This is a genomic window from Pseudomonas sp. 2848 (genome assembly GCF_003253945.1).
Taxonomy (GTDB): domain Bacteria; phylum Pseudomonadota; class Gammaproteobacteria; order Pseudomonadales; family Pseudomonadaceae; genus Aquipseudomonas.
Genome location: NZ_QKZD01000011.1, coordinates 1 through 56,359, shown reverse-complemented (window position 1 = coordinate 56,359; position 56,359 = coordinate 1). Strand labels below are relative to the sequence as shown.

Below are 56,359 nucleotides of genomic sequence, written 5' to 3'. Positions count from 1 at the left end.
TGGGGAGTGGCGCGGGGCACCGTCGAGCTGGTTTTCGAACAACTCGCCCTGGAAGGTTGCATCCTGCGCCGACAAGGCGCGGGCTCAGTGGTCGCACCGCTGCGTCCCGACGCGCTGATCGCGGCCAACGAACAGCCCCTGGCCACGCTCGCTTGCCCCCGTGAGCCCGCGCCCTGCGTCAGCCCTGCCGCCCTGCCAGAAGCCCGGTTGCAGACGGGCGTGCCCTTCGTCGCCCGGCTGGCAGACCCGACGCTGCTTGAACAGCGTCATCTGCAACTGGCCGCCGATGCCCTTGCGACAATCACCGAGAGCGTTCCGCACGCAGGTGACATGTTGCTGCGCAAGGCTATAGCGGCGCACATCCGTCTCTATCGGGGCATCGAGTGCGACGTCGAGGCTATCGTCGTGACCCAGGGCATTCGCCACACCCTGCACTTCATCAGCCAGTGGCTGGAACAGGACGACGCCATCGCCCTGGAGGATCCGGGCTACTCCTGGGCCGCACGCATGTTCGAACAGACCGGCAGACGGGTGATCTGCGTCGCCGTGGACCAGGCAGGCCTGGACGTCGAACAACTGGCCACGCACGACCACGTCCGCGCGGTGCACACCACCCCCGCGCACCAAGCTCCACTGGGCATCTGCATGAGCGTCCAACGAAGGCAGGCGCTGCTGGACTGGGCACAGACCCGCGATGCCTACATCGTCGAGGATGACTACGACAGCGAATACAACTATGCCTGCGCGCCACTGCCGGCGATCAAGGCGCTCGACCAGCATGACCGGGTGCTGTTCTGCGGCAGCTTCAACAAGACCTTGTTCAGCGGGCTGAGGCTGGGATTCGCGGTCGTACCGCGAACCTTGCGCGCACGGTTCATCGACTGGCTGGCGGCAACGGGGCAGACGCCGGGGATCATCGCCCAGCGGACGGTGCGCCAGTATCTGCTGCGTGGTCACTATGAACGGCACCTGCGCATCGCAAGGCAGACCTACCAACGCCGCCGGGACCTGCTGCTCAAGCGCCTCGCGGCAGAGCCAGGCATGACCGTCAGCGGCGAGCAATCCGGCCTGCACTTCGTCCTCTGGTTACCCGACGGCGTCAGTGAGCAGGCGTTCTGCGAGCGGGCCCGGCAACGCGGGCTGGTGTTGCAGCCGATCGGCCTGTTCTGCCGCTGGCACACCTGGCCCGCCGGCGTGCTGATCGGTTATGCAGCGCTCACCGATGAGCATATCGCAGCAGCCTCACAGGTGCTGGTAGAGGTCTATCGGGAATCGCTGCCCGGGTAGCTGATACGGTTGACGTACCAGGTCGCCTCACCCGTGGGGGTATGCACCACCACCTCGTCGCCCTCCTCCTTCTTGAGCAACGCCCGGGCCATGGGCGAGTCGATAGAGATATAGTCGTTGCGCCCGTGGATCTCGTCATAGCCGACGATGCGAAAGCGCAACTGCTCGCCGTCATCGTTCTCGATGTCCACCCAGGCGCCGAAGAACACCTTGCCCTCCTGCTGGGGCGAGTACTCGACCACCTTGACGTCTTCCAGGCGCTTGCGCAGGTAACGCACGCGGCGGTCGATCTCGCGCAGCAGCTTTTTGTTGTACTGGTAGTCGGCGTTCTCACTGCGGTCGCCCAGCGAGGCGGCCCAGGTGACCTTCTGGGTGATCTCCGGGCGATAGACCCGCCACAGATGATCGAGCTCCTTTTTCAGGGCCGCGTGACCTTCGGTGGTAATGATGTTGGTGCTCAACGACTGTCTCCTCAGCGCATCCACAGCAGGCGCAAGGCGCCCACCGAGAGACCGAGCTTAACGAAAAACGCCTGGCCGCGACACGCCGCTCAACGGCGGGTGATCAGCCCCTGGCGGGCGATGCGGGTGAGCTGGCCGATGACTTCTTCGGCATCCTGCGCCGCGGGGGCCTGGATCACGGCCAGGTCGAAGCGGTCGTTGCCGTACTGACCGAGCTGGTCACAGCTGTCGGAGAACTGGATGAGGAAGGCACAGGCCTGGCCCTTGCGCCGGGAGAAGCCATCGAGATTGCGCAAAAGCGTGGGTTGATGCTGGCCGCCGAGCAGGATGCGCGGGGTACGGGAGGCCGGGTTCTTGGCCAAGGGAGTCAAACAGACACTGGTACGTGGGCAACTCATGGAGTCTCTCTCCGCCTCGCTGATCCCGCTGGGCAGCGGTGGGAGGCGTCACCGAACCAGCGCTTTAGCGGTATTTCGGAAGACCCGTCGTGGGCCCTTCCTGCGCCCCGCAAGTAGCTGTTTAAATCGGCGCAATCGGTATGCTAGAGGGACACGCCGCAAGTTACAAGCTGCAAGTCGATCACTTTGACCACTTGCAGCTTGAGGCTTGAAGCTTGCAGCTTTGTTTCAGCGTGCGATCAGACGGTCCAGCGACAGGCGGCCAGCGCCCTCGATCAGCACCGCCACGGTGCCGGCAAGCAGCGCCAGGGCGAACTCATAACCGTTGTTGGACATGAACAGCCCGTTGCCGATATGCACCGAGAAGATCGCCACCACCAGGGTCACGCTCAGCGCCAGCGCCGCCGGGCGGGCCAAAAGGCCGACCACCAGCGCCAGGCCGCCAAAGAACTCGGCGCTACCGGACAGCAGGGCCATGAGGTAGCCCGGAGCCAGGCCGATACTTTCCATCCACTGGCCGGTGCCTTCCAGGCCGTAGTCACCGAACAGGCCGAAGAGTTTCTGCGCGCCGTGGGCCATGAAGATGACACCGACCAGGATGCGCACGACGCTCAGGCCATAGCCGGCGCGGGTGGTGAAAAGGGCTTTCAGGGAGTTGTTCATGAGGTGCTTCCTTGTTTGAGCAGGTGTGTGTTGGATGGGCGCCATCATAATCAACTCATCGAATAAGAAAATCGCAATAATCGCGCAAATCATATCGAATAATTAGATTTAATTAGCGCTTGGCCACCCGCTCCAGGGAGGCACGCTCGCGGTTGAACGCAAGGTAGTACTTGTTGACGCTGTTGACGAAGTTCACCGGCCCCATGCCCACCTGCTCCATGGCGATGCGCTCGGTCTGGAAGAACCACTGGTTGCCATTGAGCCCTCGTCGCCGGGCTTCGGCGCGCATGGCCTGGACCCGCTCCGGCCCGAGGTTGTAGGCGGCCAGGATGAACGCCATGCGCTCGCGCTCGTTGAGCTGCGGGCTGGCGAAGAACTTGCGGCGGATCAGCGCCAGGTAGCGGGCACTGGCCTGGACGTTGCCATCTACCGTGGCGGTGTTGCTCACGCCTACCCGCTGGGCCGCCGAAGGCGTGATCTGCATCAGCCCGTGGGCACCGCCAGTGCCCCGCGCCTTGGGATCGAGGGTGGACTCCTTGAACGCCAGGGCGGCCAGGTTGAGCCAGTCGAACTGCTGGTCGCCGCCATGCTTCTGCAGCACGGGGCGCAACGCGGCCAGGCGCTGGCGGTCCTGGCGGGCCAATGGATTATGCACCCGGTACTGGCGCCGGTAGATACGCTCGAACGCCGCGTCCTGGTTGTCGGGCGCGCGGTAGGTGGCCAGGAAGCGGTCCACCGCCGTGCGCAACATCGGCGCATCCTTGCGCAGATACCAGCGCATGGCCTGGGGCGGTGCCAGTTGCAGCTTGCTGTCGACCCGCAGGCGCGGCATCACCCGCGCCCAGCGCTGGGCGATGGGACGCTCCACCACGGTCAGCGGGTAGATGCCCGCTTGGACCATCTCCAGCACATCCTCCACCGCCAGCGTCGGGTCGACCCACTCCACCTTGATCGGTGCCCGCTTGCGCAGCGCCAACTGCTGGTTGATCGCCTCGATCGCAGGCCCCGCGGCACTGGCGGTGGTCAGGGCGATGGTGCGCCCGGACAGCTGTTCGGCACGGTTGTAGCCGCGCTCGCCCTTGCGCCCGACCAGTTGCAGGGGAACCTGGTCGAGCACCGGTGCGCTGGCCTCGACGCCGCGCACCACGCCAGGGTCGAGCAGTTCACCGGGCGCGGCAAGATCGCCCTCGCCGCGCTGCAGCGCACCGAGTAACTGCTCCTTGGCGCGGGGGATGATCTTCAGGGTGATTTCCTGGCCGTCGGCGCCCCGGGCATTGAGGGCGTGCTCCAGGGCACGCAGGCGGTAGTACTCGATCCCGACCGGTTCACCCTTTACCTCGCCGGAGCTGTTGCGGCTCTGGTTGACCAACACCCGCAGCACCTTGCTCGAGCGGATCTGCGCCAGGTCACGGGCTTGGCTGGCAGGCACATGCTGCTGCGGCCCCGCTTCGCCGGCAGCGACCGGCCCGGCGGCCAACAACCCGTACAGCAACAGGCTGGTGAAAAAGGTTCGCACCATGGCGGTAAGGGTCCGAGGGCGGTTGGCAGGCACCATGCGCTGTGATCGATCCGTGATAAATGACCGCAACAGACCACGGCAAACGTTTGAAGTTCTTGGTTTTTTCGCGATATCGCGGTTTTTGCTATGCTGGCCGCCCCGCGGCAAGAGGTAGCACCATGCAACTGATCGATATCGGCGTCAACCTGACCAACAGCAGTTTCCGCGACCAGCAGGCCGCTATCGTCGAACGTGCCATGGAAGCCGGCGTGGCACAGATGGTCCTTACCGGCACCAGTCTGGATGTCAGCGCCGAAGCGCTGGAGCTCTGCCAACGCCTGGACGAGCCCGGACAGCGTCTGTTCAGTACTGCCGGCGTGCATCCCCACGATGCCAGCCACTGGAGCGCTAACAGCGAACGTCAGCTGCGCGAACTGCTCGCCCAACCGCGGGTCGTGGCCGTGGGCGAATGCGGCCTGGACTTCAACCGCGACTTCTCCCCACGCCCCGCCCAGGAAAAGGCCCTGGAGGCGCAGCTGGCGCTGGCGGTCGAGTTGCGCCTGCCGGTGTTCCTTCACGAGCGCGAGGCCAGCGAACGCCTGCTGGCGATCCTCAGGAACTACCGCGACCACCTGAGCGCGGCAGTGGTGCACTGCTTCACCGGTGAACGCCAGGCGCTGTTCGCCTACCTCGACATGGACCTGCACATCGGCATCACCGGCTGGATCTGCGACGAGCGCCGTGGCACCCACCTGCACCCGCTGGTCGGCAACATCCCCGCAGGCCGCCTGATGCTGGAAAGCGACGCGCCCTACCTGCTGCCACGAAGCCTCAGGCCCAAGCCGAAGAACGGCCGCAACGAGCCCGCGTTCCTCCCCGAAGTGCTCCGCGAGGTGGCGCTGCACCGCGGCGAAACGATGGAACACACCGCCGCCCACACCAGCGCCTGCGCCCGCGCGTTCTTCGGCCTGCCTGAGGTTTCTTGACGCATATCAACGAGGTCCCTGGCCTTGGCGGGCACAATGATGGCACCTTGCCAATAATGTTTCCGCCAACTCAGAGAAGACCTACCATGGGTGCCTGGCTTAGCAACGTTTCCCTCAAATACAAGTTCTGGGCCGTCAACGCAGTGGCCTTCGTCACCACGCTGATGCTGGTGCTCTACGCGGTGCACCTGGAGCAACAAGCCCGCGCCAGCGGCGCCCAGGCGCAAGCGCAGGCCCAGGCCGAACTGCTGGCAGCCTGGCCCGCCGGACAGCCACTGCCCACGCAGGCCAACCTGATCACCTGGCGCAACGGCCAGACACCGCAATTTGCCGGCGAACCGCTCGAGGCCCTGCGCGATGCCCAGGGCTGGGTAGAGCTGCCCAGTGCCTGGATCCTCGGCGACAACCCGCTGCGCGGCGCCCAGGTGCTGCGCCGGGACGAGCAGCACATCGCCGTGCTTGCCCAGTCCCCCAGTCTGCGCCAGGTCTATTTCGACCGCTTCAGCAACTATGCCGTGTGCGTGCTGATCCTGATGCTGGCGATGCTGTGCGCCTCGCAGTTGCTGATCCGCTTCCTGCTCAGCCAGCTCAACACCCTCAAGGACGTGATGCTGCACGTGGAAAAAACCGGCGACCTCTCGGCGCGGGTACCGCTGGCCTGCGGCGACGAGGTCGGGCAGATGGCGGGGGCCTTCAACGCCATGCAGACTACTTACCACCGCGTGGTCAGCACCGTGGCGCGCACCGCCGCGCAGCTCGACTCGGGCGCCGCGCGCCTGGCCGGCAGCATGGACGAGGTGCGCCACGGCATGATCGGCCAGCAGAGCGAGACCGACCAGGCGGCGACCGCGATCAACGAGATGACCGCCACGGTGCACCATATCGCCCAGCACGCCGGCGCCACCCGCGACCTGTCGCAGACCGCCGACACTCTGGCCGGCAGCGGCCAGGCCGTGGTCAGCCGCGTGCAGGACTCGATTGCCGGGCTGTCCAGCGGTGTGCAGCAGACTGCCGAAATGATCCGCCAGCTGGCTGACGACAGCCAGAAGATCAATGGCGTGGTGGGGGTCATCCACAGCATCGCCGAACAGACCAACCTGCTTGCCCTCAACGCCGCCATCGAGGCCGCCCGGGCCGGCGACCTGGGCCGGGGCTTCGCCGTGGTCGCCGACGAAGTGCGCAACCTGGCCAAGCGTGTACAGACCTCCACCGACGAGATCACCAGCATGGTCGCCGACCTGCAGGCCGGTACCCGCGACGCGGTGGATTTCATGCAGGAAAGCTCGTACAAGGCCGACGATTGCGTCAAGCAGGCACGCGAAGCCGGCGAGGCCCTGGCCGAGATCACCAGCGCGGTGGCACAGATGCGCGAAAGCAACACCCAGATCGCCGTGGCCGCCGAGCAGCAGAGCCAAGTGGCCGAGGAAATGAACCGCGCCGTCGTCAGCATCCGCGACGTGACCGAAGAGACCGTGCAGCAGACCGTGGGCTCGGCCACCACCAGCAGCGAACTGGCGACCCTCGCCGGCGAACTGAACAAGGCCATCGGCCAGCTCAAGCTTTGACCCGCACTGGCTATGGTCACCATAGCCAGCGTCGATTGGCCCCCCTGCGGGGGCCGCACTAAGCTTTGGACAGCCCCCTGAGGATTCGTCCATGAGCAAACGACTGCCCAACCTGCCCGCCTGGCAATGGCGCGGCTACCACCACAATCACCGCCACCCCACCAACCTGGTGCTGCATCTGATCGCCGTGCCGCTGTTCATCCTGGGCGCACTGCTGGTGTTGTCGGGGCTGTTCGCGCTGGACCTGTCGCAGATCGCCGTGGGCGTCATTGCGTTGGTCGCCGGGTTGGGCCTGCAACGCCATGGGCACCGCCTGGAAGCCGAGCAGCCCGAGCCTTTCGCCAATCGCCAGGATGCCCTGCAGCGCCTGCTCACCGAGCAATTCATCACCTTCCCGCGCTTCGTGCTTAGCGGCGCCTGGTGGCGGGCCTGGCGCGAGCGGCACAAGCATCGCCACTGACCGAAAACATCGCGGGGCAAGCCCGCTCCCACAAGCGCCATTGAGCGCCGTGGGAGCGGGCTTGCCCCGCGATTGACTTGATGAAGATGGCTCAGGCGAACACGGTCACCGTCTGCCGACTCAACGCCAGCAACTCCCCTTCCGCCGTCCACAACGCAGCGGCCGCATGCCCATAGCCATCACGGGCATACTCAGTCTCAACCACATAGCGGCACCAGTCGAGGGTCGACAGCTGCGGCGTGGGTTGCACAAACTCGATCGTCCAGGTCAGCGTGCTGCCGGCCGCGGGCTGCCTGAGATATGGCAGCAGGCTGGGCGGCCAGGCATCGACCAGCGCCAGCAGGTGCGCCACCCCTACCGGCTCCTCGGCGACATCACGCAGGCGTACCCAACCGCCCATATGCCGTGAGTCATTGCCACTGAACGGCAGGCCGCCCACCGCCCAGCGAAACGCCACGTGCTGCATGAATTCCGGTGTAATGCCCTTGATGAAGGGCAGCTCCGGTGCCGCCTCCTGCAGCGGCTTCATCGGCATCGCGGCTTGCGCGTCGACCGCCACCACGGAAGGACGACCGGCACCGAAGCTGCCCTGCACCAGGGTCACCACCTGGCCATCCTGCACGGCGCGTCCCAGCAAGGTGCTGACAGCCTTGCCCTCGCGCAGCACCTCCACCTCCAGGCTGATCGGCACATCCGGCGCCGCCGGGCCGACGAAGGTGATGGCCAGCGAACGCACCGGGCGGTTGTCGCCGAGCTTCTGGCGCATCGCTTCGTGCACCATCGCCGCCATCAGGCCGCCGAACACCGCGCGGCCCTGGGCCCAGCCAGCCGGTACGCTGACCGCCTCGGGGTGAGCGCGCGCGGCTGTCAGCAATTCTGTGAAGTTCATGTGCCAGGGCTCCTGCGCGAAAAGAACCGATAGTAACCAGCGATCACGCCAGCCACAGCCCGCATTTCGGTCATTTGCCGGGACTAACGGCGCGCCAGGGCTTTTTGCAATGCCTCGAGAGTCAGATCGGAGCGCCCCTCGGCAGCATGCAGCTCATGCTCCCAGGCCACCTTGCAGCCTGCCAGGTCACTGTGCTCGTGCACTTGCAGCAGCCACTGCACGCGGTCATGCCAGTCGCCAAGATCACCTTGCGCCTTTTTCAACAGACGCTGCAGCCCCTTGCCGGCATGCTCGAGTTGGGGGTACGCCTCGTCCCCGTAGCGAACACGCTTGATCAGTAGGCGCAGACGATGCCGATCATGGGCCGGGTCGTCCAGCGCCCTGGCCAGCTTGCGCCATTGCTTCTCCAGGCGCTTGTCGATGCGCCTGCGCATGCCTTGCGTCAAGCCTTCGCGGTCGGCAGCACGCAAAAACAGCGGGAAGGCGTCGAGGATCGCCAGCACCCGAGTAAGCTGGGCACTGGACGCGACGCTGGCAAAGGTCCGTGCCCTCCCCTCCTGGCGGCGCTCGCCGGCCTGCACATGACCGCGCCCGACCAGTTGCGCGGCCAGCACTTCACGGTCACGCAACGGTGTGGTGAGCGTGCCCAGTGCCCCCGCCGCTTCCTCCAACTGCTCGACACCCGGCAAGCCACGCAAAGGCCGCAACAAACTGCGCAGCCGCCGTAGGGTGGTGCGCAGGTCGTGCAGCGCCTCGCTGTCGGTATCGGCGGCGAGGCGCTCGCGACAGGCCAGCATTCCCACCTGCAGGGCCAGGACCCTGGAAACCACATGGTCGATCATGCTCGGCATGTGACGCTCCTCACTCAACGCCCGGCGCGGGACTCACGAATATAGAAACGCGCTTTCTCGGCCTTGTGGGTACAACCTTCAAAGCCTTCGAACTGCTGCTGGGTCTTGGCACCGGTCAGCAGCGACAACGCCTTGGAATAGCTCACGGTGCCGGCAAAGCCTTCGGCCTTGGCCAGGTCAAGTTCCTTCCAGGCGGCATCGAGCTGGGTCGCGCAACTGTCACGGTAGGCCGTCTTGCCCGCGCAGCCGGCCAAGGCCAGGGCAATCAGAGGAAGGGTGATCCAGGCTTTCATCGGTAATACCTCGAGGGTGGAAACTGAAGTGGCCGTTCGACGGCAAAGCAAACAAAAAGTGCCCTGCTCAGCGTAGTCCAGCACGGACTACATTGAAGCACAGGCGGCATGGGTGCATTGTTGGACCATGGTTGCACAGGCACAGGGGGAAAAATCATGGGCAAACGCGTGGCGTTGGTGCTGGGCTCCGGCGGGGCCCGAGGGTATGCGCACATCGGTGTGATCGAGGAGATCGAACGCCGCGGCTACGAGATCGCATGCATCGCCGGTTGCTCCATGGGCGCGGTGATCGGCGGCATCTACGCCGCCGGCAAGCTCGACGAGTACCGCAGCTGGATCGAGAGCCTGGACTACCTCGACGTGCTGCGCCTGGTCGATGTCAGCTTTCGCCTGGGCGCCATTCGTGGCGACAAGGTGTTCGGGCAGATCCGCAAGATCGTCGGCGAGATCAACATCGAACAGTTGCGCATTCCCTACACGGCAGTCGCCACCGACCTGACCAACCAGCAGGAAATATGGTTCCAGGAGGGCTGCCTGCACCAGGCCATGCGCGCCTCGGCGGCCATTCCCAGCCTGTTCACCCCGGTGGTGCAAGGTAATCGCATGCTGGTCGATGGCGGTATTCTCAATCCGTTGCCGATCGTCCCGGTGGTGTCCAGCCACTGCGACCTGATCATCGCCGTCAACCTCAACGCCACCAACCAGAAGCAGTATCAGTTGCCGGTGATCGAGCGCCCGGCGGCGTTCAAGATGCGTTTCGACGCCTTGATCAGCTCGCTGGGGTCGCGCCTGCCGTTCCGGCGCAAGCCGGCCGAACAGCTAATCCGCCTGGAGCAGGAGATCGTCGCCGAAGGGCTCGCCGCATCCAACCCCTGGCTGGGCGAGAGCGCCGAACCGCAGGGCCAGCAGCCGGCGGCGGCGCCGCAGAGCGAAGGCGCGCCCAAGTCGGCCACCGGCTCGTTCATCGTCGACAACGTCGGCCCAGCGTCCTTGCTGGACCTGATCAACCAGAGTTTCGAAGTGATGCAGACGTCGTTGGCGCAGTACAAGATCGCCGGGTATCCGCCGGATGTGCTGATCAACGTACCCAAGCGGGTGTGCCGGTTCTTCGAGTTCTACAAGGCGCCGGAGCTGATCGCCCTGGGGCGGGAGATTGCCCGGGACACGCTGGACAACCATGAGGGAATCCGGCGCCCCTGAAACAAGTCCGTGCACACCTGCCGCAGGTCGTCATGCAGGAGCGGGCTTGCCCCGCGATGAACCAAAGCCAGAAACGAAACAGGCCGCATAAGCGGCCTGTTTCGCGATCAGCACACGACTCAGTAGCGGGTGATGTCGGCACTGCCTTCAAGCAGCTTGCGATAAGCCGCGAAGTCTTGCGAACCGGCACGCGATGCGAGATAGCGACGGATCTGCGCCTTCTCTTCATCGGTGGCGGCAGCACCTTCGTTGACGCCCTTCAGCTGCAGGACCACCAGGCTGCCATCGCCCAGCACCACGCTGCCGTAGACTGGCTTGTCCTTGGCCGCTGGCTTGCCGAGGCGGAACACCGCCTGCAGCTCGGCCGGGTCGATGCCATCCTGGCCACGGGTGACCGCTTCATGGAGCTTCCAGCCCTGACCTTCGGCCTTGACCGAGCCATCCCGCAGGCCGGCGATCAGTTTGTCGGCCTTGGCCTTGAGTTCGGCAATCGCCTTCTCCTTGGCCAGGTGCTCGCTGATGTTCTTGGCCACGGCCTCCAACGGCAGCTGCTCGGGCTTGCGGTGCTCCTTGACGCGCACGACCACCACGGTTTCCGGGTCGAGTTCGATGGCGTTGCTGTTGGCGCCCTCTTCGAGCACCTGCTCGCTGAACGCGGCCTGGATCACCGCACGGTTGGCAGTGATGCCTTCACCACCCTCGCGACCGAAGGCGGCAGAGGTGTGTACCTTCAGGCCCAGGTCCTGGGCCGGCTGGGCCAGGTCGGAAGCTTCGAAGGCGGTGTCTTCGAGCTGCTTGGTGGCCTCGACGAAGCGCTGCTCCACCTGCTGGGTCTTCAGCTCGTGGGTCAGTTTGTCCTTCAGGCTGGCGAAGCTCGGTACGTCCGGCGCCTGCACGCCCAGCAGCTTGATCAGGTGGTAACCGAACTCAGTGCGCACGGGTGCCGATACCTGGTCCTTGTTCAGCTTGTACAGCGCGTCCTCGAAGGCCGGGTCGTACACACCAGGGCCGGCGAAGCCGAGGTCACCACCGGTGCTGGCCGAGCCTGGATCCTGGGAGAACTCCTTGGCCAGTTTGGCGAAGTCCTCGCCTTTGCCCAGGCGCTGCTGGATCTCATCGATGCGGGCCTTGGCCTTGGCATCGTCGGTCTTGTCGTTGACCTCGATCAGAATGTGCGCGGCATGGCGCTGCTCGCCCAGATTGGCGATTTCCTTCTCGTACAGGGCCTTGAGCTCGCCGTCGTCGACCTTGACCTGATCGAAGAAGGCCGACTTCTTCAGCTCGAGGTAATCGATGACCACTTGATCCGGGGTCATGAATTCCTTGGCGTGCTGGTCGTAGTGCGCCTTGACCTCGTCATCGCTCACCTTGACCGCGGCCGGATCGGCCTTGAAGGTCTGCGAAGCGAAATCACGGGTCTGCTTCTCGAGGCGGGCGAAGGCTTCAACCTGCTTGTCGGTGACGAAGCTGCTGCCGGCAAGGCCGGTGCGCAGTTGGCCGATGAGCATTTCCTGGGCGAGCATCTCGCGGAACTGCATGCGCCCGTAGCCCATCTGGCGGATGACCGAATCGAAGCGCTCGGCGCTGAACTTGCCATCGACCTGGAATTCAGGCGTCTGCAGGATCAGCTGATCCAGCGCGGCCTCGGAAAAAGCGAACTTGGCATCTTCGGCACCCTGCAACAGCAGCTTGCGATCGATCAGCCCCTTGAGCGCGGCTTCGCGCAGCATCTTCTCGTCCAGCAGCGCAGGGTCGAAATCCTTGCCCAACTGTTGCATCAGCTGGCGGCGCTGCATGTCCACGGCCTGGCTCAGCTCGTTCTGGCTGATGGTCTGGCCGTTCACCTTGGCGGCGTCCTGGCTATGGCTGGCGGCCTGGAAAATGGCCTCGAAACCGGTCAACGCCATCAGTACGACGATGAGGCCGATGATGGTCTTGGCAATCCAACCTTGTGAATTGTCCCTGATATTCTGCAGCATGCGTCCCCCAGAAACGGCTGTACCACTGCGTCGACAACCGCGGAGCGTGGGTAGAATCCTGATAGAAGAAAGGCGCATCCAGTGGATGCGCCTTTTCGAAGCGAGCGTGCCAGCGGGAACGTTTGCGACCCGCCGTCACGCGGTCGGCCCTGGCGACGCCCGGGCCGGCTGAAAGACGACTTAGTTGACGGCGTCTTTCAGGCCCTTGCCAGCCTTGAAGCCAGGAACCTTGGCGGCAGCGATCTTGATCGCCTTGCCGGTTTGCGGGTTACGGCCGGTGCGCTCAGCGCGCTCCTTGACCGAGAAGGTGCCGAAGCCAACCAGGACAACATCGTCACCGGCTTTCAGGGCGCCTTGAACGGATTCGATCACTGCGTCCAGCGCACGGCCGGCTACAGCTTTCGGGATGTCAGCGGATGCGGCGATAGCGTCAATCAGTTCCGACTTGTTCACTCTAAGTCCCCTTATTTCTCTATTGAGTTTGTTTCTAAGTATGTAATGAAAAGCTTATGAAACGAGCGCTGGGTGGCCTGTTGACACTGGCGTGCCGCTTTATAGCAAGGGGCCGAAAATGCTGTCAACCAAAGCCCCCCAGCGAAATACGTACTAGTGCGTGCTGATTCTTTCCTTAGCATCGCCGTCGCGCTTCTCATCTTTCGCGACAATCTCCGGAGCCACATCTGGCAAGGGCTCCGGGGCGTATTGCAGCGCAATTTGGAGGACTTCGTCAATCCATTTGACCGGTTTGATCTGAAGATCCTGTTTGATGTTTTCCGGAATTTCCTTCAAGTCGCGAACATTCTCTTCCGGAATGATCACCGTCTTGATCCCGCCACGGTGTGCCGCCAGGAGTTTTTCCTTGAGCCCGCCAATGGCCAGGACCTGGCCACGCAAGGTGATCTCACCGGTCATCGCCACATCGGCGCGAACCGGGATCTGGGTCAGGGCCGACACCAGCGCGGTGCACATGCCGATACCGGCGCTAGGGCCATCCTTGGGCGTGGCACCTTCGGGCATGTGGATGTGAACGTCGCGCTTCTCGTGAAAGTCTGCAGCGATCCCCAGGCTTTGAGCGCGGCTGCGCACCACCGTCTGCGCGGCGGTGATCGACTCGACCATGACGTCGCCGAGCGAACCGGTCTTGATCAATTGCCCCTTGCCGGGAATGACCACGGCCTCGATGGTCAGCAGTTCGCCACCCACCTGGGTCCATGCAAGGCCTGTGACCTGGCCGATCTGATCCTGCTGCTCGGCCAGGCCGTAGCGGAACTTGCGCACGCCCAGCAACTGCTCGAGCTGCTCGCCGGTTACCTTGACCTTCACCTGCTTGACGCCGGTGTGCTCCTTGACCACTTTGCGGCAGACCTTGGCGATCTGGCGCTCCAGGCCACGCACGCCAGCTTCGCGGGTGTAGTAGCGAATGATGTCGCGGATGGCCGAGACGTCGACCTCCAGTTCATCCTTCTTCAAACCATTGGCCTTGACCTGCTTGGGCACCAGGTACTTGACCGCGATGTTGATCTTTTCGTCCTCGGTGTAGCCCGGCAGGCGGATGACTTCCATGCGGTCAAGCAGCGCCGGCGGGATGTTCATCGAGTTCGAGGTGCACAGGAACATCACGTCCGAGAGGTCGTAGTCGACCTCCAGGTAGTGATCGTTGAAGTTGTGGTTCTGCTCGGGGTCGAGCACCTCCAGCAACGCCGAGGCCGGGTCACCGCGCATGTCGCTGCCCATCTTGTCGATCTCGTCGAGCAGGAACAGCGGGTTGCGTACACCGACCTTGGTCATTTTCTGAATCAGACGACCGGGCATCGAGCCGATGTAGGTACGACGGTGGCCACGGATCTCGGCCTCGTCACGCACGCCGCCCAACGCCATGCGCACGAACTTGCGATTGGTGGCGGCGGCGATCGACTCGGCCAGCGAGGTCTTGCCCACGCCAGGTGGCCCGACCAGGCACAACACCGGGCCACGGATCTTCTTCACCCGCTTCTGCACGGCGAGGTACTCGAGGATGCGTTCCTTGACCTCTTCCAGACCGTAGTGGTCCGCGTCGAGGATCTCCTCGGCCTTGGTCAGGTCCAGGCGCACCTTGCTCTGGGCTTTCCACGGCACCTGTACCAGCCAGTCGAGGTACGAACGCACCACGGTGGCTTCGGCCGACATCGGCGACATCTGCTTGAGCTTGTTCAGCTCGGCCTGGGCCTTGGCCAGGGCGTCCTTGGGCAAGCCTGCGGCGTCGATGCGCTTCTTCAGCTCCTCGACTTCGTTGTGGCCTTCGTCGCCATCGCCAAGCTCCTTCTGAATGGCCTTCATCTGCTCATTCAGGTAGTACTCGCGCTGGCTGCGCTCCATCTGCTTCTTCACGCGACCGCGAATGCGTTTCTCGACCTGCAGCAGGTCGATCTCGGCATCGAGCAGCGCCAGCACGTGCTCGACACGCGCCTGCAGCTCGACGATCTCGAGGATCTCCTGCTTCTGCTCGATCTTCAACGCCATGTGCGCGGCCATGGTATCGACCAGGCGCCCAGGCTCTTCGATGCTGTTGAGCGAGGACAACACTTCTGCCGGGACTTTCTTGCCCAGTTGCACGTATTGCTCGAACTGCGACAGCAGGGTGCGCACGAAGACCTCGGACTCGCGCTCGGCGGTCTCGACTTCGTCGATCAGGCTGACTTCGGCACGAATATGGCCATCGACTTCAGTGAAGCGCTCGACAGCACCACGCTGCTCACCCTCGACCAGCACCTTGACGGTGCCATCGGGCAGCTTGAGCAGTTGCAGCACGGTGGCGACAGTGCCCACGCGATACAGGGCGTCTTCACCCGGATCGTCGTCGGCAGGATTTTTCTGGGCCAGCAGGAGGATCTGCTTCTCGCCCGTCATCGCGGCCTCGAGGGCCTCGATGGACTTCTCACGCCCCACGAACAGTGGGATGACCATGTGCGGATAGACGACAACGTCGCGCAATGGCAAAAGAGGCAAGTCGAGGGTGGTCTTCATGATTTCGCCTCTACAGCGGCCATGTGGCCGGAAACCGTTGGAAATGGTGCTTGGGGCTAATGTGGGGGCAGCCCTGGGAAATTACAAGCGCCCAGGCCATGAAATGCAAAAAGGGGCCAAAAAGGCCCCTTCCTGCTGCTACCCCGTTCCCAATCAGGCGTCGGGAGCGGCCTTGGCTTGCGGCTCGCTGTTCTCGTAGATCAGCAGCGGCTGCGAAGAGCCTTCGATGACGCTTTCGTCGATCACCACCTTGCTGACATCCTTCTGCGAAGGAATCTCGTACATGGTGTCGAGCAGCACGCCCTCGAGGATCGAACGCAGGCCACGGGCGCCGGTCTTGCGCTCCAGCGCCTTGCGGGCAACGGCCTTGAGCGCATCGCTGCGGAACTCGAGGTCGACGCTTTCCATCTCGAACAGCTTGGCGTATTGCTTGGTCAGCGCGTTCTTCGGCTCGGTGAGGATCTGCATCAGAGCAGCCTCATCCAGCTCGTCCAGCGTCGCCAGAACCGGCAGACGGCCGACGAACTCCGGAATCAGGCCGAACTTGACCAGATCGTCCGGCTCGACCTCACGCAGCGACTCGCCGACCTTCTTGCCCTCTTCCTTGCTGCGCACTTCGGCACTGAAGCCGATGCCGCCCTTGGTGGAGCGGTTCTGGATGACCTTTTCCAGGCCAGAGAACGCGCCACCGCAGATGAACAGGATGTTGCGGGTATCAACCTGCAGGAACTCCTGTTGCGGATGCTTGCGACCGCCTTGCGGCGGCACCGAGGCAACGGTGCCCTCGATCAGCTTCAACAGCGCCTGCTGCACGCCCTCGCCCGAGACGTCACGGGTGATGGACGGGTTGTCCGACTTGCGCGAGATCTTGTCGATCTCGTCGATGTAGACAATGCCCATCTGGGCCTTTTCCACGTCGTAGTCGCACTTCTGCAGCAGTTTCTGAATGATGTTCTCGACGTCCTCACCGACATAACCGGCTTCGGTCAGGGTGGTGGCGTCGGCAATGGTGAACGGTACGTTCAGCAGGCGCGCGAGTGTCTCGGCCAGCAGCGTCTTGCCCGAGCCGGTCGGCCCGATCAGCAGGATGTTGCTCTTGCCCAGTTCGACTTCGTCGCCCTTCTTGTCACGCTGGTTCAGGCGCTTGTAGTGGTTGTACACCGCTACCGCCAGCACCTTTTTCGCGCGCTCCTGACCAATGACGTACTGGTCCAGGATACCGCTGATTTCTTTCGGCGAGGGTAGCTTGTGCGCGTTGCTCTCGGCCTGGGCTTCCTGCACCTCCTCACGGATGATGTCGTTGCACAGGTCGACGCACTCGTCGCAGATAAATACCGAGGGGCCGGCAATCAACTTGCGCACTTCGTGCTGGCTTTTGCCGCAGAAGGAGCAATAGAGCAATTTGCCGTTGTCCTCGCCGTTACGGGTGTCAGTCATTCGATCGATCCAATCCGGTAGGCTTGAAACACAAGATGAAGGCAATCGCTGGCTTTTTCAAGTCCGCGGGTAGGCGCAATCTGCACCCACCCGCTCTGGCGCATTGCTTCAGGATGCCAGTTGCCGCTTGTCGTAGACCGAGTCGATCAGGCCGTACTCGGCCGCGCGCGCAGCGCTCATGAAGTTGTCACGCTCGGTGTCGCGCTTGATGGTTTCCAGCGGCTGGCCGGTGTGATGGGCCAGCAGCTCGTTCAGGCGCGCCTTGATGTTGAGGATTTCCTGGGCGTGGATCTCGATATCGGTCGCCTGGCCCTGGAAGCCGCCCAGCGGCTGGTGAATCATCACCCGCGAGTTGGGCAGGCAGTGGCGCTTGCCGGCGGCACCAGCCGCGAGCAGGAAGGCGCCCATGCTACAGGCCTGGCCGATACAGATGGTCGAGACGTCCGGCTTGATGAACTGCATGGTGTCGTAGATCGACATGCCAGCTGTCACGGAGCCGCCTGGGGAGTTGATGTAAAGATGGATATCCTTGTCCGGGTTTTCCGCCTCAAGGAACAGCAGTTGCGCCACTACCAGGTTGGCCATGTAGTCCTCTACAGGGCCGACCAGGAAGATCACGCGCTCCTTCAGGAGGCGCGAATAGATGTCGTAGGCGCGTTCGCCACGGGCGGACTGCTCGATAACCATCGGGACCAGGCCGCCCGCGGCCTGGATGTCAGAGCTCTGCTGAATATAAGAATTGCGGGACATGTCCTGCACTCACTCCCAAATAGTCATGGCTTGAATACGCACAAGCCAGCGCGAAGGCTGGCTTGTGGGGGTTTCCTACGAGAGTAGCCTGTTACTCAGCGTCGGCAGCTGCCTGGGCTGGTTTCACCGCTTCTTCGTACGAGACCGATTTGTCGGTCACAGTCGCTTTCTGCAGGACAGTATCTACAACTTGTTCTTCCAGTACAACCGAACGCACTTCGTTCAGTTGCTGGTCGTTCTTGTAGTACCAGGCGATGACCTGCTCAGGCTCCTGGTAGGCCGAGGCCATCTCTTCGATGACTTCGCGAACCTTGGCTTCGTCCGGCTTCAGGTCGAACTGCTTGACCACTTCGGCAACGATCAGGCCCAGGACCACGCGGCGCTTGGCCTGCTCTTCGAACATCTCGGCTGGCAGCTGCTCAGGCTTGATGTTGCCACCGAACTGCTGAACGGCCTGCACGCGCAGACGGTTGACTTCGTTTTCCAGCAGGGCCTTTGGCACTTCGACCGGGTTGGCGGCCAGCAGACCGTCCATGACCTGGTTCTTGACCTTGGTCTTGATGGCCTGGCGCAGTTCACGCTCCATGTTCTTGCGAACTTCGGCGCGGAAGCCTTCCAGGGTCGATTCCTTGATACCGAACTGGGCGAAGAAGGCTTCGTTCAGTTCTGGCAGCACAGGAGCCGAAACGCTGTTGACGGTAATGGTGAACTCGGCGGCCTTGCCTGCCAGGTCCAGGTTCTGGTAGTCCTCTGGGAAGGTCACGTTGACCACGCGCTCTTCGCCAGCCTTGGCGCCAACCAGACCTTCTTCGAAGCCCGGGATCATGCGGCCGGAGCCCAGTACCAGCTGGGTGCCCTTGGCCGAACCACCGGCGAAGGCTTCACCGTCGATCTTGCCGACGAAGTCGATGTTGACCTGGTCGTCGTTCTGCGCGGCGCGCTCGACAGCCTCGAAGCGGGTGTTCTGCTTGCGCAGGACTTCCAGCATGTTGTCCAGGTCGGCGTCAGCCACTTCGGCGCTCAGGCGCTCGACAGCGATCGAGTCGAAACCGGCAACGGTGAACTCAGGGAAGACTTCGAAGATGGCGACGAACTCGAGGTCCTTGCCTTTTTCGAACGATTTTGGCTCGACGGCAGGAGCGCCGGCCGGGTTCAGCTTCTGCTCGACGATGGCTTCGTAGAAGGAAGCCTGGACCAGGTCACCGAAGGCTTCCTGACGGGCATCGGCCTCGAAACGCTGGCGGATCACGCTCATTGGCACCTTGCCCGGGCGGAAGCCCGCGATCTTGGCGCGCTTGGCAGTCTGCTGCAGACGCTTGTTGACTTCGTTCTCGACGCGCTCGGCCGGAACGGCGATGGTCATGCGGCGCTCGAGAGCGGAAGTGTTTTCAACAGAAACTTGCATGGATATTCCTCGTTGCACAGACGTTAGCCGGCGATAACCCGACTCCAGAATCAAGGGCAAACATTCTAGTGACTCGCGCACCAGAAGTCACCCCACCCGGATTGTCGGCGAAACACGCCGGTCGATTTCCCTGGAAGGCACGCACGACGGGGCGTCGAGCCTATTCATATAACGACCGCGCGCCACCTCGAATGCCGCGCAGTTGTAAAACCTTGTCAAACAAACAACAGCCTGGGCGATCGCCAGTTTTATTGCGGCTCGATCTCGTTGAACTGGCAGTATTCTTCCCAAGCCAGGCCCAACGCCTCGGCCACCTCGCGGTGCACTTCCAGGCGCATGGCCTGCAACTGCTCCGGCGACTCGGCGATCAACTGCAACGCGTACTCCCAAGGCTGGACGCCCTGCTCCTGGGCTGCATCCTCGAACGCCCATTCGATCTGCTGGGCCTGCTCACGGGCATCCAGCTCACGGATTTCTTCGAGCAACTGCGGATTTGCCTCGGCAAAACGCTGCAGCGCCAGGGCCTGGCGCGCCTCTTTTGCAATCATTTGCGCTACTCCTCTGCCAGTCTGTTCAGCCAGGCATTCAACCGGCTGAAATCTAACAGCTTTTATCGCCTGACCACCAGTAGCCACAGGCACCGGATGGCAGAAACAAAAAAGGCGCCCGATCATTCGATCCGGGCGCCTTCTGAAAATATGGGGTGGACGATGGGAATCGAACCCACGACAACCGGAATCACAATCCGGCGCTCTACCAACTGAGCTACGCCCACCATAATGCAGTGTTGCGGTACAGCCTTACAGAAACATGGTGCGGACGAAGAGACTCGAACTCTTACAGCTTGCGCCGCTGGAACCTAAATCCAGTGTGTCTACCAATTTCACCACGTCCGCATGAAACGCTTAGAACAAGGGCGCCGGATCATTCAATCGAGGCGCCCCTGAAAAATCTGGGGTGGACGATGGGAATCGAACCCACGACAACCGGAATCACAATCCGGCGCTCTACCAACTGAGCTACGCCCACCATAACGCGTTACTGCTTACTTGCCCGAGCCTAAATGGCGCACCCGGCAGGACTCGAACCTGCGACCATCCGCTTAGAAGGCGGATGCTCTATCCAGCTGAGCTACGGGCGCTTAAGCTTCCAGCCAAACCGAACAAGCGAACCACTTGCCCTGCTCGACTTTGCCAACCCGTGCCAGGCAGTGCCCGACAAGTGCGGCGAATCTTATAGGCGACCCTGAGGGGCGTCAACACCTTTCGCAAAAAAATTTAAATTATTGAAGGGGTTAGGGGATTTGCCCGACCACCCGCCTTTGCCCTTGGGCCATGTCGTGCGAGAATGTGCCCTTCTTATATATGTTCCCTTCTCGATGGTTAATCACGCGTCTATGACTGCACACCTTATCGATGGCAAGGCGATCGCCGCCAACCTGCGCCAGCAGATCGCCCAACGTGTCGCCGAGCGCCGCCAGCAGGGCCTGCGCACGCCAGGCCTGGCGGTGATCCTGGTCGGCAGCGACCCGGCCTCCCAAGTCTATGTCTCGCACAAGCGCAAGGACTGTGAAGAGGTCGGCTTCATTTCCCAGGCGTTCGACCTGCCCAGCGATACCACGCAGCAAGCCCTGGCCGATCTGATCGACCGGCTCAACGACGACCCGGCAGTCGACGGCATTCTCCTGCAACTGCCGCTGCCGGAGCATCTGGACGCCTCGCTGCTGCTCGAGCGCATCCGCCCGGACAAGGACGTGGACGGTTTCCACCCCTACAACATCGGCCGCCTGGCCCAGCGCATCCCGCTGCTGCGTCCGTGCACTCCGAAAGGCATCATGACCCTGCTGCATAGCACCGGCCAGGATCTGTACGGCATGAACGCGGTGATCGTCGGCGCATCCAACATCGTCGGCCGACCGATGGCCATGGAGCTGCTGCTGGCCGGCTGCACCGTCACCGTCTGCCACCGTTTCACCAAGGACCTGCCCGGCCATGTCGGCCGGGCCGACCTGGTGGTGGTTGCTGCCGGCAAGCCGGGGCTGGTCAAGGGTGAGTGGGTCAAGGAAGGCGCCATCGTCATCGACGTCGGCATCAACCGCCAGGAAGACGGCAAGCTGGTCGGCGACGTGGTCTACGAGACCGCCCTGCCCCGCGCCGGCTGGATCACCCCGGTGCCGGGCGGCGTGGGTCCGATGACCCGGGCATGCCTGCTGGAGAACACCCTGTATGCGGCTGAAGAGCTGCACAAGTAATACGGTGTTCCGGCAATAAAGAAAACGGCGCCCTTCGAGGCGCCGTTTTCAGTTGTACAGTTCATCCTTGTGGGAGCGGCGACCTTTTTCCGTGACGCCAGCCGATTCCGCTGGCAAACAAGCCATTTCAGCTGGACACGCTGCCCGCCCCGCCCGCTTCAGCCGGGATCTCACCGCAAACCATCACACAATGGTCACACAGCCCACCTGTGGATGCGTGCCCAATGCAAACAACAAATACCGTCCTCATGATTCGCCCGGCGCGGTTCGCCTTCAACCCCGACACCGCCGCCAACAACCGCTTCCAGCAAGCGCCGCTGGACCCTGAGACCGCCAGCGCAAAGGCCCTGGAAGAGTTCGACGGCTACGTCGACAGCCTGCGCCAGCACGGCGTCGACGTACTGGTAGTGCAAGACACCCCAGAGCCCCATACCCCTGACTCGATCTTCCCCAACAACTGCTGGAGCAGCCATGCCGACGGCAGTCTGGTGCTCTACCCGATGGAGGGCAAGAACCGCCGCCTGGAACGCAGCAAGGGCGTACTGGGCGTGCTGAGCGAGCGCTTCGCCATCCAGCGCACCGTCGACCTGAGCCCGCTGGAACAGCAGAATCTGTTCCTCGAAGGCACCGGCAGCATGGTCCTGGACCGCGAGCACCGCATCAGCTACGCCTGTCACTCCGGGCGCACCCACGAACGCGCCCTGCGCCAGTTCGCCGAGCACCTGGACTACCGCCTGTGCCTGTTCCACGCGGTGGACCGCCAGCAGGCGCCGATCTACCACAGCAACGTGATGATGAATGTCGGCCGCCAGCTCGCCGTGGCCTGCCTCGATGCCCTGCCCCACCCAGACGAACGCCGCGCACTGGAGCACTCGCTGCGCGACACCGACAAGCAGGTGCTGGCGCTGAACTTCGATCAGCTGGAGAACTTCGCCGGCAACATGCTCGAGGTCCACGACCGCGACGGCCGCTCGCTGCTGGTGATGTCGCGCAGCGCCTGGCGCTCACTCGATGCGCAGCAGCGCCGCCAGGTCGAACGCCACAGCCATCCGCTGGTGGTGAACATCGACCATATCGAACGCATAGGCGGCGGCAGCGCCCGCTGCATGCTCGCCGAAATCCACCTGCCCTCGCGCCACTGACCCGTCAAGGAGAACCATCATGACCCGCTACATCGACGTAAATGCCCTCGCCCGCCTGGTCAACCGCAAGGGCCTGCCCACCTGCCTGGCCGAGATGGCCGAGTACATCCGCCAGGACTACCTGCGCTGGCACGACTTCGAGAAATGCGCGCGCCTGGCCAACCACTCGCCGGACGGGGTGATCGAACTGATGCCTGTGTCCGACGCCAGCCTGTACGCCTTCAAGTACGTCAACGGCCACCCGAAGAACACCCACAACGGCCTGCTCACCGTGATGGCCTTCGGCGCCCTGGGCGATGTCGATACCGGCGCGCCGGTGCTGCTCAGCGAGATGACCCTGACCACCGCCATCCGTACCGCCGCCACCTCGGCCCTGGCCGCCCGCTACCTGGCGCGCTCGGACAGCAAGCGCATGGCGCTGATCGGCAACGGCTCGCAAAGCGAGTTCCAGGCCATCGCCTTCCACACCCTGCTGGGCATCGAGGAAATCCGCCTGTTCGACATTGACCGCAAGGCTTCGGAGAAACTGGCAGCCAACCTGGCCGGCTACCCGCAACTGAAGCTGACCATCGCCGGCAGCGTGGCCGAGGCGGTACGCGGCGCCGATATCGTCACCACGGTCACCGCCGACAAGGCCTACGCCACCATTCTCACCCCGGAGCTGATCGAGCCGGGCATGCACCTCAATGCCGTGGGCGGCGACTGCCCGGGCAAGACCGAATTGCACCGCGACATCGTCGAGCGTGCCCGAGTGATCGTGGAGTACGAACCGCAGAGCCGGATCGAGGGCGAGATCCAGCAGATGCCGGCCGACTCGCCGACCACCGAGTTCTGGCAGGTGGTCGAGGGCAGCGCCGCAGGCCGCGAGAACGCCGGGCAGGTCACGTTGTTCGACTCGGTCGGCTTCGCCCTGGAGGACTACTCGGCGCTGCGCTATGTGCTCGACGTGGCCCGCACCCTGGACATCGGGCATGACATTGCGCTGGTGCCTGAACTCGAGAACCCGAAGGACCTGTTTGCCTTGCTGCAGCCAAAAGGGCGTGAGCGCAAGGCCAGTGCTGCCTGACCGAACACGCGGGGCCGCTTGGCGGCCCCATTGACCGAAACGGCTGTCGCACATCCATAAATCTTTGTCGAAACAGCCGTTTCGGCTGCAAGTAGCCCACTAACAGCCGAATCCGGCCTCCCACGCGCTGGCAAACGACACAAAAAACCTGTCTATCTCGCGCATCCTGAGCGCGACCCATGAGTCACTGACGGACCTACGCGCATCAACCGCCCTACTACCAATAACAACACCCAGGGACCCAAGACCATGTTCTCCATGCGAAAACGCCTCGGCGTGCTGCTGTTCTCGTTGTGTGCCACCAGCGTTGCCCAGGCCAAGGAGTGGACCGAGATCCGCTTCGGCGTCTTCCCCGAATACCCACCTTTCGAATCCGTTGCCGCCGATGGCAGCCTGCAAGGCTTCGACATCGACCTGGGCAACGCCATCTGCGCCAAGCTGCAGGTCAAGTGCACCTGGGTGCACAACGAGTTCGACGGCATGATCCCGGCCCTGCGCGCCCGCAAGTTCGACGCCATCATGTCCTCCATGGCCGTCACTCCGGCACGCCTGAAGCAGATCGACTTCACCAGCCGCCTGTTCCTCAGCCCCACCTCGGTGATCGTGCGCAAGTCAGCCGACTTCGGCGACTCCACCGAATCGCTCAAGGGCAAGCAGGTCGGCGTGCTCCAGGGTTCGCTGCAGGAAGCCTACGCCCGCACCGTGCTGGCGCCTCAGGGCGCGCAGGTCAAGGCCTACCAGAGCCAGGACCAGAACTACGCCGACCTGATCAATGGCCGCCTCGACGCCACCGTCACCGACAAGCTCGAAGCCCAGCTCAACTTCCTCTCCAAGCCCGAAGGCGCCGACTTCAAGAGCGGCCCGGCGATAAAGGACCCGACCTTGCCGCTGGACATCGCCATGGGCCTGCGCAAGAGCGATCCCGAACTCAAGGCCCTGCTCGACAAGGGCATCGCCATGATCCATGCCGACGGCACCTACGCCGAGATCCAGAAGAAATACGTCGGCGACGTGGACATCTACAACGAGTGACCTACAGCGCCGATCGCGGGGCAAGCCCGCTCCCACGGGCTCACCTCTGCTTGGAAGCAGGCTTGCCCCGCGACGGCCTCCCCGCGAGATCCCTGCCATGAACGACTTCCTCTCCCACGGCCTGCAAGGCTTCGGCCCGCTGCTGGCCCAGGGCACCTGGATGACCCTCAAGCTGGCCCTGCTGTCACTGGCGCTCAGCCTCGCACTGGGCCTGATCGGCGCCAGCGCCAAGCTGTCGCGATCAAGGCTGCTGCGCCTCCCGGCCACCCTCTACACCACACTGATCCGCAGCGTTCCCGACCTCGTGCTGATCCTGCTGATCTTCTACAGCATGCAAATCTGGCTCAACGACCTGACCGAGATGCTGGGCTGGGACTATGTCGAAATCGACCCGTTCAGCGCCGGGGTAGTCACCTTGGGCTTCATCTACGGCGCCTACTTCACCGAGAACTTCCGCGGCGCCATCCTCAGCGTACCCGCCGGACAGCTGGAGGCCGCCACCGCCTATGGCCTGAGCAGGACGCAGCGGTTTCGGCTGGTGCTGTTTCCGCAGCTGATGCGCTTTGCCCTGCCGGGGCTGGGCAACAACTGGCTGGTGTTGCTCAAGTCCACCGCACTGGTGTCGATCATCGGCCTGGCCGACCTGGTCAAGGCCGCGCAGAACGCCGGCAAGACCACCAATGACATGCTGTTCTTCCTGTGCCTGGCGGGCTTGGTCTACCTGGTCATCACCACCTTGTCCAACCGCCTGCTCAAGCACCTCGAGCGGCGCTACAACACCGGCATCAAGGAGCTGGCGCGATGATCGAACTCCTTCAGGAATACGGCCTGGCCTATCTCTACAACGATGGCACCGGCCTCTCGGGCCTGGCCATGACTCTCTGGCTGTTCCTGGCCAGCATGGTGCTGGGCTTCGCCTTGTCGCTGCCACTGGCCTTGGCGCGCACCTCGCATCATGCCTGGCTGCGCCTGCCGGTGCAGCTGTACACCTTCGTGTTCCGCGGCACGCCGCTCTATATCCAGCTGCTGATCTGCTACACCGGGCTCTACAGCCTGCAGGTGGTGCGCGACCACGCCCTGCTCGACCAGTTTTTCCGCAACGCGCTCAACTGCACCTTGCTGGCGTTCGTGCTCAACACCTGCGCCTACACCGTGGAAATCTTCGCCGGGGCCATCCGCAATCTGCCCGCCGGCGAGCTGGAGGCGGCCCAGGCCTATGGCCTGCGCGGCTGGAAGCTCAACCTGTTCCTGGTGCTGCCCGCCGCCCTGCGCCGCTCGCTGCCGGCCTACAGCAACGAACTGATCCTGATGTTGCATGCCACCTCGCTGGCCTTCACCGCCACCGTCGCCGACATCCTCAAGGTGGCCCGCGACGCCAACGCCGCAACCTTCCTGACCTTCCAGGCCTTCGGCGTGGCCGCCTTGCTGTACATGCTGCTGTCCTTCGCCCTGGTCGGCCTGTTCCGCGTGGCCGAACGGCGCTGGATGCGCTTCCTTGACCCTGTACGAGGCTGAAAACATGACTGCTACCGCACTGCCACTTTCCACCTTCGCCCAGGCCCCGAAGGCACACGCCCATGCCGGCGCGATCAAGCTCAGCGTCGAGGGCCTGCACAAGCACTACGGCGAGCACCAGGTGCTCAAGGGCGTCTCGCTGCAGGCACGCAAGGGCGATGTGATCAGCCTGATCGGCGCCAGCGGCTCGGGCAAGAGCACCTTCCTGCGCTGCATCAACTTTCTCGAGCAGCCCAACGCCGGCAGCATCACCCTCGACGGCCAGACCCTGGAGATCCACCCCGGCACCCGCACCCCGCCACCGGCCCAACTGCAGAACCTGCGCACACGCCTGGCCATGGTGTTCCAGCACTTCAACCTGTGGAGCCACCTGACGGTGCTTGAAAACATCTGCCTGGCGCCGCGCAAGGTGCTGGGGATCAGCGCCAGCGAAGCCGAGGCACGGGCGCGCAAGTACCTGGACAAGGTCGGCCTGCCGGCCCGCGCCGCCGAGCAGTATCCGGCGTTTCTCTCCGGCGGCCAGCAACAGCGCGTGGCCATCGCCCGGGCGCTGGCCATGGAGCCGGAAATCATCCTGTTCGACGAGCCCACCTCGGCACTCGACCCGGAATTGGTCGGCGAAGTGCTCAAGGTGATACAGACGCTCGCCGAGGAAGGACGTACCATGCTCATGGTCACTCATGAAATGGGGTTTGCCCGCCAGGTATCGAGCCAGGTGCTGTTCCTGCACCAGGGCCTGGTCGAGGAAAGCGGCAGCGCCGAGATCCTCGACCGGCCACAGAGCGAGCGCCTGCGGCAGTTCCTCTCCAACCGCCTCAAGTGAAGTCAAGCCGTATATGGATAGCAAGGCCATCAGCTCCACCTCGGCACCGCTGGATCGCATCGACGAAGCGATCATCGACGTGCTGCGCCACCACGGAAGGATCACCTACGAAAAGCTCTCCACCCTCGTGCACCTGACCCCCAGGCCCTGCCTGGAGCGGGTGCGCAAGCTGGAGCGGCGCGGGGTGATCCGCGGTTACGGGGCCATCATCGACCTGCAGCAGGTTTCCCCCGGGTTGTCATTGCTGGTGCTGGTGGCCTTGTCCAACCAGAGCGGGCGCTCGGCGCAGCGGGCCTTCGAAGCCACCGTGCGCGCCTGCCCGCAGGTCTACGAGTGCCAGCTGATCAGCGGGCACTTCGACTACAGCCTGCGCATGCGCTGCCGCGACATGGAGCACTACCGGGTGCTGACCGAGACCTGGATGAACGACGACGAGCTGCATATCGACAAGCTGGTGGCGCATCCAGAGCTGGCGGCGGTGAAGAGCACGGCGCCGCAGCCATGAACAGCCGGTAGTACCCACCTACCACACCATCACCGGGCAACTGCCCAGACTTCTGGCTTTCCCTGCAGAGAGCCGACCGGATGACTTCGCCCCTTCCACCCCTCAGCGCGTTCATCGACGCCCGCCTGCCGACCTGGTTACGCCAGGCCGGACAGGGCCGCCGGGCAACGCTCGAATCACGCATTCGCGCCAGCCACAGCACCAGCCGTCAGGTGCGCGAGCATCTCGACATGATCGCCACGCCCCAGTCCTTTGCCGAGCAGAAGCTTGAACCCAGCCTGCGCGAATGGTACCCGAACCAGTCATTACCGACCTCTTCGCAAGGCTGGCTCTGGAACATCGACTCCCGGCGCGACATGAGCTGGCTGGAAGCGGCATTGCTGAACTTCGCCAAAGGCAGCCGGGTGCGCCTGGCAACCGCACGCCATGGCGACAACCTGTCGCTGGACAACCAACGTTTTGTCGACGGCGTGCGCGCGCTCGACATCGGCGGACAATATCAACGATTGCTACGCACCAGCGTCGATAACGCCCGCTTTCGCACCATGCTGGCCCTGCAGGACCGCAACGCCCTGGCCGCTGACCTGGTGATCGCCGATCTGCGGGGGCTGCTGGATCCGAGCCAGCTGGCGCTCGGCGAGGCGCTTGTCGGGAAACGCGACTTCACAACTTCCGCTTCAGGGCAACGATGCGCCCTGCAGTGCTGCTCGCTGCGCATTTTCGATACCGTCATCCACGGGCCGCTGCTCATGCGGCGCACACCTCGAGGGCGGGAGGAAAGCTGCTTTCTTTATCTGCCTGGCGATGACACTCCCTTGACGGGTTATCCAACGTTCCAGCATGCCGCCCAGGCCTTGACCCGCCGCTTGCGCAATGATCGCTTCCGCCGGCACTTCGCTCGCTACATCGCAGACTTTGATAAACCGCACTTCTTCAGACGGCTGCGCGAAACCCTGTTCCCGCGCTACCCCTACCTGGGGCTGCGAACCCCCATGCCGGAACTGACCAAAGGCGACAGGGTCAGCTGGCTCAGCCAATGGTTTCCACCTTTCGGCGCCATCTGGCAGGAAACCCTCGATCACAATGCGCGCCTGCCAATGGCGTTCGTGCCTTGGGACGGCGATTGTTTCGAGGCACGGGCACGCCTGGCGGTGCAACGCCTTCTCGCGGACGCTCGGACACAGGCGGTGCCGACCGCCCAGCGCGATGCCGAGCAATTGGCACAGCAACTTGAACACTGGTTGAGTATCGGCATGACCGTGCTCAACCTGGCGAGCCTGCCGCTGGAGGTCTTGCAACTGCCGATGCTCATGGTGGGGGGGAGCACAGCTGGTGGGTACATTCCTCGATGGTATTCATGCGGCCAATGAAGGGGATGCCGACGCGGCGATCCATCACCTGTTCGACGTCATCGGCAACCTCGCACAGTTCGCCGTGCTCGGCTTCGCTGCCCGCGGTCTTGCCGAGCCGCCAGGCGTGCTGCATGACTGGCTACCCGCGCACGGTGAATCGGGCACCCGCCTGTGGAGCGGCAATTTGATGCCCTTCTCCAGGGAAGCGCCCTGGCCCGTCGACACTCCCCTGCATGCCACCGGCCTGCCACGCTGGAATGACAAACACTGGCTGATCCTGGAGAACCGGGCATTCGAGCTCGAGCAAGGCACCGCTGATCGATGGCAGCTCCAGCCTGCCCGCGGCGTGCGCCATAAACCTGTACTGCGTGGCAGCAACGGCCAAGGCGCCTGGCTGCTGGGCCACGAACGCCCGGCAAGCTGGGATACATGGCAGCTTCTGCGCCGGCTTGGCCCCCCCACCCGAGGGTTGGACGATACCCTGGCGCTACGTGCCTTGCAGGCCAGCAGCTATGATGCGAATGCCCTGCGCAAGGTGATCGTGGAGCGCGAACCAGCTCCCGCCCTGCTGCTCGACAGCCTGCAGGCGCTCGGGGCAGATCCTGTCCCGCTCCCTGTACCTGGGGCGGGCGATGAAACCTTGGCACGCGACTTTCCTTCGCTCAGCCCTCGAGTACGGGCGCAAGTGCTGGACGAAGCTACGCGCGAAGATCTGCACATGCTGCGCGAGCACAGACGCGTACCATTGGCCATCGCGGAGTCGGCCCGACTCTATCAGCGCGAAGCAAGGATCAACCGCGTCCTGCAAGGCTTCTACCAGGGGCAGGCGGGCCATGCGGACCGTGATGAGGTCGCCTTTGCCGTGCTTTCGCACATGTCTGGCAGAGATACCTCACTGCGTATCGAGCTTCGCCAGGACACGCCCGAAGGCAAACTGTTGCTTGCCGTCGGAGCACCACACTTACCCGCGATCACACTGACCCGCGACGCCCTCGGCTACCGTTATTGGCAAACCGGCGCCATGCCGGCCGACCGGGTCGATCTGTTCCACGCCTTGTTCGAAGCCCTGCCTGAGCCGCAGCGCCGGGCGCTGGAACTGCCAGAGCAAACAGCGCAGGGCCTGCGCGATGCACTGTTCCTGCGCGCCCACACCCAGCGCGACCAGGTTGCAGCAGCCCTGCGCATGCCGCCGCTGCGCAAACTCTTCAGGCTGCCAGGGCGACTCGCAGATGGCCGGCTCGGTTATGCCTTGAGCGGTCGGGGGCAAGGCTGGCTGACAGAAGACGAACTGTTCGACCAGCTGTACCCTGAAGATCCATTGAACAATCGGGAGCAGTTGCGCCTGCGCCTGCGGGAAGAGGCAGGCAGCCGCCCAGGCGCTTTTGAACGCCTGCTCGAAGCCCAACGCGCCGACTTCAATACCCTCGATATTGGCTTGCAACGGTGGATCGACCTGACCGACCCGGACCCTGCCGATACTTTTCACGTGCGCCGCAACGCCCGCAGCTCTGCTGCTCTCAGCATTCGCCGCGCCTGGCGGCGACAGGGCACGCCCGATAGCGAATCCACCCTGAATCACGTTGTCCTGCAACTGGATGCGGAACATCTGGCTGAACTGCCCCGCATGGAAACACGCCTGCCCCATGTCCGCCACCTGGCGCTGAGCAATCTCCAGGATTTGTACAACGCCAATATCGATCCGTTCCTGCGTGCTTTCCCGAACCTGCGCTACCTCGACCTGACTCAATGTCGCCTTAATGAACTTCCCGAGGCCTTGGGCGAGCTGACTCAACTGCGCTCGCTGGACCTGAGCGGCAATCGTCTGGACATCGACAGCGAAGCGAGCCTTGGAGTGCTCACTCGACTACCCAGGCTGGAGCGCCTGCTACTGACTGGCGCGGTCGAGAACATCAGTGCTGAGAGCTTGCAGCGCCTGTCGTCGCTGCAACACCTATGGCTGCTGGTAGCGGACGAAAACTACCTGGCCTGGGAGGCCGAGCACTTCCAGGCCCTGCAGCAATGGCCTGCACTGACCCACCTGAGCCTGTCACTGAACGACATCACGCTCACCGAACAAAGCCGTGCCGCGCTCAACGGACTGAACCGGCTGCAAACAATGTACCTCAGTGACAACCCACTGGACATGGCACCTGACCTGACGGGGTGGCAGCGCCTGCAACGCCTGGACCTGGAGGATAGCGCCCTGTCGCAATGGCCCATCGGCATCGAGCAACTGTTGAACCAGCGCCCCCTGCAGCTTCGCGAACTGGACCTGAGCAGCAACCTGCTGGAGGATGCTCCACATCTGCGTGATAGCGCATTCGCCCAAGCCCTGCGGGCCGGCGAGGACATTTCATACAACTTGAACGGCAATCCGTTTTCCGAGCGGGCACTGCTGCGCCTGGTGGATGCCGGGCTCACCCCCGTGACAGGGTCATCGGAAGCACAACTGTGGCGCAGCGACTGGCCCGAGGATCTGCAACTGCATGTGACCAACACCGCGCAGGCCCCGCAATGGCGTCCTTTGTATGCACTTTTCGAACGACTCCCTCAGACCCCCGACTTCCAGCGCAGCCCCACGACCATGAGCCGCCGCATGCAGGACATACTGATCACCCTCGCCGACCTGGAGCCCGCCACTCACGATGTTCCGGGCTGGGGACGCGCCGAATTGCAGCAGCAGATCAATGACTTGCTCAGGGACGCAGGTCAGGAATGTGTCGACCAGGCCGAACTGCTGTTCCAGCAGGTCGAGACTCAGGTCAACGTCTGGCGTACCGTAGCACGGGCGCCGGCCAATGCCAGCGATACCCAGGTCGCGATCGACACCGCTACCGCACTGCTGCGCCAACAACGCCTGGACGAACGTATTGGCGCATTGTTCAATGCCCGGGCCACCAGGCGCCGCGTGCTGGCCCAGGCGCCGGACCAGGCCGCCCCGGCGCTTGACCCGGACGACGACCTCCCCGACGAACAACTGACGGACCCCAATTACCCGCTCGATGAGGTAGAGATGGCGCTGCACGCCCGCATGCAGTTGCAAACGCGCCTGAACCTGCCATCGCAACCCCAGGTGATCCGCTTCGACTATCTGGCACGATTGTCCGGGCCCACGCTGCAGCGGCTGGCAGCCGATGTCGAGCAGTACAGCAACCTCGCTCGACTGGCCGAGTGGGCTACCGACCAAGCGTTCTGGCAGGGGTGGATGAGGCGCTTGCATCCGGCGCGCTTCACCGCTCTGGTGAACGAATGGGCAGGCGCTTCCGAGTACTTCGACACCCTGAGCGAAGCCGGGCCGGTCGATACCGTCTACACCGGGCCAACGGTGCCACAGGCCTTCATCGATGTACTGGTACGTGACTACCCGGCGATCCAGTGGCAACGCGACGGCTGGTTGCTACGTGTCGATCTGGTATCTGGACGCTATGTCGATGAAGGCACGCTCTATCTGGGCATATCCTCTGTCTTATTGAGCACGCGACAACAGGCAGAGACCTCACTCATGGGCAGCCTGACACGAGAAACGCTGGGGCTGCGCCCAGCTTGAGCGCTATACGCATTCAGCACTGCCAGTCCACCGGCTGTTGATAGCCCGCGACCCAGCCGACGACCTCGGCAGCCGGCATCGGCCTGGCAATGCCATACCCCTGGGCCAGCTCGCAGCCCAACGCCATGAGCGCCTTGCCGTGCTCGATGCTTTCCACTCCCTCGGCCACCACCTCACGCCCGAACGCCCGCGCGAGCCCGATCACCGCACCGGCCAGGGCCAGGTCGTCATGGTCATGCAGGATGTCGCGCACGAAGGACTTGTCGATCTTGATGGTCTGCGCCGGTAAGCGCTTGAGATAGCTCAGCGAGGAGTAGCCAGTGCCGAAGTCATCCAGGGAGAAACGCACGCCCAGTGCTCGGCAGGCATCCAGGCAGCGGCCGACTCGCGGCAGGTTGTCGATTGCCACCGACTCGACGATCTCCAGGTCCAGGCGCCCTGGCGACACCCCGGGATTTCGCGCCAGCAACCGCTCCAGGCGTTGGGCGAAGTCGCCGCGCTGCAACTGGCGGGCGGCGATGTTGACGCTCAGTGACCAATCGCGCCCGGACAGCTGCCACTGCTGCAGTTGGGTCAAGGCCTGGTCGATGACCCATTCGCCCAGCTCGACGATCAGGTCGGTCTGCTCCACGAAGGGCAGGAACTCCCCCGGCGGCACCGGCCCCTTGGAGGGGTGCATCCAGCGCAGCAACGCCTCGAAACCGATCACCTGACCGCTGCGCATGTTCACCTTCGGCTGGTAGTACAGGCACAGCTCGCCCTGGCGCAGGGCCTGGCGCACCCGTGCCACCGTCTGGTGGGTGGCCTTGAGCTCGAGCTCCTGGGACACGTCGAACAGGTGGTAGCGGTTGCGCCCGCGCTGCTTGGCCACGTACATCGCCTGGTCGGCGTGGCGCACCAGGGTGTCGGCATCCTCGTCGTCCTGCGGGAACAGGGTGACGCCGATGCTCGCGCTCAGGCTCAACGGGTGCTCGCGTACCGTGTAAGGCGCGGCCAGCGCCTGGAGGATGCGCCGTAACGCGGCGTCGAGCTGCTGCGGGCCTTCGATATGCCGCAGGATCAACACGAACTCGTCCCCCGACAGCCGCGCCACCGCATCACCGCCACGCAGGATGTCCTGCAGGCGCTGGGCGACCTCCACCAGCAGCAGATCGCCAGTGGCATGGCCGTAGCCATCGTTGACCGCCTTGAAGCCATCGAGGTCGAGCATGCAGACAGCCAGGGGAATGCTTTCGCGTCGGGAGAACGCCAGGGCCTGGTTGAGCAGGTCGGACAGATAGGCTCGGTTGGGCAGGCCGGTCAGCACGTCGTGCCCCACACGCCACTGCAGGGTGTGCAGCAACTGGCGCTTCTCGGTGACGTCGAAGCGGATCGACACATACTTGCGCACCTTGCCGGTGTGCGGGTCGATCAGCGGCACCATGGTGCTGTCTACCCAGTACAGCGAGCCGTCCTTGGCCCGGTTGCAGATCTCGCCCTTCCATACCCGGCCAGCGGCCAGGGCGCGCCACATCTCGAGGAAGAAGGTCGGCTCGTGCAGCCCGGAATTGAGGATGCGGTGGTTGGCCCCCAGCAGTTCCTCGCGGCTGTAGCCGGAGATGCTGCAGAACTGCTGGTTGACGTAGGTGATGCAACCACGCAGGTCGGTTTCGGAAAAGATCGCGGCCGCATCGACGGCCGCGCGGTAATTGTCGTCCATAAGCATCGCAACCTAGCGGTTGAAGCGCTCCACCAAGGCACGCAACCCAGCGCACACCTGCTCGAGCTCCGCGCCACGCACGGCAGCGGCATTGGCGCGGCGCGCGCTCTGCTGGACCGTGCCAGCCACCCCGTTGATCTGCCGCGAGACATCCTCGGCGACACTGGATTGCTCGTGCGAGGCTGCGGCCATCTGCTGGCTCATATCGCTGATGCGCTGCACGGCGTGGCGGATGCCTTGCAAAGCTTCCTGGGTCAGGGCGACCTGGGTCACACCCTGTTGCGCACCCTCGATACCCTCGCTGGCGATGCTCACCGCCTGCTCGGCGCCACCGCGCAAACTGTCGATGATCGACTGGATATGCAGCGTGGATTGGCGGGTCTTGTCGGCCAGGGCACGTACTTCATCGGCGACCACCGCAAAGCCGCGGCCCTGCTCGCCGGCACGGGCGGCTTCGATGGCGGCGTTGAGCGCCAGCAGGTTGGTCTGCTCGGCGATAGCACGGATCATCCCGGCCGCCTCGGCGATGGCACCGGTCTGACCGGCGAGGTCGTTGACCGCCTGGTTGATCTGCCCGACCGTGCCAGCCAGGCTCTGGATCGCCGCCCCCGTGGCGTCGGCCACCTGGCTGCCCTGCCCGGCCAGCAGGTGCGCGGTCTGCGCCTGCTCGGCGGTGAGTTGCACGTGGCCCGCGACTTCGCCGATCGAGGCGGCCATCTGAGTCATGGCGGTGGCGGTCAGGTCGGTCTCGGCGCGCTGCTCGAGTAACGCCGATTCGGTGCTGCGCGATAGCCGCCCGGCATCCTGGGCGGCGCCGGCCATCTGCGCGGCGAGGTCGCTCAGGCGAGTCAGCGCGGTCTTCAGGCGCGCCTCCTCGCTGATCAGGATCAGCTCCAGCTGCCCGGCAGCACCCGGCAGATCACTGTAGGTCAAGGCCGCGACCGGGTCGCTGAAGGTGCTGTCCGCCACCTGGACGATACGCCGCAAGTGGCGCCTCATGCGGCTTTGCGCCCACAGGCCGACGCCAGCGAACAGCGCCAGGGTCAAGCCTTGGGCAGGCAGGTCGGGCAGCAGCTGGTTGCCGGCGATGGCCGCGGCTCCCGCCAGCAGTGGCAGCGCCATGGCCCGGCCCAGCAAGGCCAGGCGCCGGGCCGGCGACAGCGCCGCCTTGCTCTCGCGCAACCGGGCATACACAGCTTCGGCACGGGCCACCTGCTCACGGGTCGGGCGCACGCGCACCGACTCGTAGCCGATCACCTGGCCATTCTCGAGCATCGGTGTGACGTAGGCGTTGACCCAATAGAAGTTGCCGTTACGGCAGCGGTTCTTGACGATACCCATCCAGCTGCGGCCGGTCTTGAGGTACTGCCACATCAGCTCGAACACCGCCTCGGGCATGTCTGGATGGCGTACCAGGTTGTGCGGGCTGCCGATCAGCTCGTCCTGGCTGAAGCCGCTGATGGCCGCGAACTCGGCGTTGCAGTAGGTGATCAGGCTGGCCGTATCGGTGGCCGAAATGAGCCGCTGGTGCTCGGGAAAGCTTTGCTCGACCGGATTGACCGGCAGGTTCTGACGCACGATGAGACTCCATTCATACACGGCCCGACACGCGGCCTGACAGGAGGCCAGGTGTGCCGGAACCGTTCATCCTGGATCAGTTCCAATGTCCGCCAACGCTTGCACACGGGCCGGTGGATGACCGGATCGCCCTGGACGACTACTTGAATGACTGATCAATCAAAGCAACGAATTCTACGAATTCCATCACATTTTGCAAATAAAGGTGATGGATCATGGCGTTGCGCTATATCGACATATATCGTTAAGTGCTTGATTCTAAATGGGAATTAAGCGATGACGAGAACAGGTCTAGGTCCTGCCCTGCGCCGCTACCGCAAACTGGCAGGCTTCACTCAGGCACAACTGGGCGAGCGAACCGGCTTTGACCCCAAGACCATCAGCCGCTTCGAAACCGGCACCTACACCCCCAGCATCGAGTCGTTGGTGAGCTTTGCCGAGGCGCTGGGGGTCAAGCCAAAAGCGTTTTTCACCGACCCCGATGACGTCGAAGAACAACGCGCCTACCTCTTCGGCGTCATCCACAACGCCCCCCCCAAGGACCTCGGCAAGCTGATCGCCGCCGTCGATCAGGTGCTCGCCAAACTGTGAAATCCCCCGCGCACCACGCTAGAGCAGACTGCCCGTCAGTGCACCACAACTGGTCAGACCGGTAAGGCCAAAAACCCTTGCATTGTCGGAAAAATCGGCGTTTTATAGCCCTCGCAGTGAACAAACCGGTAAGACCACAATAATTAAGTCCTGCACTCTTTCGCTCCGTGTGGCTTGGGGGGCAAGGACACCGACCAGAGACCCCTCCCATGCTCAAATGGTGTTCGCGTTCGATTTTCCTCCAGGTTGTGCTCGGCCTCGCTCTCGGCGTGATCTGCGGCCTGAGCTTCCCCGACCTGTCCCTGCAACTCAAACCCCTGGGTGACGGCTTCATCAAGCTGATCAAGATGCTCATCGGCCTGATCGTGTTCTGCGTGGTGGTCAGCGGCATTTCCGGCGCCGGCGACCTGAAGAAGGTCGGGCGCATCGGCCTGAAGTCAGTGATCTACTTCGAGGTGCTGACCACCCTGGCCTTGGTCATCGGCCTGGTGTTCGCCTTCTCCACCGGCATCGGCAGCGGCGCCAACATCCACCTCGACCAGCTGTCCAGCGCGGATGCCGGCGCCCTGGCCGACCGTGGCGCGCATATCCACAGCACCACCACCTTCCTCATGGACCTGATCCCCACTTCGGTGGTGGGCGCCTTCGCCGACAACAACATCCTCCAGGTGCTGCTGTTCTCGGTATTGTTCGGCAGCGCGCTGAACCTGGTCGGTGAGTCGGCCTCGGGCATTTCGCGGCTGATCAACGAGCTCAGCCATGTAATCTTCCGCATCATGGGCATGATCGTGCGCCTGGCCCCCATCGGTGTGTTCGGCGCCATCGCCTTCACCACCAGCAAATACGGCCTGAGCTCGCTGCAGCACCTGGGCGGCCTGGTGGCACTGTTCTACCTGACCTGCGCCGGCTTCGTGCTGATCATCCTCGGCACGGTGATGCGTCTGTCCGGGCTCAAGCTGCTGCCGTTCATCAAGTACCTGCGCGAAGAACTGTCCATCGTCCTCGGCACTGCCTCCTCTGACGCCGTGCTGCCCCAGGTGATGCGCAAGCTCGAGCACCTCGGTATCGGTAGCTCCACCGTCGGCCTGGTGATCCCCACGGGCTACTCGTTCAACCTCGATGGTTTCTCGATCTACCTGACCCTGGCCATCGTGTTCATCGCCAACGCCACCGGCACGCCGCTGGCCATGACCGACCTGCTGACCATTCTTCTGGTGTCGCTGGTGACTTCCAAGGGCGCCCACGGCATCCCAGGTTCGGCCCTGGTGATCCTCGCCGCCACCCTGACCGCGGTCCCGGCGATCCCGGTGGTCGGCCTGGTGCTGGTGCTGGCAGTCGACTGGTTCATGGGTATCGGCCGGGCGCTGACCAACCTGATCGGCAACTGCGTCGCCACCGTGGCCATCGCCCGCTGGGAGAAGGACATCGACCTGGAACGCGCCAACAATGTGCTGGCCAACAAACCCGGCTTCGCCCCGGCCACCCGCAAGCAGGGCCAACCCCATCAACAGGAATTCTAAGCCCAAGGCCGCCGGCGCCCCGCGCCGGCCCGCCAAGGGCCAAGATGCAGCGTCAACCAAGGAGCGAACCGTGATCAGCTCTTCGACCGTAGTCAATTCAGTGGTGGAGAAACTCCGCCAGGCCCTGGCCCGTGGCCAGTGGCGCAGCGGTGACATGCTGCCCGGCCAGCGCGAGCTGGCCGAACAGCTGGGCATCAGCCGGCCCAGCCTGCGCGAGGCGGTGATCGTGCTGGAAACCCTGGGCCTGGTGCGCTCGATGCCGGGCAAGGGCGTGCTGGTGCTCGATGCCGACGCCAGCCAGGCGCAAGAGCCGGACACCATCGCCGAGGCCAGCCTGGCCGACGTGCTCGAGCTGCGCTACACCCTTGAGCCTTTCATTGCCGGCCTGGTGGCGCAATCGGCCGGCAGCCAGGACATCGGCCAGTTGCGCCTGACCCTGATGGACATGCGCGAAGCCCTCGACGTCGGCGACAGCGAGGCTGGCATCAATGCCTACATCGCCTTCCACGAGGCGCTGTTCGCGCTGACCACCAACCCGATCTTCCAGAGCGTCGTGCAGCAGACCGGCAACGCCCTCAAGCAGAGCGCCGACATGCTGCGCAACTCGCCCGAGCACCTGGCCGCGCGCCTGAGCGAGAACGAGGCGGTGGTGCGCGCCATCCGCGAGCGCAACAGCGCCAAGGCCAGCCAGCAGATGCGCCAGCACATCCTCGCCGAAGGCCAGCGCATGGGCATCGCCCTGAACATCCCGGACGACCAACCAGGCAACTGATCAAAGAAGGAGAGCGACAATGACCGCCTGTGCCCAAGCCGCCCCCCGCCTGCCTGCCCTGCTCGGTGCCGGCGAGACCCGCCTGTCGGCGGAACAAATCTACCCCCGCCTGTTCGATGCCATCCTCGAACAACGCCTGCCACCCGGCAGCGCCCTGCCCGAGCAGGCGCTGGGCAATGCTTTCGGCGTCAGCCGCACAGTGATCCGCCGGGTGCTCGGGCGCCTGTCCGACCAGCAGGTGGTAGTGCAGCGCCCCAGCCACACCGCGCACCTGGCCGCTCCCGACCCTGAGCAGGCGCGCCAGGTGCTCAGCGCCCGGCGCCTGGCCGAGACCACGCTGATCGGCCTGGCCACCCAGCGCGCGCGCCCGGCACAGATCCGCCAACTACGCCAACTGGTCGAGCGCGAACGCCAGCACCATGAACGCGGCGAACGCTGCACGGCCATTCGCCTGGGCGGCGAGTTCCACATGAAGCTGGCGCAGATGGCCGCCAACGCGCCGCTGGCGCGTTTTCTCAATGGCCTGGTACCCATGACTTCGCTGATCATCGCCCGCTACGAAGCGCCCTGCTGCGAGCACTGCGCCTGGCAGGAACATGCGGCGATCATCGACGCGGTGGAAAACGGCGACGGCCAGGCAGCGCTGGGCCTGATGCATGAACATCTGGACCGCCTCGAGGCCAAACTCGATCTGGATCAGGCCGGCTGAATCAAGCGAACGCCACGGCCTCGACGCCGGGCAGGATCTGCACTTCGTCCCCCAGCGACCACTCCGCCGCCCTGGCTGCCAGGGCGGCGGGCACACCCGGCGAGCCGCCAGGGCCGGAGGGCACGTCGTAGGTGGCGTGGGCATCGTGGGGCAGCAACACTTCGAAGCCCCTTTGCAGCGCGGCACGGGCAGTGGCAGCCAGGCACATCTCCGAGAGCACACCACACAGGGCCAGGCGCCGGGCCCCGAGGGCGTTGAGCAGGGTTTGCAAAGCGGTTTCGAGAAAGCCATCGTCCTCGGTCTTGAACAGCACGTGCTCGCCCCGCGCAGGCGGAAAGTACAGCTCCCAGCCGGCACTGTGCGGGGCATCCGGGCTGCCCGGCGCACCGTCGTTCTGCAGGAAGATCACCGGCACCCCGGCCTGGCGGGCGCGGCCAAGCAAACGGGCGATGCTCTGCTGCAAGGCCAGGTGGCCAGGCACCGCATCGGCGCCCTCCATGAAAGCGCACTGCACATCCACCAGCAGCAAGGCGTCGGCCTTGGCACCCTTCATCAGCAGCTCTCCTGTTCGCGGACGCAATGCCGAGCATAGCGCAATGCCGTACCCTAAAACCGATTACCAAAATGCCTGGGAGGGCCTATGAACTTCACTATCGCGCCAGTCGGCGCGCAACACTACGATCGGCTGGCCGATCTGTGGGAAGCCTCGGTGCGGGCGACCCACGACTTCCTGCCCGCGGGCTACATCGAGCGCCTGCGCCCGCTGGTACGCGAGCAGTACCTGGGTTTTGTCCAGCTGCGTGCCTGGGCGGACGGCGCCGGCCATATACAGGGGTTTGCCGGGGTGCATGATGGCAAGCTGGAAATGCTCTTCGTCGACCCGGCCTGCCGTGGCCAAGGCATCGGCAAAGCCTTGCTGGCCCACGTGGTCGATGAGCTGGGCGTACGAGAAGTCGATGTCAACGAACAGAACCCACAGGCCGTGGGGTTCTACCTCAAGCTGGGCTTCGTCCAGGTCGGACGCAGCGAGGTGGATGGACAAGGCGATCCGTTCCCGTTGCTGCACCTGAAACGGGTGGGCTGACGCGCTCCCCGCGATGAGGCCCTCAAGACAAACCTATACTTCGGTTAATCACCCAGCCTCTCGCCAAGGGGGCAATCCGCGTGAAATCGATCCTCGCGATGGTTCCGCTCTGCCTCTTGCTGGCCCTCGCCGGCTGCGCCGGCAAACGCCCACCCGCCCCGCCCCCGCCGCAGAACCTGCCTCCGGCCGTCTGGCAGCGCATCGACCAGGACATCATCGAGGCCTCGGTCGCCGCTGCGGGCTCGGCCAACGACTACGCCCGGCGTTCCATGCGCGTGTGGAAAGAGCAAGTGCAGCAACGCACCGAGAACGACTTCATCCCCTGGTTCACCGGTTACTGGACCCAGCAGTGGCTCACGCTCAAGGTCGCCTGGTACAAGATGAACAGTGGCAATGGCCAGGAGCCAGCTGAAAAGCGCCTGGGCCTTTATCTGCAGGAACAGTACCGCGAACGGGTCATCGACCCGGTGGCCGAACAGATCAACCCCGAGGGCATTCGCGACCGCGCCAGCGAACTGTACCTGCAACTGCTCGGCCAGCAACTGCCGACCATCATCCAGCGCTACAACGCCCCGCCCGAGCAGTTCAGCCAGCGCCTCAACCGCATCCCGATCATCGCCCTGGGCCCGCCGGATGCACGCAATGCCTCGCTTTACCAACTGCTGCGGGCCAAGTCGCTGGACCAACAGCTGGCCTGGCAGTCCCTGCGCCAGCACCTGCACCAACAGGCCGCCAAGGCCCCCGGGCAGACCGAGGCAGGGTTGTCGTCGGTGGCCACCCAGGCCAGCGAGAAACTTGGCGCCACACTGGCGCCACGCGGTGCCGCCAGTGCCATCGCGGCGGCCGTGGGCAAGGCGGCAGGGGCGTTGATCTCGGTGGCGGCAACCGGCTACGGCATCATCACCCACGACCGTGAACAGCCGCAGATGGTCGAGCAACTGCGGGTGATCCTCAATGTGGCGCTGAACCAGGAATGGCAGGAGCTGATGGAGAATCGCCAGAGCGGCGCCATGGCCGGGGTGTATTACCTGTCGGGGCAGGTGGAGGACAGCTTGCTCGGGAGCCGGTCACAGGAACCGTTGCTGATTCGCCTGCCGCCATGACCCCGCGCAGGTGGCACGTTCAGGCAGTCGCCAGCGCCGAAGTCGGCAGCCCGAAGATGCGGTCGAACGCCCAGTTGTAGACGAAGGTGTAGCACGGCACCAGGATGATGAATGCCAGATCCACCATCAACGCCTCCAGAAGGGTCATGTTAAGCCACCAGGCGATCAGCGGGATCAGGTACACCACCAGGGTCAGCTGGAAGCCGATGGCATGCGCCACCCGCCGCCCGAGGCTGCGCCCGCGGGTGGCCTGGTAGCTCTCCCACCACTCGAACAGGCTGTTGTAGATGAGGTTCCAGGCCATGGCGATGGTGGTGATCATCACTGCCAGGGGGCCGGTGTGCGAAGCCTGGGTGTCGGACAGGTAGGCCAGGCCCAGGGTCGACATGCACAGGCCAATCAGTTCATAGAAGGTCACGTAGACCAGTTTGCGTTTGAGTCCTTGCACGGGATTACCTTGTTGCGGATATGACGAAGGCGCGCAGAATGCATCAACAGGCTTGACAGAAAAAGTCAGCAGCTTTCAGATTTACTGAAAGGAGACTGCCATGAACTTTTCCAGCGATACCATCCTGCTGTTCCTCGCCGTACTCGACCGCGGTTCGTTCTCGGCTGCCGCGCGAGCGCTAGGGCGGGTACCCTCGGCGGTGAGCATGGCCATCGGCAACCTCGAGGCCGAGCTTGGCTACCCGCTCTTCGAGCGTGGGTCGCGGGAGGCACGCCCGACCGCCCAGGCCCAGGCCCTGGAGCCCCATGCCCGGCTGATCGCCGAACAACTGGGGCTGTTGGAAGTGCATGCGCTGGAGCTGTCGCGTGGGCTGGAAAGCAGCCTGGCCATCGCCGTGGTGCCGGATATCGACCAGCGCCCGTTACTCGGGGCCATCACCCGCCTGGGCGAGCGCTACCCGCTGCTGGACATCGAACTGCTCGCCGCCCCGCAGGAAGAGGCCCTGCAACTGCTCGACAGTGGCCGGGTGCGCCTGTGCCTGGCCTTCGCCGGGCTGCAGGTGGACCCGCGACGCAGCTTCCAGCACATCGCCCTGGAATCGCTGGTGGCCACCCTGTCGCCACGCCACCCCGCACTGTGCGAAGGACGCATCCGCAACCTTGAAGACCTGGTCAACCTGCGCCAGATCCTGGTATGCAGCCGCGACCTGCCATTGAGCGATCCCCGCTCGCTGATCGGCACCTCGCACTGGCGCACCGACAGCCTGGACCTGGCCCTGCAGATGGTCGAGGCCGGCCTGGGCTGGGGCGACCTGCCGCTGGCCCGGGTGGCGCCGCTGCTTGCGGACGGACGCCTGGTCCGCCTGCAATTTCAGAATACCCGCAACGAATTGCAACTGCCGGTGAACGCCTTCTGGCTCAAACAGCAACCCCTCGGCCAGGCGGCCAGGACGTTGGTGAGCCTGTTGGCTTCGAAATGATTTGTCACCTTGGCAGGCCGATTCGGCCAACTACTGCGACATTTAGTCTTTCAACATTTTTCAGAATCGGCCGATAGCGTTGCAACAGGCTCCGCCACTCGTGCCACAAGCACGCGGCGCCCTCCTTTCACTGGCTCAAGGTCTCGAAACATGAACCTGAAATTCCGCCACAAGATCCTGCTCAGTGCCTGCGCCGTCGTTGTACTGGCCTTCGCCCTGTTCACCCTCTACAACGACTACCTGCAACGCAACACCATTCGCCAGAACATCGAGTCTTCGGTGCGCCAGGCCGGCGCGCAGACCGCCAGCAGCGTGCAGAACTGGATGAGCGGGCGCATCCTGGTCCTGGAAAACCTGGCCCAGGACATCGCCCAGCAAGGTGCCGGCAGCAACGTGCCGGGCCTGGTCGACCAGCCGTCGTACACCAGCAACTTCCAGTTCACCTATTTTGGCCAGAACACCGGCCTGTTCACCCAGCGCCCCGATGCCAAGATGCCTGACGGCTACGACCCGCGTCAGCGCCCCTGGTACACCCAGGCCGTGGCCGCCAACCAGACGATGCTGACCCCGCCCTACATGGCCGCAGTGGGTGGCCTGGTGGTGACCATCGCCATGCCGGTCAAGGCCAAGTCCAGCGGCGAGCTGATCGGCGTGGTCGGCGGCGACCTGAGCCTGAACACCCTGGTCGACATCATCAACGCCGTGGACTTCGGCGGCCTTGGCCACGCCTTCCTGGTCGACCGCAATGGCCAGGTGATCGTCAGCCCGGACAAGGACCGGGTGATGAAGAACCTCAAGGACATCTACCCAGGCTCGCCGCTGCGTGTCGAATCCGGCATCCAGGAAGTCAGCCTCGATGGCAAGGACCGCATCATCTCTTTCGCTCCGGTGGACGGCCTGCCATCGGCGCAGTGGTACATCGGCCTGTCGATCGATAAAGAAAAAGCCTACGCCCCGCTGAGCCAGTTCCGTACCTCGGCCATCATCGCCATGCTCATCGCCGTGGCCGTCATCGCCGGCCTGCTCGGCCTGCTGATCCCGGTACTGATGCGCCCGCTGACCACCATGGGCCGCGCCATGCAGGACATCGCCGAAGGCGAAGGCGACCTGACCCGCCGCCTGACCGTCGAGCAGAAGGACGAGTTCGGCGAGCTGGCCACCTCGTTCAACCGTTTCGTCGAGCGTATCCACGCCTCGATCAGCGAAGTGTCCTCGGCCACCCGCCTGGTGCATGACCTGTCGGAAAAGGTCGTGGTCGCCTCAAATGCCTCGCTCACCGGTTCCGAAGAGCAGAGCATGCGCACCAACAGTGTCGCCGCGGCGATCAACGAACTGGGCGCCGCCACCCAGGAAATCGCCCGCAACGCCGCCGACGCCTCGCAGCACGCCAGCGGCGCCAGCGAACAGGCCAACGGTGGCCGCCAGGTGGTCGAAGAGGCGATCAGCGCCATGACCGCCCTGTCCGAGCGCATCAGCGAGTCCTGCGAGCAGATTGAGACCCTCAACGCCAGCACCGACGAAATCGGCAAGATCCTCGACGTGATCAAGGGCATCTCCCAGCAGACCAACCTGCTGGCGCTCAACGCCGCCATCGAGGCCGCCCGTGCCGGTGAAGCCGGGCGTGGTTTCGCCGTGGTTGCCGACGAAGTGCGCAACCTGGCCCACCGCACCCAGGAATCGGCCGAAGAGATCCACCGCATGATCACCAGCCTGCAGGTCGGCTCGCGTGAGGCGGTGCACACCATGAACACCAGCCAGGTCTCCAGCGAAGAGACCGTTCAGGTGGCCAACGAGGCCGGTGAGCGCCTGGCCAGTGTCACCCAGCGTATCGGCGAGATCGACGGCATGAACCAATCGGTGGCCACCGCCACCGAAGAGCAGACCGCCGTGGTCGAGAGCCTGAACCTGGACATCACCCAGATCAACGCACTGAACCAGCAAGGGGTGGAGAACCTCAACGACACCCTGCGCCACTGCGACGCCCTGAGCCAGCAGGCCGGGCGCCTGAAGCAACTGGTGGGCAGCTTCCGCATCTGACCTGCCGCCCGCTCCTGTGTGTGTTGCAGGAGCGGGCTCCCTCCGCGATCACGGCCTTCGATCACATCGGCGAATGCGCAGGCATTCTTCAGCTACTCCCTACTCGCCGACGAACGCCTGCACCTCGATCTCCACATCGACCCCCAATGCCAGCGCCGATGCCACCGTCGAACGCACCGGTAGCGCTGCGCCAAAGAACTCTTTGTAGACCTCGTTGAAGCCGGCGAAATGGCTCATGTCCGACAGCCAGACCGTGCATTTCACTACCTGGTCGAAACGCGCACCAGTCACTGCCAGGCTCTCGGCGATACGCTCGCAGGCCGCTCGGGTCTGTGTCTGGATATCACCGCGTACCACTTCGCCACTGGCGCTCATCGGCACCTGGCCGGACAGGAACAGGAAGCCCCCGGCCTTCACTGCACGGGAAAAAGGAAACGGCAGGCTGCTGGGAAAACGCTGGATGTCATTGCTCATGGAACGCTCCTTTCATGGTTGGCTGAATCGTGCCCGGGACAGTCGAGCGGGCCAGCTCCCGGTAAACCCACTCTGGTTAACCGTGGATTTTCAGGAGCGTACCGCCACAGCATGGTTATAACCTAATAACGAACAAGTCTATTTGGCTATAAAAAAATCTATATGCTGGCACTCATCCGATCACGGGCAAGCTGGGCGTCGAGTAGCGTATGGATGTAGGTTCTTTCGGTTTCACCCTTGCGGGCCTGATCGTAGGCTTCATCGTCGGCATGACCGGCGTCGGCGGCGGTTCGCTGATGACCCCGATCCTGCTGTGGTTCGGCATCAACCCGGCCACCGCCGTGGGCACCGACCTGCTCTATGCCGCCATCACCAAAGCCAGCGGCGTCTGGGTGCATGGCCGCAACAAGAACATCGACTGGAAGATCACCGGCTGGTTGAGCCTGGGCAGCGTCCCGGCCGCCGCGCTGACCCTGTGGTTCCTCAGCACCCTGCACACCGACACCTCGGCGCTCAACGCCATCATCAAGCAGGGCCTGGCGGTGGTGCTGATCCTCACCGCCCTGGCGATCCTGTTCAAGTCGCGCCTGCAGGCCTTCGCCAGCAAGCATGCCGGCGACCACTACCACCTCAGCGACCGTACCCTGAACATCCTCACCGTGATCACCGGCGTTGTGCTGGGCGTGATGGTCACCCTCACCTCCATCGGCGCTGGCGCGCTGGGCACCGTGGCGCTGTTCCTGCTCTACCCGTTCCTGGTCACCCGCCGCCTGGTCGGCACCGAGATCGCCCACGCCGTGCCGCTGACCCTGGTGGCCGGCCTGGGTCATGCCGGTATGGGCAACATGGACTGGTCGCTGCTGGGCTACCTGCTGCTGGGCTCACTGCCGGGGATCTACCTGGGCAGCCACCTGACCGGGCGCATCTCCGACCGCGTGCTGCGGCCTTGCCTGGCAACCATGCTGTTGCTGATCGGCTACAAGCTGGCGTTCTGAACCTCGTGCCTGACCGATAGAAGGCGCTTTGAGCTATTCCTGCACACGCCATAGCACCGGCCAGAACTGCGGTTTCACATACCCGCAGCGATCAAGCCGCGCCACACGCTCGGGGCGCATGCGCTCACCGTCGTAACGCCACTGCTGGATCAGCCCGCAACCACGCTCTACCTGGCTTTTGTCAGTGGCAAACAATTGGCCGCTCTGCGCATCGAACGCTACATGGCCACTCAGACGCGGCGCCAGCAACGGCGTCGGCACCTCGAAGGCCATTTCGCTGATCTGGTAGGGCGCGGCGCGGGACACTCGATACAGGTAATTGGCGCAGAACTCGCCACTGCACCCCACGTTGAGAATGACCAGGACATTGGCTGCGTCCAGCGGGTGCACCTCGTAATGGCTGTTGCTCATGCCTGGCACATCGCCTTCGACATTCGCCTGGCCTTTTACCACCCGGCCGATTTCATGGGCCTGCTCGTCGCTCATGCGCGGCGCGGCGATGAACTGTGGCAACACCACGGTATCGGGAGCGCCAGGCACATCAGCAGCGGGCGCATCTCCCACTTTTACCAGGGCATCGGCATGCCCCACCCGGCCCTGCACGGCATCAATGGCCAACAGCGCGCCACTGAGCCCCTGCAAGGACGCGACCAGCTCGCCATCCTCGGTCAACGAACTCAGGCGGGTACCGTTGCGCAACCGACGTATGAGCGCCAGCGCCTCATCGTCTTCCAGCAGCAGGTCGAAATCATATTCAAGCTGGATGCGCTGCCAGTTGGCCGACAGTGCCTGCCCATCGAGCAGCACCTGCTCCGCAAACGCCGGGCCCACGCGCAGGGTCAGCTCGAGCGCACCCTGTGGCCCCGCCTCGCGCCTTATGATGGTCTGCAGCCCAGCCATCAGGTCGTCGTCGATGGCCATTACCGCCGTGCAGGCACGGGTGTTGTCGCAGCCAACCGCCCAGTCCTTGATCTGCCGGTACATCGGCACCGCTTCGAGCGGTGCCTGGGCGCTCTCGGCCTGCACGACCGATGGCGTCATGAGCGTCAGCAGCAATGCCACGCGCGGGTGTTTCATCCATTGCCATGGCGTTATCCCTGAAGTCCGCTTCACACGTTCAACCTTCACTGCGCCAGAGCACCGGCCAACTGTCGGTGCCCACTTCGGCACAGCGGTCCATCCGTGACAGCCTGAGCAAGCGCATGCGCATGCCATCGTAGCGCCAGCTTTCCTCGACCCCGCAACTGCCGGGATAGTCGTCCTTGGCATAGCTGTGAAGCTCGCCTTTGCCAGGGTAGAACTCGATGGCGTCGCGCATCCGGCTGATCACCACCGCGCTCGATGGCGCCTCGAACTCCAGCGGCCCAAGGGTGTAAGGCGCTTCACGCGACACCTTGTACAGCGCGTAGAGGCAATGGAAGTCGTTGCAGTTGTAGCTGAGCAATGCCAGCGCATGCTGGTCGTCCAGGGCATGCAGCTCAAGCTTGGGAGCGACATCGTATTCGTTCTTCAACTGGTCCTCGGCGGCGGCCTTGGCCATCACCACTTGGGTGATGCCCGCTTGCTCCTGCGCGCCAAGGGCCGTAGCTGCCACAAAGGCCGGCACCTGGGGTTTGGCCGGAGTTGGCAACTGCGCATCGGCAACGCTGTCGCCGGGGCGTATCAGCGCACTGTAGTGGCCGATTCGGCCCTGCACCGCATCCATCAGCAGCAAGGCGGCGCTCAGCCCCTGCAGCGAACTCACCCGCTCCCCTGGCCGGGTGTCGTCCACCAGGCGCTGGCCATTGCGCAATTGCCGCAACACGGCATAGGCATCGGCGCCCTCCAGTTCCAGGGTGGTCTCGACACCGCGGGTCATGCGCCAGGGGGCGACCAGCAGCTGGCCGTCGAGCATGGGCTCGCCCGACCAGTCGGTGCTCCCCACCAGGGTAAGGTGCAGGTTGCCCCAGGCGCCAGCCTCACGCTGCACCAGCATGCCCACTCGCATCCGCTCCGGGTGATCGGCCAGGACCGCAGTGCAGAAACGCGTGTTGTCGCAGCCTACAATCCAGTCCTTGATCTCCCGGTATACCGGTACCGGCTCTGGTTCCGCCGCGGCGGCCAGGCCCGGTAGCAACGCCAGCCCCAGGGCCAGCCAGTTCCATGTTGTTGCGCGCATCGTGCTGCATTCCTGTCTTGGCGGTGAAAGCCTCGTTCCAGAGGCGGCGCAATGATTCCACAGTTCAAGGGCCAGGTGCGTAAAATCGGCACTGGTGATTGCGTCGCCTGATCTGGCAGTATCGAATGCCATAACGCCAGAGCCGCCGTCATGTCCGCTACCGTCAGCCCGTTGCTGCTTGCCCTGCGCGAAGGTACCCGCGCCTGCCACCAGAGGCTGGAAGCGCGGCTGCCTTTCTTCAGCGAGGGCTTCGACCGCGCGGCCTACGCCGACCTGCTCGGGGCCTACCATGGCTTCCATGCGCCGCTTGATTTGCTGCTGGGCGTCTACCAGAGCGCCGAACGCCACAAGACGCCAATTCTGTCACGCGACTTGGACGCCCTGGCCATCGACATCGAAGCGCTGCCCCGGTGCCACGCCCTGCCTCGCATCGATGACGAAGCCAGCGCGCTTGGGGTGATGTATGTACTGGAAGGCTCCACGCTCGGTGGCCAAGTGCTCAAGCGGGCCATGGCCGAACGCCTGGGTATCGACGCCGACAACGGCGGTGCGTTCCTCGACGTCTACGGCCCGCTGACCGGCGCACGCTGGCGCAGCTTCCTCGAGCGGCTGGCTGCCGCCCCCCCTGAGCCCACCGCCCAGGCCCGGACGGTAGAAGCCGCTGTCGACACTTTCACCTGCTTCGAACAGTGGCTCGAAGAACGACAGGTGCTGGCCTGCTGAACTCCCTCACCGACGGCACTGGTGCAACAGCGACGTTACCAGTGGCGTCATCCCGATGGCCACCACGCACAAGCCACCGCACAACAATGCAAATCCCAGTGCCCGCAACGGGTGCAAGGTATTGAAGAACGCCAGCACCAGCAGCACCAGCAACAGCGCCAGCCAGTAGCGAACTGCCGCCCTTGGAATGGCCACCATCAACAGGTTGAAGAGTACGAAGGCGTAAAACACCAGCATCGTCGCCAAGCCGACGCTGACACCTCGCGCCATCGGCTGGCCGACATGCTGCCGGTAGAGATCGAAGCCAAGGCTCAAGATAAAGGGAAAAGCCACACACACCAGTGCGTGCAGCAGGAAGCGGGAAAGCAGCGGCAACATTCGTCCTTGATCCTGGAGTCGGCCAAAGGTTGCGCATGGCCGTGAGTGAGGAAAGCAGATGCTAATGCCCTGAATAGACGCCAGCAAGCCGCAGCCCCATTGGTCGGCAAACACTCGTGACAAAGACCTGCTTTTCCGACTTTGCGGCACGCAGCAGAATCCCTACGTCTGTGTTTCATGAAATCCTGCAGGATCGCCCCCACAGCAAAGGCGCTGGACAACCTGATAGCGAGCCCCAACATGAACGTCATTGCCTGTGACCTGCACCACCTGGACGCCACCGCGGACCTCTTCAACCAGTACCGGATGTTCTACCAGGAGGCGGATGACCTCCCCGCTTCCCGTGCTTTCCTCAAGGCCAACCTCGAAACCGGCAACTCACGGATCTACCTGCTGCTGGACGACGAGGGTCAGGCCATCGCCTTTGCCCAGCTGTACCCGGCCACCTGCTCGCTGGCGATGAAGCGCTTCTACTGGCTGTATGACCTGTTCGTCGTCCCCCACGCCCGCAGGGGCGGTCATGCCCGTTACCTGATGCAGCAACTGATCGGGATCTTCCAGGCCGAGGGCGCGCAGCGGTTAAGCCTGGACACCGCCAGGAGCAACCTTGCCGCCCAGGCGCTGTATGAATCGCTGGGGTATGAGGCCGAGCAGGAATTCGTGACCTATCACAAGGTGCTCGATCACTGAAGGTAGCCATGGGAGCTTTCGATATCCGCTTTCGCTCAGCGCGAGGGAGGCAGCTATACGCGGGTGTGCAAGACCGTGGAGTAGGAACCCGGCTGGCCCGAAGGCCTCCCACGTATAGCCGCCATTGAGCGACTTGGACCACATCCTCGGGCTTGCACACCCGGTCGTTGAATTGGCAACGACAGGGCGAGATTAGGGAATGCGGCTGGCCAGAACAACAGCTGAAAGGCCGCAAAAGCATGCTTGGGAAACGTCCTACATGAAATAGGGAAAGTCTTAGTAATCGTCCTGAATCAACAGCTCAGACCTCTTCGTGGGGCAAACCCGCTCCTACGCATCTTTGCTACTTGCCCGCCAAGTCAGGACAATTTCTGAATTTCCTGTACACGAAATATCTACTAAAGGTTTATATTCCGCCCGCCGAAACAGAAAAAGTAGCAAGTGGCCACCATCCTAGCGAAGCGGCCATGTACACCCTTCACACTCACGGATGGGCGTCACGATGAAAATAAAAAACAAACTGATCCTGGCCTTCGTACTGGTGGCCTTCATCCCGGTCGCCCTGGTTGGCGGCATCTCGGTGCTGAACATCCGCAGCGAGGCGGTCGATCAGTTCCTCGACAGCAGCACCCGGGAAATTCGCCAGATCGACGGCAACATGCGCCAGTTCTTTGATGGCACGCTGCAGAACGTCGATCAGATGGCCAAGGATCCTGTATACACCTCGGTCACCTCGCTCAAGGACTACACCGGCCCCGATGCCGCCAGCCAGCCGATGCCCGAGGCTGCGCAACGGGTCATCGACGCCTTCGCCCGCTACGGCACCACTCACCCGGCAGCGGCGATCCTTTCAATCGGCCTGGAAGACGGCAGCTACGCCAAATGGCCGGATGACCCACAGCTGGCCAAGTACGACCCGCGCACCCGCCCCTGGTACAAGGCCGCCATGGCCAGCCCGGACAAGACGGTGCGCACCGCCGCGTACTACTACGACAAGGACGACGTGGCCCTGGTCGGCACCGCCCGTGCGCTGCTCGACGTGGCCGGCAAGGCCAAGGGCGTGTTCGTGGTCAGCGTGTCGCTGAAGAACCTCACCGAACTGGTCAAGAGCATCAAGCTGGGCGACAGCGGCTACGTGATGCTGATCGAGGACGGCACCGTGCTGGTCGACCCGCGCAACGCCGGGCACAGCTTCAAGCAGCTCAAGGACCTCGGCGCGCCGTACGCGGCGTTGGCCGCCACCGAACAAGGCGCCACCGAGGTGGTGATCGATGGCGTGCGCTACATGGCCAATGTGTGGACCTCCCCAGGCCTGGGCTGGCGCTTCGTCGGGCTGATCGAGTACAACGAGGTCATGGCCGCGGCCACTCGCATGACCTATGTCACGGCGGTGATCGTGGTGCTGCTGGCGCTGATCTTCGCCGGGGTGGCGGCAGCGTTCTCGCGGGTGATCGTCAAGCCCATCGGCCAGGTGAGCACCGGCCTGCAGTCGATCGCCGAAGGTGAAGGCGACCTGCGCCGCGACCTGCAGGTCCAGGGCAAGGATGAAACCGCCGAGCTGGCCGGCTGGTTCAACAAGTTCCTCGCCGCCATCCGTCAGCTGATCCAGCGCATCGGCGCGGCCTCCACCAATCTGCACGAAGCCTCGCGCAGCAACAGCGAGATGGCCGGCAACATGAACGAGGCCGCCGGTCGCCAGCGAGAAGCAGTGGAGCTGGTGTCCACCGCGTTCAACGAGATGGTCGCCACCGCCAACGAGGTGGCGCGCTCGTGCAGCAGCGCCGCAGATGCCGCCGAACATGGGCACCGGCGGGTGGCCGAGGGCAAGCAGCAAATCGAGGCGACCACCGACAACGTCAATCGCCTGGGCCGGCGCCTGAGCGAGTCGTCCCAGGCCATGGTCGAGCTGGAAGAAGGCAGCCGCAGCATCAACCAGATCCTCGGCACCATCCGCGCCATCGCCGAGCAGACCAACCTGCTGGCGCTCAACGCCGCGATCGAGGCCGCCCGGGCCGGCGATCAGGGGCGTGGTTTCGCGGTGGTGGCCGACGAGGTACGGGCACTGGCCAAGCGCACCGCCGATTCCACCGGCGAGATCGACCAATTGCTCAATACCCTCGGCGGCAAGACCCATGAGGTCTCGCAAAAGATGGAAAGCTGCCTGGACCTGTCGCGGGCCAGCGTGACGTCAATCGAAAGCGCGCGTGACAGTTTCGAGGGTATCCAGCTGTCGGTGAACGAGATCCGCGACCAGAACCTGCAGATCTCGGCGGCCGCCGAGGAGCAGCACAGCGTCGCCGAGGAGATCAACCGACACATCCAGCAGATCTACGACGAGGCGCGACTGGTGGAGGGGCTGGCCAGCTCTGCGCAGGCCGACTCTGGCAGGCTGGCGCAGTTGTCGGATGAGCTGAACGGGTTGGTGGGGCGCTTCAAGTCGTAAGGCATCCAGCAGTTGGGGCCGCCAGGCGGCCCTTTTGCCGCGGTTCGTCGCCACGACAAGCCGACTCCCCACAGGCGATGCTGCACCGCGATGGCATCACCCCGCCCTGGGCAAGTCTGCCAACACGCCTTCGATCTCCCCTAGCACCGCCGGATCATCCAGCGTCGATGGCGCCGTGTAGGCCTGCCCATCGGCGATCTTGCGCAGCACCGCCCGCAGGATCTTGCCGGAGCGGGTCTTGGGCAGGCGCTTGACCAGGCGCACGCGGTTGAAGCAGGCCAGTGCGCCGATCTGTTCGCGCACATCCGCCACCAACTCGCCCTGCAGTTGCGCCTCGCCAATGCCCTGCCCGTCCTTGAGCACCACCAGCGCCAATGGTACCTGGCCTTTGATCTCGTCGTGCACACCAATCACCGCGCACTCGGCCACCGCCGGATGACGCGCCACCAGGTCCTCCATTTCCCCGGTCGACAAGCGATGCCCCGAGACATTGATCACGTCATCGGTGCGCCCCATGATGTAGACGAAGCCGTCTTCATCCAGGTAGCCGCCGTCGCCGGTGTGGTAGTAACCGGGGTAGCTCTGCAGGTAGGCCTGCAGGTAGCGTTGGTGATCGCCCCAGAGCGTCTGGCTGCAACCCGGTGGCAATGGCAGGGCGATCACGATAGCGCCCTGTTGATTGGGCCCCAACGGCTTGCCTTCGTCATCCAGCACCTGCACGTGGTACCCCGGCACCGCCCGGTTGCTCGAGCCCGGCCGCGCCGCGCTGCCTTCGAGCCCGACACAGGGCGCAGTCACCGGCCAGCCGGTCTCGGTCTGCCACCAATGGTCGTGCACCGGCTTGCTGCTGACCCGCTCGAGCCATTCATGGGTACTGGAGTCGAGTTTCTCCCCGGCCAGGAACAGCTGGCGCAACGAATCGAGATTGTGACGGCGGATCAGCGCGCCTTCCGGATCTTCCTTGCGGATGGCGCGCATGGCGGTGGGCGCGCAGAACAAGCCATTGACCTGATATTGTTCCACCACCCGCCAGTAGGCCGAGGCGTCCGGCGTGCGGATCGGCTTGCCCTCGTAGAACACCGTGGTGCACCCGCTCATCAGTGGCCCGTACACGATCAGCGAATGGCCCACCACCCAGCCGACGTCCGAGATCCCCCACCATACGTCCCCAGCCCGCATGCCGTAGACATGACGCATGGCATAACACAACGCCACTGCGTTGCCGCCATTTTCGCGGACGATACCCTTGGGTTTACCGGTGGTGCCGGAGGTGTACATGATGTACAGCGGATCGCCGGCGTCCAGCTCAACGGGGGCGACCGGCGCGGCCCCGAGCAAGGCCTGCTGCCAGTCCAGGTCACGCCCGGGCTGCAGTTCGGCGCTCGCCTGCGGGCGCTGCAACACCAGCACATGCCGCGGTTGGTGGCGAGCCAGCTGCAGGGCGCGATCGACCAGCGGCTTGTACTCGATCACGCGGTCGAACTCCAGGCCGCAGGAAGCCGTCAGCAGCAGGGCCGGCCGGGCATCGTCGATGCGCAGGGCCAGCTCGTTCGCGGCGAAGCCGCCGAATACTACGGAATGCACCGCACCAATGCGGGCGCAGGCGAGCATGGCCATGGCGGCCTGGGGCACCATCGGCATGTAGATGATCACGCCATCGCCCTTGCGCACACCCAACGAACGCAACAGTCCCGCCAAGCAAGCCACTTCATCACGCAGCTGGTGATAGGTGAACGTCTGTTGCACGCCAGTCACTGGCGAGTCGTAGATCAGCGCCAGTTGTTCACCGCGCCCCTGCTCGATCTGATGGTCAAGGGCCAGGTAGCAACTGTTGAGGCGGCCATCGGCGAACCAACGGTGGGTACCATCGGCGTTCTGCTGCAAGGTTACGGTCGGCTTGCGCTGCCAGGCGAGCTGCTCGGCCTGGGCCTGCCAGAAGCTGGCGGGGTCGGAGATGGAATGGGCGTAACTGTGCTGATAGGTCATTGGTTCGCAACCCGGTACTTGTTGTTATTGAAGGGCGAACCCTGAGTATGGACCGAGGCCGGCGGCCCGCCATCGGACTTAAGTCGCAACCCATATGCAGATTTGCCGCACCCGAGCGCCTACAATGGCCAGCCACGTCTAGCGAACAGTCCCATGCATACCCTCGAAGACCTGCGTGCCGGTCGCCTGCACGGCATCACGCGCCTGAATCTCTGCCAGAACCTGACCCATTTTCCCCAGGAGATCTTCGCACTTGGCGACAGCCTCGAAGTGCTCGACCTGAGCGGCAACAGGCTGAGCGAACTGCCCGAGGACCTGCACCGCCTCAACCGGCTCAAGGTGCTGTTCTGCTCCAACAATCAGTTCACCCACCTGCCCCACGCCATCGGCAGCTGCCAGGCCCTGGAAACCGTAGGCTTCAGAAGCAACCGCATCAGCCGGGTCGATGCCCAGGCCTTGCCACACTCGCTACGCTCACTGGTGCTCACCGACAACGTGTTGGAGCAATTGCCCGAGGCACTGGGGGACTGCGCACACCTGCAAAAGCTCATGCTTGCCGGCAATCGCCTCACCGACCTGCCCGCAAGCCTGGCGCGCTGCCACCGCCTGGAACTGCTGCGCATCGCCAGCAACCGCCTGGGCGCCCTACCCGACTGGTTGCTGCTCATGCCACGCCTGGCCTGGCTGGCCTATGCGGACAATCCATTACCCCATGGCTTTGTCGCACCTGCCACGGACGACCATTGCCCTACCCTTCACTGGCAGGATATCCAACTAGAAGAAGAGCTCGGCCGTGGTGCCTCAGGGTTGATTCACCGCGCCCACTGGCGCGGCCAGGAAGCACCGGTTGCGGTCAAGCTGTACAAGGGCGCGATCACCAGCGACGGTTCGCCACTGGCGGAGATGAGCGCCTGTATCGCCGCTGGCCACCATCCGCAGCTGGTGCGCCTGGCTGGGCGCATTGACGATCATCCAGATCAACTGCCCGCCTTGGTGATGCAACTGATCGACGCGCACTGGTCGAACCTGGGCGGCCCGCCTAGCCTCGACAGCTGCACCCGCGACCGTTATCCGGCCGACCGCCAGTTGACCAAGCTGGCTCTGCGTCGCCTTGTCAGCGGTATTGCCTCGGTCTGTGCCCACCTGCATGGGCGTGGCTTGAGCCATGGCGATCTGTATGCCCACAACATCCTGTTCGACGAAGATGGCCAGTGCCTGCTGGGCGACTTCGGCGCCGCCTCGTTCCACCCTCAGGACCAAAGCCTTGCGGCATCGGCACTCGAACGACTGGAAGCGAGGGCATTTGGCATTCTTGTCGAGGAATTGCTGGGGTGCGGTGACGAGCAGGACACAACACTGAAACAACTCGCTGAGCGCTGCCAGCAGGCCGACGTATTGGCCCGTCCTGCCTTCAATGAGTTGGTGGCGCTGCTTGGAGATTGTCACTGACACGGCGATGAAGCCTGGCCTGAACATTCGTGGGAGCGGCGTTCCGACAAGCCCGCTCCCACAACGGAGGAGGTTGACTTGCCAAACGCGCAAAGACAAAACCCCTACCTGCTCGCGCAGATAGGGGTTTTGCGAAATGAATCTTGACGATGACCTACTCTCACATGGGGAAACCCCACACTACC

The 56,359-nt window shown here is 63.9% G+C and carries 51 protein-coding genes, 4 tRNA genes and 3 pseudogenes (1 of these 58 cut by a window edge); 30 read left to right on the top strand and 28 right to left on the bottom strand.

All coding sequences use genetic code 11. The annotated features are described in order from the left end of the window. Positions 1–1,287: the 3' portion of a PLP-dependent aminotransferase family protein gene (locus DFS21_RS20945; protein WP_158539566.1), read on the top strand. 174 nt of this gene lie to the left of the window's left edge; only the last 1,287 of its 1,461 coding nucleotides appear in the window; its start codon lies off the left edge, out of view; it ends in the stop codon at positions 1,285–1,287. Here DFS21_RS20945 and greB read toward each other — a convergent pair. The 4 genes from greB to DFS21_RS20925 all read right to left on the bottom strand — a co-directional run bounded on the left by greB (position 1,263) and on the right by DFS21_RS20925 (position 4,328). Next, positions 1,263–1,748 carry a transcription elongation factor GreB gene (gene greB, locus DFS21_RS20940; RefSeq protein ID WP_110700939.1) on the bottom strand — a complete coding sequence of 162 codons (486 nt, stop codon included), beginning with the start codon at positions 1,746–1,748 and terminating at the stop codon, positions 1,263–1,265. The two genes, DFS21_RS20945 and greB, sit on opposite strands and share 25 nt — an antisense overlap. A gap of 89 nt (positions 1,749–1,837) precedes the next feature. Continuing rightward, a complete protein-coding gene (locus tag DFS21_RS20935; protein WP_111533025.1) occupies positions 1,838–2,146 on the bottom strand; it encodes a hypothetical protein in 309 nt (102 codons plus the stop codon). 228 nt (positions 2,147–2,374) lie between these two features. After that, a complete protein-coding gene (locus DFS21_RS20930) occupies positions 2,375–2,809 on the bottom strand; it encodes a DoxX family protein (RefSeq protein WP_111533024.1) in 435 nt (144 codons plus the stop codon). 112 nt (positions 2,810–2,921) lie between these two features. Beyond that, complete coding sequence (locus tag DFS21_RS20925; RefSeq protein WP_111533050.1) at positions 2,922–4,328, bottom strand: transglycosylase SLT domain-containing protein; 1,407 nt, start codon at positions 4,326–4,328, stop codon at positions 2,922–2,924. A 158-nt stretch (positions 4,329–4,486) separates the two neighbouring features. Between DFS21_RS20925 and DFS21_RS20920 the strand changes: the two genes are divergently transcribed. From DFS21_RS20920 to DFS21_RS20910, 3 genes are all read left to right on the top strand, one after another. Then, positions 4,487–5,293, top strand: a complete 807-nt coding sequence (locus DFS21_RS20920; RefSeq protein WP_110700945.1) for a TatD family hydrolase — start codon at positions 4,487–4,489, stop codon at positions 5,291–5,293. 86 nt (positions 5,294–5,379) lie between these two features. Further along, entirely contained in the window at positions 5,380–6,858 is a 1,479-nt protein-coding gene (locus DFS21_RS20915; RefSeq protein WP_110700947.1) for a methyl-accepting chemotaxis protein, read from the top strand. Positions 6,859–6,949: 91 nt separating this feature from the next. After that, positions 6,950–7,318 carry an Mpo1-like protein gene (locus DFS21_RS20910; RefSeq protein ID WP_110700949.1) on the top strand — a complete coding sequence of 123 codons (369 nt, stop codon included), beginning with the start codon at positions 6,950–6,952 and terminating at the stop codon, positions 7,316–7,318. Positions 7,319–7,409: 91 nt separating this feature from the next. On the opposite strand, the gene DFS21_RS20905 is transcribed toward DFS21_RS20910, so the two are convergent. From DFS21_RS20905 to DFS21_RS20895, 3 genes are all read right to left on the bottom strand, one after another. Beyond that, positions 7,410–8,207, bottom strand: a complete 798-nt coding sequence (locus DFS21_RS20905) for an acyl-CoA thioesterase II (RefSeq protein WP_111533023.1) — start codon at positions 8,205–8,207, stop codon at positions 7,410–7,412. An 83-nt stretch (positions 8,208–8,290) separates the two neighbouring features. Next, complete coding sequence (locus tag DFS21_RS20900; protein ID WP_110700953.1) at positions 8,291–9,058, bottom strand: CHAD domain-containing protein; 768 nt, start codon at positions 9,056–9,058, stop codon at positions 8,291–8,293. 14 nt (positions 9,059–9,072) lie between these two features. Beyond that, positions 9,073–9,351 carry a hypothetical protein gene (locus DFS21_RS20895; protein WP_102683240.1) on the bottom strand — a complete coding sequence of 93 codons (279 nt, stop codon included), beginning with the start codon at positions 9,349–9,351 and terminating at the stop codon, positions 9,073–9,075. Positions 9,352–9,507: 156 nt separating this feature from the next. On the opposite strand from DFS21_RS20895, the gene DFS21_RS20890 reads away from it, so the two are divergent. Next, the gene (locus DFS21_RS20890) at positions 9,508–10,551 is read left to right on the top strand and encodes a patatin-like phospholipase family protein (protein ID WP_110700955.1); all 1,044 of its coding nucleotides are present in this window, start codon (positions 9,508–9,510) and stop codon (positions 10,549–10,551) included. A 119-nt stretch (positions 10,552–10,670) separates the two neighbouring features. Here the strand turns inward: DFS21_RS20890 and DFS21_RS20885 are convergent, their stop codons facing one another. The 11 genes from DFS21_RS20885 to DFS21_RS20835 form a co-directional block, all read right to left on the bottom strand. Further along, positions 10,671–12,530, bottom strand: a complete 1,860-nt coding sequence (locus DFS21_RS20885; RefSeq protein ID WP_111533022.1) for a SurA N-terminal domain-containing protein — start codon at positions 12,528–12,530, stop codon at positions 10,671–10,673. Positions 12,531–12,710: 180 nt separating this feature from the next. After that, positions 12,711–12,983, bottom strand: coding sequence for an HU family DNA-binding protein (locus tag DFS21_RS20880; RefSeq protein ID WP_023629739.1), 273 nt, complete (start codon positions 12,981–12,983; stop codon positions 12,711–12,713). Positions 12,984–13,136: 153 nt separating this feature from the next. Further along, on the bottom strand, positions 13,137–15,533 hold the full coding sequence (gene lon / locus DFS21_RS20875; RefSeq protein WP_110700959.1) for an endopeptidase La: 2,397 nt from the start codon (positions 15,531–15,533) through the stop codon (positions 13,137–13,139). Between the two features lie 153 nt (positions 15,534–15,686). Continuing rightward, complete coding sequence (gene clpX, locus DFS21_RS20870; RefSeq protein ID WP_031314790.1) at positions 15,687–16,970, bottom strand: ATP-dependent Clp protease ATP-binding subunit ClpX; 1,284 nt, start codon at positions 16,968–16,970, stop codon at positions 15,687–15,689. A gap of 108 nt (positions 16,971–17,078) precedes the next feature. Continuing rightward, the gene (gene clpP / locus DFS21_RS20865; RefSeq protein ID WP_023629742.1) at positions 17,079–17,720 is read right to left on the bottom strand and encodes an ATP-dependent Clp endopeptidase proteolytic subunit ClpP; all 642 of its coding nucleotides are present in this window, start codon (positions 17,718–17,720) and stop codon (positions 17,079–17,081) included. Between the two features lie 91 nt (positions 17,721–17,811). Next, positions 17,812–19,125, bottom strand: coding sequence for a trigger factor (gene tig / locus DFS21_RS20860; RefSeq protein ID WP_110700961.1), 1,314 nt, complete (start codon positions 19,123–19,125; stop codon positions 17,812–17,814). 248 nt (positions 19,126–19,373) lie between these two features. Beyond that, a complete protein-coding gene (locus DFS21_RS20855) occupies positions 19,374–19,673 on the bottom strand; it encodes a DUF6388 family protein (RefSeq protein WP_046854887.1) in 300 nt (99 codons plus the stop codon). Between the two features lie 151 nt (positions 19,674–19,824). After that, positions 19,825–19,900 (bottom strand) — tRNA-His (locus tag DFS21_RS20850). 36 nt (positions 19,901–19,936) lie between these two features. Next, a tRNA-Leu gene (locus DFS21_RS20845) sits at positions 19,937–20,021 on the bottom strand. Between the two features lie 57 nt (positions 20,022–20,078). Then, positions 20,079–20,154: transfer RNA gene (locus DFS21_RS20840), tRNA-His, on the bottom strand. Between the two features lie 35 nt (positions 20,155–20,189). Then, positions 20,190–20,266: transfer RNA gene (locus DFS21_RS20835), tRNA-Arg, on the bottom strand. Between the two features lie 255 nt (positions 20,267–20,521). Between DFS21_RS20835 and folD the strand changes: the two genes are divergently transcribed. From folD to DFS21_RS20785, 10 genes are all read left to right on the top strand, one after another. After that, on the top strand, positions 20,522–21,376 hold the full coding sequence (folD, locus tag DFS21_RS20830) for a bifunctional methylenetetrahydrofolate dehydrogenase/methenyltetrahydrofolate cyclohydrolase FolD (RefSeq protein WP_023629744.1): 855 nt from the start codon (positions 20,522–20,524) through the stop codon (positions 21,374–21,376). Between the two features lie 224 nt (positions 21,377–21,600). Continuing rightward, the gene (gene ctlX, locus DFS21_RS20825; RefSeq protein WP_102683234.1) at positions 21,601–22,518 is read left to right on the top strand and encodes a citrulline utilization hydrolase CtlX; all 918 of its coding nucleotides are present in this window, start codon (positions 21,601–21,603) and stop codon (positions 22,516–22,518) included. Between the two features lie 19 nt (positions 22,519–22,537). Next, positions 22,538–23,584, top strand: a complete 1,047-nt coding sequence (locus tag DFS21_RS20820; RefSeq protein ID WP_110700965.1) for an ornithine cyclodeaminase — start codon at positions 22,538–22,540, stop codon at positions 23,582–23,584. 249 nt (positions 23,585–23,833) lie between these two features. Further along, positions 23,834–24,616 carry an ABC transporter substrate-binding protein gene (locus DFS21_RS20815; protein WP_110700966.1) on the top strand — a complete coding sequence of 261 codons (783 nt, stop codon included), beginning with the start codon at positions 23,834–23,836 and terminating at the stop codon, positions 24,614–24,616. Positions 24,617–24,713: 97 nt separating this feature from the next. Continuing rightward, entirely contained in the window at positions 24,714–25,421 is a 708-nt protein-coding gene (locus tag DFS21_RS20810; protein ID WP_111533021.1) for an ABC transporter permease, read from the top strand. Beyond that, complete coding sequence (locus DFS21_RS20805) at positions 25,418–26,131, top strand: ABC transporter permease (RefSeq protein WP_111533020.1); 714 nt, start codon at positions 25,418–25,420, stop codon at positions 26,129–26,131. Before DFS21_RS20810 ends, DFS21_RS20805 begins: the two co-directional genes overlap by 4 nt. A 4-nt stretch (positions 26,132–26,135) precedes the next feature. Further along, positions 26,136–26,954 carry an ABC transporter ATP-binding protein gene (locus tag DFS21_RS20800; RefSeq protein ID WP_250888364.1) on the top strand — a complete coding sequence of 273 codons (819 nt, stop codon included), beginning with the start codon at positions 26,136–26,138 and terminating at the stop codon, positions 26,952–26,954. Positions 26,955–26,967: 13 nt separating this feature from the next. Next, the gene (locus DFS21_RS20795) at positions 26,968–27,459 is read left to right on the top strand and encodes an Lrp/AsnC family transcriptional regulator (RefSeq protein WP_110700973.1); all 492 of its coding nucleotides are present in this window, start codon (positions 26,968–26,970) and stop codon (positions 27,457–27,459) included. A gap of 80 nt (positions 27,460–27,539) precedes the next feature. Next, entirely contained in the window at positions 27,540–28,829 is a 1,290-nt protein-coding gene (locus DFS21_RS20790) for a dermonecrotic toxin domain-containing protein (RefSeq protein ID WP_111533019.1), read from the top strand. Further along, positions 28,792–32,358 carry an NEL-type E3 ubiquitin ligase domain-containing protein gene (locus DFS21_RS20785; RefSeq protein ID WP_111533018.1) on the top strand — a complete coding sequence of 1,189 codons (3,567 nt, stop codon included), beginning with the start codon at positions 28,792–28,794 and terminating at the stop codon, positions 32,356–32,358. The genes DFS21_RS20790 and DFS21_RS20785 overlap by 38 nt, the downstream gene beginning before the upstream one ends. A gap of 13 nt (positions 32,359–32,371) precedes the next feature. On the opposite strand, the gene DFS21_RS20780 is transcribed toward DFS21_RS20785, so the two are convergent. The 3 genes and pseudogenes from DFS21_RS20780 to DFS21_RS27395 all read right to left on the bottom strand — a co-directional run. Next, the gene (locus DFS21_RS20780; RefSeq protein ID WP_110700977.1) at positions 32,372–34,057 is read right to left on the bottom strand and encodes a bifunctional diguanylate cyclase/phosphodiesterase; all 1,686 of its coding nucleotides are present in this window, start codon (positions 34,055–34,057) and stop codon (positions 32,372–32,374) included. A gap of 12 nt (positions 34,058–34,069) precedes the next feature. Continuing rightward, positions 34,070–35,179: a methyl-accepting chemotaxis protein gene (locus DFS21_RS20775; RefSeq protein WP_371926904.1), complete on the bottom strand. Its 1,110-nt coding sequence runs from the start codon at positions 35,177–35,179 to the stop codon at positions 34,070–34,072. Between the two features lie 174 nt (positions 35,180–35,353). Then, a pseudogene (locus DFS21_RS27395) lies at positions 35,354–35,635 on the bottom strand (PAS domain-containing protein); the annotation flags it as partial. Positions 35,636–35,911: 276 nt separating this feature from the next. On the opposite strand from DFS21_RS27395, the gene DFS21_RS20770 reads away from it, so the two are divergent. The 4 genes from DFS21_RS20770 to DFS21_RS20755 all read left to right on the top strand — a co-directional run bounded on the left by DFS21_RS20770 (position 35,912) and on the right by DFS21_RS20755 (position 39,227). After that, positions 35,912–36,226 carry a helix-turn-helix domain-containing protein gene (locus DFS21_RS20770; protein WP_102683225.1) on the top strand — a complete coding sequence of 105 codons (315 nt, stop codon included), beginning with the start codon at positions 35,912–35,914 and terminating at the stop codon, positions 36,224–36,226. A gap of 209 nt (positions 36,227–36,435) precedes the next feature. Next, entirely contained in the window at positions 36,436–37,746 is a 1,311-nt protein-coding gene (locus DFS21_RS20765) for a C4-dicarboxylate transporter DctA (protein ID WP_023631150.1), read from the top strand. A 70-nt stretch (positions 37,747–37,816) separates the two neighbouring features. Further along, complete coding sequence (locus DFS21_RS20760; RefSeq protein ID WP_102683223.1) at positions 37,817–38,518, top strand: FadR/GntR family transcriptional regulator; 702 nt, start codon at positions 37,817–37,819, stop codon at positions 38,516–38,518. Between the two features lie 19 nt (positions 38,519–38,537). Further along, positions 38,538–39,227: a GntR family transcriptional regulator gene (locus DFS21_RS20755; protein WP_094011277.1), complete on the top strand. Its 690-nt coding sequence runs from the start codon at positions 38,538–38,540 to the stop codon at positions 39,225–39,227. 1 nt (position 39,228) lies between these two features. On the opposite strand, the gene DFS21_RS20750 is transcribed toward DFS21_RS20755, so the two are convergent. Further along, positions 39,229–39,780: an isochorismatase family protein gene (locus DFS21_RS20750; protein WP_111533017.1), complete on the bottom strand. Its 552-nt coding sequence runs from the start codon at positions 39,778–39,780 to the stop codon at positions 39,229–39,231. An 87-nt stretch (positions 39,781–39,867) separates the two neighbouring features. Between DFS21_RS20750 and DFS21_RS20745 the strand changes: the two genes are divergently transcribed. Continuing rightward, the gene (locus DFS21_RS20745) at positions 39,868–40,311 is read left to right on the top strand and encodes a GNAT family N-acetyltransferase (protein ID WP_110700983.1); all 444 of its coding nucleotides are present in this window, start codon (positions 39,868–39,870) and stop codon (positions 40,309–40,311) included. Between the two features lie 98 nt (positions 40,312–40,409). After that, positions 40,410–41,414, top strand: a complete 1,005-nt coding sequence (locus tag DFS21_RS20740) for a hypothetical protein (RefSeq protein ID WP_046854870.1) — start codon at positions 40,410–40,412, stop codon at positions 41,412–41,414. Positions 41,415–41,433: 19 nt separating this feature from the next. On the opposite strand, the gene DFS21_RS20735 is transcribed toward DFS21_RS20740, so the two are convergent. After that, positions 41,434–41,862 carry a PACE efflux transporter gene (locus tag DFS21_RS20735; protein ID WP_110704599.1) on the bottom strand — a complete coding sequence of 143 codons (429 nt, stop codon included), beginning with the start codon at positions 41,860–41,862 and terminating at the stop codon, positions 41,434–41,436. 100 nt (positions 41,863–41,962) lie between these two features. On the opposite strand from DFS21_RS20735, the gene DFS21_RS20730 reads away from it, so the two are divergent. The 3 genes and pseudogenes from DFS21_RS20730 (at position 41,963) to DFS21_RS27385 (ending at position 44,878) form a co-directional block, all read left to right on the top strand. After that, entirely contained in the window at positions 41,963–42,841 is an 879-nt protein-coding gene (locus tag DFS21_RS20730) for a LysR family transcriptional regulator (protein ID WP_110704597.1), read from the top strand. Between the two features lie 150 nt (positions 42,842–42,991). Further along, positions 42,992–44,023, top strand: a pseudogene (locus DFS21_RS27390) (cache domain-containing protein); the annotation flags it as partial. A 114-nt stretch (positions 44,024–44,137) separates the two neighbouring features. Continuing rightward, complete coding sequence (locus DFS21_RS27385; RefSeq protein ID WP_371918154.1) at positions 44,138–44,878, top strand: methyl-accepting chemotaxis protein; 741 nt, start codon at positions 44,138–44,140, stop codon at positions 44,876–44,878. A gap of 99 nt (positions 44,879–44,977) precedes the next feature. Here the strand turns inward: DFS21_RS27385 and DFS21_RS20720 are convergent, their stop codons facing one another. Beyond that, a complete protein-coding gene (locus DFS21_RS20720; RefSeq protein WP_110704595.1) occupies positions 44,978–45,352 on the bottom strand; it encodes a RidA family protein in 375 nt (124 codons plus the stop codon). Between the two features lie 209 nt (positions 45,353–45,561). Between DFS21_RS20720 and DFS21_RS20715 the strand changes: the two genes are divergently transcribed. Next, entirely contained in the window at positions 45,562–46,347 is a 786-nt protein-coding gene (locus DFS21_RS20715) for a sulfite exporter TauE/SafE family protein (protein WP_110704593.1), read from the top strand. A 33-nt stretch (positions 46,348–46,380) separates the two neighbouring features. On the opposite strand, the gene DFS21_RS20710 is transcribed toward DFS21_RS20715, so the two are convergent. After that, the gene (locus DFS21_RS20710; protein ID WP_158539565.1) at positions 46,381–47,424 is read right to left on the bottom strand and encodes a DUF1176 domain-containing protein; all 1,044 of its coding nucleotides are present in this window, start codon (positions 47,422–47,424) and stop codon (positions 46,381–46,383) included. A 40-nt stretch (positions 47,425–47,464) separates the two neighbouring features. Beyond that, the gene (locus tag DFS21_RS20705) at positions 47,465–48,505 is read right to left on the bottom strand and encodes a DUF1176 domain-containing protein (protein WP_158539564.1); all 1,041 of its coding nucleotides are present in this window, start codon (positions 48,503–48,505) and stop codon (positions 47,465–47,467) included. A gap of 150 nt (positions 48,506–48,655) precedes the next feature. Here DFS21_RS20705 and DFS21_RS20700 point away from each other — a divergent pair, with 150 nt between their 5' ends. Beyond that, positions 48,656–49,228 (top strand): biliverdin-producing heme oxygenase, encoded by a 573-nt coding sequence (locus DFS21_RS20700; protein WP_111533015.1) that lies wholly within the window; start codon positions 48,656–48,658, stop codon positions 49,226–49,228. A gap of 6 nt (positions 49,229–49,234) precedes the next feature. Here DFS21_RS20700 and DFS21_RS20695 read toward each other — a convergent pair whose 3' ends face one another. Then, on the bottom strand, positions 49,235–49,606 hold the full coding sequence (locus DFS21_RS20695; protein ID WP_110704584.1) for a hypothetical protein: 372 nt from the start codon (positions 49,604–49,606) through the stop codon (positions 49,235–49,237). Positions 49,607–49,846: 240 nt separating this feature from the next. Between DFS21_RS20695 and DFS21_RS20690 the strand changes: the two genes are divergently transcribed. The 3 genes and pseudogenes from DFS21_RS20690 to DFS21_RS27375 all read left to right on the top strand — a co-directional run bounded on the left by DFS21_RS20690 (position 49,847) and on the right by DFS21_RS27375 (position 52,739). Continuing rightward, on the top strand, positions 49,847–50,296 hold the full coding sequence (locus tag DFS21_RS20690; RefSeq protein ID WP_110704582.1) for a GNAT family N-acetyltransferase: 450 nt from the start codon (positions 49,847–49,849) through the stop codon (positions 50,294–50,296). Between the two features lie 490 nt (positions 50,297–50,786). Next, positions 50,787–51,884: pseudogene (locus DFS21_RS27380) on the top strand (cache domain-containing protein); the annotation flags it as partial. 75 nt (positions 51,885–51,959) lie between these two features. After that, the gene (locus DFS21_RS27375; protein WP_371918347.1) at positions 51,960–52,739 is read left to right on the top strand and encodes a methyl-accepting chemotaxis protein; all 780 of its coding nucleotides are present in this window, start codon (positions 51,960–51,962) and stop codon (positions 52,737–52,739) included. Positions 52,740–52,835: 96 nt separating this feature from the next. Here the strand turns inward: DFS21_RS27375 and DFS21_RS20680 are convergent, their stop codons facing one another. Continuing rightward, positions 52,836–54,725 carry a propionyl-CoA synthetase gene (locus DFS21_RS20680; protein WP_102685355.1) on the bottom strand — a complete coding sequence of 630 codons (1,890 nt, stop codon included), beginning with the start codon at positions 54,723–54,725 and terminating at the stop codon, positions 52,836–52,838. 153 nt (positions 54,726–54,878) lie between these two features. Between DFS21_RS20680 and DFS21_RS20675 the strand changes: the two genes are divergently transcribed. After that, entirely contained in the window at positions 54,879–56,174 is a 1,296-nt protein-coding gene (locus tag DFS21_RS20675) for a leucine-rich repeat-containing protein kinase family protein (protein ID WP_110704576.1), read from the top strand. Positions 56,175–56,359: the final 185 nt, after the last annotated feature.

Excerpts from the sequence above, each read along its gene's own strand:
- DFS21_RS20935 (WP_111533025.1), bottom strand. The coding sequence starts at position 2,146 with ATGAGTTGCCCACGTACCAGTGTCTGTTTGACTCCCTTGGCCAAGAAC.
- DFS21_RS20930 (WP_111533024.1), bottom strand. The coding sequence starts at position 2,809 with ATGAACAACTCCCTGAAAGCCCTTTTCACCACCCGCGCCGGCTATGGC.
- DFS21_RS20925 (WP_111533050.1), bottom strand. The coding sequence starts at position 4,328 with ATGGTGCGAACCTTTTTCACCAGCCTGTTGCTGTACGGGTTGTTGGCC.
- DFS21_RS20920 (WP_110700945.1), top strand. The coding sequence starts at position 4,487 with ATGCAACTGATCGATATCGGCGTCAACCTGACCAACAGCAGTTTCCGC.
- DFS21_RS20915 (WP_110700947.1), top strand. The coding sequence starts at position 5,380 with ATGGGTGCCTGGCTTAGCAACGTTTCCCTCAAATACAAGTTCTGGGCC.
- DFS21_RS20910 (WP_110700949.1), top strand. The coding sequence starts at position 6,950 with ATGAGCAAACGACTGCCCAACCTGCCCGCCTGGCAATGGCGCGGCTAC.
- DFS21_RS20905 (WP_111533023.1), bottom strand. The coding sequence starts at position 8,207 with ATGAACTTCACAGAATTGCTGACAGCCGCGCGCGCTCACCCCGAGGCG.
- DFS21_RS20900 (WP_110700953.1), bottom strand. The coding sequence starts at position 9,058 with ATGCCGAGCATGATCGACCATGTGGTTTCCAGGGTCCTGGCCCTGCAG.
- DFS21_RS20895 (WP_102683240.1), bottom strand. The coding sequence starts at position 9,351 with ATGAAAGCCTGGATCACCCTTCCTCTGATTGCCCTGGCCTTGGCCGGC.
- DFS21_RS20890 (WP_110700955.1), top strand. The coding sequence starts at position 9,508 with ATGGGCAAACGCGTGGCGTTGGTGCTGGGCTCCGGCGGGGCCCGAGGG.
- DFS21_RS20885 (WP_111533022.1), bottom strand. The coding sequence starts at position 12,530 with ATGCTGCAGAATATCAGGGACAATTCACAAGGTTGGATTGCCAAGACC.
- lon (WP_110700959.1), bottom strand. The coding sequence starts at position 15,533 with ATGAAGACCACCCTCGACTTGCCTCTTTTGCCATTGCGCGACGTTGTC.
- clpX (WP_031314790.1), bottom strand. The coding sequence starts at position 16,970 with ATGACTGACACCCGTAACGGCGAGGACAACGGCAAATTGCTCTATTGC.
- clpP (WP_023629742.1), bottom strand. The coding sequence starts at position 17,720 with ATGTCCCGCAATTCTTATATTCAGCAGAGCTCTGACATCCAGGCCGCG.
- tig (WP_110700961.1), bottom strand. The coding sequence starts at position 19,125 with ATGCAAGTTTCTGTTGAAAACACTTCCGCTCTCGAGCGCCGCATGACC.
- DFS21_RS20855 (WP_046854887.1), bottom strand. The coding sequence starts at position 19,673 with ATGATTGCAAAAGAGGCGCGCCAGGCCCTGGCGCTGCAGCGTTTTGCC.
- folD (WP_023629744.1), top strand. The coding sequence starts at position 20,522 with ATGACTGCACACCTTATCGATGGCAAGGCGATCGCCGCCAACCTGCGC.
- ctlX (WP_102683234.1), top strand. The coding sequence starts at position 21,601 with ATGCAAACAACAAATACCGTCCTCATGATTCGCCCGGCGCGGTTCGCC.
- DFS21_RS20820 (WP_110700965.1), top strand. The coding sequence starts at position 22,538 with ATGACCCGCTACATCGACGTAAATGCCCTCGCCCGCCTGGTCAACCGC.
- DFS21_RS20815 (WP_110700966.1), top strand. The coding sequence starts at position 23,834 with ATGTTCTCCATGCGAAAACGCCTCGGCGTGCTGCTGTTCTCGTTGTGT.
- DFS21_RS20810 (WP_111533021.1), top strand. The coding sequence starts at position 24,714 with ATGAACGACTTCCTCTCCCACGGCCTGCAAGGCTTCGGCCCGCTGCTG.
- DFS21_RS20805 (WP_111533020.1), top strand. The coding sequence starts at position 25,418 with ATGATCGAACTCCTTCAGGAATACGGCCTGGCCTATCTCTACAACGAT.
- DFS21_RS20800 (WP_250888364.1), top strand. The coding sequence starts at position 26,136 with ATGACTGCTACCGCACTGCCACTTTCCACCTTCGCCCAGGCCCCGAAG.
- DFS21_RS20795 (WP_110700973.1), top strand. The coding sequence starts at position 26,968 with ATGGATAGCAAGGCCATCAGCTCCACCTCGGCACCGCTGGATCGCATC.
- DFS21_RS20790 (WP_111533019.1), top strand. The coding sequence starts at position 27,540 with ATGACTTCGCCCCTTCCACCCCTCAGCGCGTTCATCGACGCCCGCCTG.
- DFS21_RS20780 (WP_110700977.1), bottom strand. The coding sequence starts at position 34,057 with ATGGACGACAATTACCGCGCGGCCGTCGATGCGGCCGCGATCTTTTCC.
- DFS21_RS20775 (WP_371926904.1), bottom strand. The coding sequence starts at position 35,179 with ATGGCGCTGCCACTGCTGGCGGGAGCCGCGGCCATCGCCGGCAACCAG.
- DFS21_RS20770 (WP_102683225.1), top strand. The coding sequence starts at position 35,912 with ATGACGAGAACAGGTCTAGGTCCTGCCCTGCGCCGCTACCGCAAACTG.
- DFS21_RS20765 (WP_023631150.1), top strand. The coding sequence starts at position 36,436 with ATGCTCAAATGGTGTTCGCGTTCGATTTTCCTCCAGGTTGTGCTCGGC.
- DFS21_RS20755 (WP_094011277.1), top strand. The coding sequence starts at position 38,538 with ATGACCGCCTGTGCCCAAGCCGCCCCCCGCCTGCCTGCCCTGCTCGGT.
- DFS21_RS20750 (WP_111533017.1), bottom strand. The coding sequence starts at position 39,780 with ATGAAGGGTGCCAAGGCCGACGCCTTGCTGCTGGTGGATGTGCAGTGC.
- DFS21_RS20745 (WP_110700983.1), top strand. The coding sequence starts at position 39,868 with ATGAACTTCACTATCGCGCCAGTCGGCGCGCAACACTACGATCGGCTG.
- DFS21_RS20740 (WP_046854870.1), top strand. The coding sequence starts at position 40,410 with ATGGTTCCGCTCTGCCTCTTGCTGGCCCTCGCCGGCTGCGCCGGCAAA.
- DFS21_RS20730 (WP_110704597.1), top strand. The coding sequence starts at position 41,963 with ATGAACTTTTCCAGCGATACCATCCTGCTGTTCCTCGCCGTACTCGAC.
- DFS21_RS27385 (WP_371918154.1), top strand. The coding sequence starts at position 44,138 with ATGCGCACCAACAGTGTCGCCGCGGCGATCAACGAACTGGGCGCCGCC.
- DFS21_RS20720 (WP_110704595.1), bottom strand. The coding sequence starts at position 45,352 with ATGAGCAATGACATCCAGCGTTTTCCCAGCAGCCTGCCGTTTCCTTTT.
- DFS21_RS20715 (WP_110704593.1), top strand. The coding sequence starts at position 45,562 with ATGGATGTAGGTTCTTTCGGTTTCACCCTTGCGGGCCTGATCGTAGGC.
- DFS21_RS20710 (WP_158539565.1), bottom strand. The coding sequence starts at position 47,424 with ATGAAACACCCGCGCGTGGCATTGCTGCTGACGCTCATGACGCCATCG.
- DFS21_RS20705 (WP_158539564.1), bottom strand. The coding sequence starts at position 48,505 with ATGCGCGCAACAACATGGAACTGGCTGGCCCTGGGGCTGGCGTTGCTA.
- DFS21_RS20700 (WP_111533015.1), top strand. The coding sequence starts at position 48,656 with ATGTCCGCTACCGTCAGCCCGTTGCTGCTTGCCCTGCGCGAAGGTACC.
- DFS21_RS20695 (WP_110704584.1), bottom strand. The coding sequence starts at position 49,606 with ATGTTGCCGCTGCTTTCCCGCTTCCTGCTGCACGCACTGGTGTGTGTG.
- DFS21_RS20690 (WP_110704582.1), top strand. The coding sequence starts at position 49,847 with ATGAACGTCATTGCCTGTGACCTGCACCACCTGGACGCCACCGCGGAC.
- DFS21_RS27375 (WP_371918347.1), top strand. The coding sequence starts at position 51,960 with ATGGCCGGCAACATGAACGAGGCCGCCGGTCGCCAGCGAGAAGCAGTG.
- DFS21_RS20680 (WP_102685355.1), bottom strand. The coding sequence starts at position 54,725 with ATGACCTATCAGCACAGTTACGCCCATTCCATCTCCGACCCCGCCAGC.
- DFS21_RS20675 (WP_110704576.1), top strand. The coding sequence starts at position 54,879 with ATGCATACCCTCGAAGACCTGCGTGCCGGTCGCCTGCACGGCATCACG.